At 66.7% G+C, this 57,671-nt stretch carries 54 protein-coding genes and 1 pseudogene (2 of these 55 cut by a window edge); 19 read left to right on the forward strand and 36 right to left on the reverse strand.

All coding sequences use genetic code 11. The annotated features are described in order from the left end of the window. Positions 1-890 carry the 3' portion of a M20 family metallopeptidase gene (locus IDF66_RS06720; protein ID WP_190266127.1) on the forward strand. It extends 319 nt beyond the left edge of the window, so the window shows 890 of its 1,209 coding nt (coding positions 320-1,209); its start codon lies off the left edge, out of view; its stop codon occupies positions 888-890. A 67-nt stretch (positions 891-957) separates the two neighbouring features. On the opposite strand, the gene IDF66_RS06725 is transcribed toward IDF66_RS06720, so the two are convergent. From IDF66_RS06725 to IDF66_RS06740, 4 genes are all read right to left on the reverse strand, one after another. After that, the gene (locus IDF66_RS06725; RefSeq protein ID WP_190266128.1) at positions 958-2,340 is read right to left on the reverse strand and encodes an MFS transporter; all 1,383 of its coding nucleotides are present in this window, start codon (positions 2,338-2,340) and stop codon (positions 958-960) included. Positions 2,341-2,423: 83 nt separating this feature from the next. Continuing rightward, positions 2,424-3,143 carry a GntR family transcriptional regulator gene (locus IDF66_RS06730; protein ID WP_190266129.1) on the reverse strand — a complete coding sequence of 240 codons (720 nt, stop codon included), beginning with the start codon at positions 3,141-3,143 and terminating at the stop codon, positions 2,424-2,426. Positions 3,144-3,155: 12 nt separating this feature from the next. Beyond that, positions 3,156-3,659 carry a DUF3830 family protein gene (locus IDF66_RS06735; RefSeq protein WP_164310728.1) on the reverse strand — a complete coding sequence of 168 codons (504 nt, stop codon included), beginning with the start codon at positions 3,657-3,659 and terminating at the stop codon, positions 3,156-3,158. Next, on the reverse strand, positions 3,656-5,080 hold the full coding sequence (locus IDF66_RS06740; protein ID WP_190266130.1) for an amidase: 1,425 nt from the start codon (positions 5,078-5,080) through the stop codon (positions 3,656-3,658). The genes IDF66_RS06735 and IDF66_RS06740 overlap by 4 nt, the downstream gene beginning before the upstream one ends. Positions 5,081-5,172: 92 nt before the next feature. Between IDF66_RS06740 and IDF66_RS06745 the strand changes: the two genes are divergently transcribed. After that, positions 5,173-5,913, forward strand: coding sequence for a maleate cis-trans isomerase family protein (locus IDF66_RS06745; protein ID WP_190266349.1), 741 nt, complete (start codon positions 5,173-5,175; stop codon positions 5,911-5,913). Here IDF66_RS06745 and IDF66_RS06750 read toward each other — a convergent pair. From IDF66_RS06750 to IDF66_RS06800, 11 genes and pseudogenes are all read right to left on the reverse strand, one after another. Next, positions 5,876-6,568, reverse strand: a complete 693-nt coding sequence (locus IDF66_RS06750) for a response regulator (RefSeq protein WP_190266131.1) — start codon at positions 6,566-6,568, stop codon at positions 5,876-5,878. The two genes, IDF66_RS06745 and IDF66_RS06750, sit on opposite strands and share 38 nt — an antisense overlap. After that, positions 6,565-9,144, reverse strand: a complete 2,580-nt coding sequence (locus IDF66_RS06755; RefSeq protein WP_190266132.1) for a sensor histidine kinase — start codon at positions 9,142-9,144, stop codon at positions 6,565-6,567. Before IDF66_RS06755 ends, IDF66_RS06750 begins: the two co-directional genes overlap by 4 nt. A gap of 36 nt (positions 9,145-9,180) precedes the next feature. Further along, the gene (locus tag IDF66_RS06760) at positions 9,181-9,813 is read right to left on the reverse strand and encodes a potassium-transporting ATPase subunit C (protein ID WP_190266133.1); all 633 of its coding nucleotides are present in this window, start codon (positions 9,811-9,813) and stop codon (positions 9,181-9,183) included. A gap of 4 nt (positions 9,814-9,817) precedes the next feature. Then, complete coding sequence (gene kdpB, locus IDF66_RS06765; RefSeq protein WP_317628606.1) at positions 9,818-11,896, reverse strand: potassium-transporting ATPase subunit KdpB; 2,079 nt, start codon at positions 11,894-11,896, stop codon at positions 9,818-9,820. Positions 11,897-12,012: 116 nt separating this feature from the next. Then, entirely contained in the window at positions 12,013-13,827 is a 1,815-nt protein-coding gene (gene kdpA / locus IDF66_RS06770; RefSeq protein ID WP_190266134.1) for a potassium-transporting ATPase subunit KdpA, read from the reverse strand. Between the two features lies 1 nt (position 13,828). Further along, a complete protein-coding gene (locus IDF66_RS06775) occupies positions 13,829-13,927 on the reverse strand; it encodes a potassium-transporting ATPase subunit F (protein ID WP_190266135.1) in 99 nt (32 codons plus the stop codon). Between the two features lie 370 nt (positions 13,928-14,297). Next, positions 14,298-14,701 (reverse strand): annotated as a pseudogene (locus IDF66_RS06780) (PPOX class F420-dependent oxidoreductase). A gap of 5 nt (positions 14,702-14,706) precedes the next feature. After that, complete coding sequence (locus IDF66_RS06785; protein WP_164310720.1) at positions 14,707-15,462, reverse strand: maleate cis-trans isomerase family protein; 756 nt, start codon at positions 15,460-15,462, stop codon at positions 14,707-14,709. A 100-nt stretch (positions 15,463-15,562) separates the two neighbouring features. Continuing rightward, positions 15,563-15,940, reverse strand: a complete 378-nt coding sequence (locus tag IDF66_RS06790) for a PPOX class F420-dependent oxidoreductase (RefSeq protein WP_223309125.1) — start codon at positions 15,938-15,940, stop codon at positions 15,563-15,565. Between the two features lie 8 nt (positions 15,941-15,948). Then, entirely contained in the window at positions 15,949-16,389 is a 441-nt protein-coding gene (locus IDF66_RS06795; RefSeq protein ID WP_190266136.1) for a nuclear transport factor 2 family protein, read from the reverse strand. Between the two features lie 49 nt (positions 16,390-16,438). Continuing rightward, complete coding sequence (locus IDF66_RS06800) at positions 16,439-17,053, reverse strand: DNA-3-methyladenine glycosylase I (RefSeq protein ID WP_190266137.1); 615 nt, start codon at positions 17,051-17,053, stop codon at positions 16,439-16,441. 155 nt (positions 17,054-17,208) lie between these two features. Here IDF66_RS06800 and IDF66_RS06805 point away from each other — a divergent pair, with 155 nt between their 5' ends. Then, positions 17,209-18,843, forward strand: coding sequence for a dihydroxyacetone kinase family protein (locus tag IDF66_RS06805; RefSeq protein WP_190266138.1), 1,635 nt, complete (start codon positions 17,209-17,211; stop codon positions 18,841-18,843). 29 nt (positions 18,844-18,872) lie between these two features. Here the strand turns inward: IDF66_RS06805 and IDF66_RS06810 are convergent, their stop codons facing one another. Further along, on the reverse strand, positions 18,873-19,520 hold the full coding sequence (locus IDF66_RS06810) for a TetR/AcrR family transcriptional regulator (RefSeq protein WP_317628607.1): 648 nt from the start codon (positions 19,518-19,520) through the stop codon (positions 18,873-18,875). 143 nt (positions 19,521-19,663) lie between these two features. Between IDF66_RS06810 and IDF66_RS06815 the strand changes: the two genes are divergently transcribed. Beyond that, a complete protein-coding gene (locus IDF66_RS06815; protein WP_223309127.1) occupies positions 19,664-21,208 on the forward strand; it encodes an MFS transporter in 1,545 nt (514 codons plus the stop codon). A gap of 180 nt (positions 21,209-21,388) precedes the next feature. On the opposite strand, the gene clpB is transcribed toward IDF66_RS06815, so the two are convergent. The 4 genes from clpB to IDF66_RS06835 all read right to left on the reverse strand — a co-directional run bounded on the left by clpB (position 21,389) and on the right by IDF66_RS06835 (position 27,069). Beyond that, complete coding sequence (clpB, locus tag IDF66_RS06820) at positions 21,389-23,941, reverse strand: ATP-dependent chaperone ClpB (protein ID WP_190266139.1); 2,553 nt, start codon at positions 23,939-23,941, stop codon at positions 21,389-21,391. A 164-nt stretch (positions 23,942-24,105) separates the two neighbouring features. Further along, complete coding sequence (locus tag IDF66_RS06825; protein ID WP_190266140.1) at positions 24,106-24,954, reverse strand: acyl-CoA thioesterase domain-containing protein; 849 nt, start codon at positions 24,952-24,954, stop codon at positions 24,106-24,108. Between the two features lie 52 nt (positions 24,955-25,006). Next, positions 25,007-26,545 (reverse strand): class I adenylate-forming enzyme family protein, encoded by a 1,539-nt coding sequence (locus IDF66_RS06830; protein ID WP_190266141.1) that lies wholly within the window; start codon positions 26,543-26,545, stop codon positions 25,007-25,009. Between the two features lie 80 nt (positions 26,546-26,625). Next, entirely contained in the window at positions 26,626-27,069 is a 444-nt protein-coding gene (locus tag IDF66_RS06835) for a MarR family winged helix-turn-helix transcriptional regulator (RefSeq protein WP_190266142.1), read from the reverse strand. A 45-nt stretch (positions 27,070-27,114) separates the two neighbouring features. Here IDF66_RS06835 and IDF66_RS06840 point away from each other — a divergent pair, with 45 nt between their 5' ends. Continuing rightward, positions 27,115-27,681 carry a maleylpyruvate isomerase N-terminal domain-containing protein gene (locus IDF66_RS06840; RefSeq protein ID WP_190266143.1) on the forward strand — a complete coding sequence of 189 codons (567 nt, stop codon included), beginning with the start codon at positions 27,115-27,117 and terminating at the stop codon, positions 27,679-27,681. Between the two features lie 61 nt (positions 27,682-27,742). Here the strand turns inward: IDF66_RS06840 and IDF66_RS06845 are convergent, their stop codons facing one another. The 8 genes from IDF66_RS06845 to IDF66_RS06880 all read right to left on the reverse strand — a co-directional run bounded on the left by IDF66_RS06845 (position 27,743) and on the right by IDF66_RS06880 (position 35,266). Continuing rightward, the gene (locus IDF66_RS06845; protein WP_190266144.1) at positions 27,743-28,399 is read right to left on the reverse strand and encodes an LGFP repeat-containing protein; all 657 of its coding nucleotides are present in this window, start codon (positions 28,397-28,399) and stop codon (positions 27,743-27,745) included. 109 nt (positions 28,400-28,508) lie between these two features. After that, complete coding sequence (locus IDF66_RS06850; protein WP_190266145.1) at positions 28,509-29,804, reverse strand: benzoate/H(+) symporter BenE family transporter; 1,296 nt, start codon at positions 29,802-29,804, stop codon at positions 28,509-28,511. Between the two features lie 158 nt (positions 29,805-29,962). Further along, a complete protein-coding gene (locus IDF66_RS24015) occupies positions 29,963-31,552 on the reverse strand; it encodes an HNH endonuclease signature motif containing protein (RefSeq protein ID WP_190266146.1) in 1,590 nt (529 codons plus the stop codon). 154 nt (positions 31,553-31,706) lie between these two features. Continuing rightward, positions 31,707-31,880, reverse strand: a complete 174-nt coding sequence (locus tag IDF66_RS06860) for a hypothetical protein (protein WP_190266147.1) — start codon at positions 31,878-31,880, stop codon at positions 31,707-31,709. A gap of 8 nt (positions 31,881-31,888) precedes the next feature. Further along, entirely contained in the window at positions 31,889-32,347 is a 459-nt protein-coding gene (locus IDF66_RS06865) for a cupin domain-containing protein (RefSeq protein WP_190266148.1), read from the reverse strand. 83 nt (positions 32,348-32,430) lie between these two features. Next, on the reverse strand, positions 32,431-33,885 hold the full coding sequence (locus IDF66_RS06870; protein ID WP_190266149.1) for an NAD(P)/FAD-dependent oxidoreductase: 1,455 nt from the start codon (positions 33,883-33,885) through the stop codon (positions 32,431-32,433). A 162-nt stretch (positions 33,886-34,047) separates the two neighbouring features. Continuing rightward, entirely contained in the window at positions 34,048-34,503 is a 456-nt protein-coding gene (locus IDF66_RS06875; protein WP_190266150.1) for an RrF2 family transcriptional regulator, read from the reverse strand. A 4-nt stretch (positions 34,504-34,507) separates the two neighbouring features. Beyond that, the gene (locus IDF66_RS06880) at positions 34,508-35,266 is read right to left on the reverse strand and encodes an SDR family oxidoreductase (protein ID WP_190266151.1); all 759 of its coding nucleotides are present in this window, start codon (positions 35,264-35,266) and stop codon (positions 34,508-34,510) included. A gap of 126 nt (positions 35,267-35,392) precedes the next feature. Here IDF66_RS06880 and IDF66_RS06885 point away from each other — a divergent pair, with 126 nt between their 5' ends. The 4 genes from IDF66_RS06885 (at position 35,393) to IDF66_RS06900 (ending at position 38,002) form a co-directional block, all read left to right on the forward strand. After that, positions 35,393-35,707 carry an ArsR/SmtB family transcription factor gene (locus tag IDF66_RS06885; protein WP_190266152.1) on the forward strand — a complete coding sequence of 105 codons (315 nt, stop codon included), beginning with the start codon at positions 35,393-35,395 and terminating at the stop codon, positions 35,705-35,707. Then, entirely contained in the window at positions 35,704-36,120 is a 417-nt protein-coding gene (locus tag IDF66_RS06890) for an SRPBCC family protein (protein WP_190266153.1), read from the forward strand. The genes IDF66_RS06885 and IDF66_RS06890 overlap by 4 nt, the downstream gene beginning before the upstream one ends. A gap of 84 nt (positions 36,121-36,204) precedes the next feature. Next, positions 36,205-36,561, forward strand: a complete 357-nt coding sequence (locus IDF66_RS06895; protein WP_190266154.1) for a UBP-type zinc finger domain-containing protein — start codon at positions 36,205-36,207, stop codon at positions 36,559-36,561. A 130-nt stretch (positions 36,562-36,691) separates the two neighbouring features. Then, a complete protein-coding gene (locus tag IDF66_RS06900; RefSeq protein ID WP_190266355.1) occupies positions 36,692-38,002 on the forward strand; it encodes an acyltransferase in 1,311 nt (436 codons plus the stop codon). Here IDF66_RS06900 and IDF66_RS06905 read toward each other — a convergent pair. The 4 genes from IDF66_RS06905 to IDF66_RS06920 are packed head-to-tail and all read right to left on the reverse strand — an operon-like array spanning position 37,999 to position 41,407. Continuing rightward, positions 37,999-38,496, reverse strand: a complete 498-nt coding sequence (locus IDF66_RS06905; RefSeq protein WP_164310699.1) for a flavin reductase family protein — start codon at positions 38,494-38,496, stop codon at positions 37,999-38,001. The two genes, IDF66_RS06900 and IDF66_RS06905, sit on opposite strands and share 4 nt — an antisense overlap. Continuing rightward, the gene (locus tag IDF66_RS06910; protein ID WP_164310698.1) at positions 38,493-38,993 is read right to left on the reverse strand and encodes an NADPH-dependent FMN reductase; all 501 of its coding nucleotides are present in this window, start codon (positions 38,991-38,993) and stop codon (positions 38,493-38,495) included. Before IDF66_RS06910 ends, IDF66_RS06905 begins: the two co-directional genes overlap by 4 nt. Further along, the gene (locus IDF66_RS06915) at positions 38,990-40,153 is read right to left on the reverse strand and encodes an LLM class flavin-dependent oxidoreductase (RefSeq protein WP_190266155.1); all 1,164 of its coding nucleotides are present in this window, start codon (positions 40,151-40,153) and stop codon (positions 38,990-38,992) included. Before IDF66_RS06915 ends, IDF66_RS06910 begins: the two co-directional genes overlap by 4 nt. Before the next feature lie 57 nt (positions 40,154-40,210). Next, entirely contained in the window at positions 40,211-41,407 is a 1,197-nt protein-coding gene (locus IDF66_RS06920) for an SfnB family sulfur acquisition oxidoreductase (RefSeq protein WP_190266156.1), read from the reverse strand. 230 nt (positions 41,408-41,637) lie between these two features. On the opposite strand from IDF66_RS06920, the gene IDF66_RS06925 reads away from it, so the two are divergent. After that, complete coding sequence (locus tag IDF66_RS06925) at positions 41,638-42,510, forward strand: formate/nitrite transporter family protein (protein ID WP_190266157.1); 873 nt, start codon at positions 41,638-41,640, stop codon at positions 42,508-42,510. A gap of 24 nt (positions 42,511-42,534) precedes the next feature. Continuing rightward, on the forward strand, positions 42,535-43,416 hold the full coding sequence (locus IDF66_RS06930) for a siderophore-interacting protein (protein ID WP_190266158.1): 882 nt from the start codon (positions 42,535-42,537) through the stop codon (positions 43,414-43,416). A gap of 36 nt (positions 43,417-43,452) precedes the next feature. Here the strand turns inward: IDF66_RS06930 and IDF66_RS06935 are convergent, their stop codons facing one another. The 3 genes from IDF66_RS06935 to IDF66_RS06945 form a co-directional block, all read right to left on the reverse strand. Further along, positions 43,453-43,875, reverse strand: a complete 423-nt coding sequence (locus tag IDF66_RS06935) for a PPOX class F420-dependent oxidoreductase (protein ID WP_190266159.1) — start codon at positions 43,873-43,875, stop codon at positions 43,453-43,455. Further along, the gene (locus IDF66_RS06940; RefSeq protein WP_190266160.1) at positions 43,876-44,583 is read right to left on the reverse strand and encodes a type 1 glutamine amidotransferase domain-containing protein; all 708 of its coding nucleotides are present in this window, start codon (positions 44,581-44,583) and stop codon (positions 43,876-43,878) included. Positions 44,584-44,738: 155 nt separating this feature from the next. Beyond that, on the reverse strand, positions 44,739-45,572 hold the full coding sequence (locus IDF66_RS06945; RefSeq protein WP_190266161.1) for a sulfurtransferase: 834 nt from the start codon (positions 45,570-45,572) through the stop codon (positions 44,739-44,741). Positions 45,573-45,705: 133 nt separating this feature from the next. On the opposite strand from IDF66_RS06945, the gene IDF66_RS06950 reads away from it, so the two are divergent. Beyond that, on the forward strand, positions 45,706-46,110 hold the full coding sequence (locus tag IDF66_RS06950; protein ID WP_190266162.1) for a hypothetical protein: 405 nt from the start codon (positions 45,706-45,708) through the stop codon (positions 46,108-46,110). A gap of 19 nt (positions 46,111-46,129) precedes the next feature. Continuing rightward, a complete protein-coding gene (locus IDF66_RS06955; protein ID WP_190266163.1) occupies positions 46,130-46,684 on the forward strand; it encodes an RNA polymerase sigma factor in 555 nt (184 codons plus the stop codon). Positions 46,685-46,976: 292 nt separating this feature from the next. Here the strand turns inward: IDF66_RS06955 and IDF66_RS06960 are convergent, their stop codons facing one another. Continuing rightward, positions 46,977-48,248, reverse strand: coding sequence for a DUF7373 family lipoprotein (locus IDF66_RS06960; protein WP_190266164.1), 1,272 nt, complete (start codon positions 48,246-48,248; stop codon positions 46,977-46,979). A gap of 242 nt (positions 48,249-48,490) precedes the next feature. Here IDF66_RS06960 and IDF66_RS06965 point away from each other — a divergent pair, with 242 nt between their 5' ends. The 6 genes from IDF66_RS06965 to IDF66_RS06990 form a co-directional block, all read left to right on the forward strand. Then, entirely contained in the window at positions 48,491-50,329 is a 1,839-nt protein-coding gene (locus IDF66_RS06965; RefSeq protein WP_190266165.1) for a dynamin family protein, read from the forward strand. Continuing rightward, complete coding sequence (locus tag IDF66_RS06970; RefSeq protein WP_190266166.1) at positions 50,326-51,762, forward strand: GTPase; 1,437 nt, start codon at positions 50,326-50,328, stop codon at positions 51,760-51,762. The genes IDF66_RS06965 and IDF66_RS06970 overlap by 4 nt, the downstream gene beginning before the upstream one ends. A 41-nt stretch (positions 51,763-51,803) precedes the next feature. Beyond that, a complete protein-coding gene (locus IDF66_RS06975) occupies positions 51,804-53,693 on the forward strand; it encodes an Hsp70 family protein (RefSeq protein ID WP_190266167.1) in 1,890 nt (629 codons plus the stop codon). A gap of 88 nt (positions 53,694-53,781) precedes the next feature. Beyond that, the gene (locus tag IDF66_RS06980) at positions 53,782-54,624 is read left to right on the forward strand and encodes a hypothetical protein (protein WP_190266168.1); all 843 of its coding nucleotides are present in this window, start codon (positions 53,782-53,784) and stop codon (positions 54,622-54,624) included. A gap of 170 nt (positions 54,625-54,794) precedes the next feature. Next, positions 54,795-57,140 (forward strand): ATP-binding cassette domain-containing protein, encoded by a 2,346-nt coding sequence (locus tag IDF66_RS06985; protein ID WP_190266169.1) that lies wholly within the window; start codon positions 54,795-54,797, stop codon positions 57,138-57,140. Between the two features lie 131 nt (positions 57,141-57,271). After that, a protein-coding gene (locus IDF66_RS06990; protein ID WP_164310683.1) for an NAD(P)H-binding protein crosses the window boundary here: on the forward strand, positions 57,272-57,671 show its 5' end (the start). It continues 689 nt past the right edge of the window; the window shows 400 of its 1,089 coding nt (coding positions 1-400); the start codon lies at positions 57,272-57,274; its stop codon lies beyond the right edge, outside the window.

Here is a 57,671-nt window from a genome sequence, read left to right on the forward strand (position 1 = left end):
CGCGGTTCGCGGACGGACGGATCTACGGCCGGGGCACCACGGATATGAAAGGTGGCCTGGCCGCGGCGGTGATCGCGATGCAGGCGCTGTCGCACGCGTCGGCTTACGGGGCGGAACTGTCGGGCCCGGTCCAGCTCGTCTGCACTGTCGACGAGGAGGAGCACGGCATCGGCGTCCGCGATTTCGTGACCCGCAGGCCGGAGCACTCCTTCGCGGGCTGCATCGTGGCCGAACCCACCGATCTGACCGTCGTCCGCGGGTGCCGCGGCGCCTCCTACATCGAGATCGACATCACCGGTCGCGCTGCGCATTCCGGTCGTCCCGCCGACGGGCGCAACGCCATCGAGGCTGCCGCGTCGATCGTCGATCTCATCCGGTTCGACCATCAGCAACTCGCGATGGACGCCGACGACCTGCTCGGCTCCGGTACCTGGAATGTCGGCACGATCGAAGGCGGACAGGGTATCTCGGTGGTCGCGCCGACGTGCCATCTCGGCATCGATCGGCGCCTGATGCCCGAGGAGGATCCGCACGCCATCGCCGAGCGACTGCGGGCGGCAATCCGGGAGTCGGCCATCGACACCGACGGTGTCACCGTGGACGTCCGGGTCACCATGGAGATGCCCGGCTTCGCGACGGCCGCCGACCATCCGCTGGTGACGACCACGGTCTCCGCGGTCACCGACGGCGGGCGGGCCACGTCGGTAGGCGGCTGGAGCGCGGCCTGTGACGGCGGATTCGTGCACCGCGATCTCGGGATTCCGGCAATCGTCTTCGGGCCCGGCGACATTCACGCCGAAGCGCATCAGCCAGACGAGTCGGTGTTGATCGCCGATCTGGAGAGCGCCGCACGCGCATACGCGCTCACCGCACTGCGCCTCCTGCGCTGACAAAACAGTTCCCGCTCCCCCGGGTGTCGAGGGAGCGGGAACCGTTGTCGGTGCGCGACCGCGCGTGCTACGGCTTCATGCCCTGCAGCATGCTGAAATCGTTCTCCTTGCTGGGGATCTCCGTGCCACGGATCGAACAGCCCGCAGTCTCCTTCAGGAACACCATCGCAACCAGTCCGATCGCGCAGGCGCCCATCATGTACACCGCCGGGAACAGGTTCCAGCCGGTGTTCTCGACGACGGCGTCGTTCACGAGCGGGGCCGTGCCACCGAACGCAGCGGTTGCCACGTTGTAGGAGATCGCGAAGCCTGCGTATCGCACCTGCGTCGGGAACATCGCCGGGAAGGTGGCCGAGATGGTGGCCAGCTGCGGTATGTAGAGCAGGCCCAGGATGACGAAACCGACGATCGCCCAGGCGAATCCCTGACCCATGAGCCAGTAGAGCGGCAATGCCAGGATGAACAGGCCGATCAGCGACCCCCACCACATCGGTTTTCGGCCGGTGGAGTCGGACCAGCGCCCGAAGAACGGGATCATCGCCATCATCACCACCTGCCCGATGAGCACGACGACAGAACCCGAGGTCTCGGACAGGCCGATCGTGTTCTTCAGATAGCTCGGCTGATACGCCAGCAGCGTGTAGTTCACGACGTTGAGCGCGATGACCATCCCGAACATCACCAGGATCGGGTGCCAGTAGTTGGTGAGCAGGTCCTTGAATCGTGTCCAGGCGGTGCCCTTGATCTCGTCTTCCTGCTCGAGCTCCTGGAACACCGGGGTGTCCTCCATCTGCGACCGCAGATAGAGACCGATGAGACCCATCGGCAGCGCGATCAGGAACGGGATGCGCCAGCCCCACGTCTGCATCTGATCGTCGGTGAGCAGCAACTCGAAGAGCAGGACGATCGCCGTACCGGCGCTGAAGCCGGCCAAGGTGCCGAACTCCAGGAACGAACCGTATCGCCCGCGCTTCTTGTCCGGGGCATATTCGGCCATGAACGTTGCGGCACCGCCATATTCACCACCGGTGGAGAAGCCCTGGATCACCCGCAGCAGGATCAGCAGAATGGGTGCCCACACCCCCGCGACCGCATGCGTCGGCAACACGCCGATCAGCGCCGTGGCTCCCGAGATCAACAGGATCGTCATGGCCAGAACCGATTTGCGGCCGATGCGGTCGCCGATCGGACCCCAGACCATCCCGCCGAGTGGGCGGAGCACAAAGGAGATCGCGAAACCCAGCATGGTGCCGATGCTTCCGAGGTCACCGGGAAAGAATGCCTCGGTGAGATATGTCGCGGTGGCGGCGTAGACGCCGTAGTCGTACCACTCGGTCGCATTGCCGATGGCGGATGCGCCGATGGCCTTGCGGAGCAGCGATCTGCCCTCTGGGGATTCCGGGTCCGGGGCGAGTTCGTCATACGTCGCCGGTGAGGATGCCTCAGTCATCTGTGCCTTCCTGAAGGATTCGTTCGGCCAGTTGTCTTCTAGCTCAACTCACATCGGTGGACAGAGATCGGTGAAGCAGTGGATCAGGCGGTCGAAGCGGCCCCCGATGACTCGCCTGCACCGACCAGTCGGTGCAGACCATCCTTCATGTGTTCGATCATCAATGTGTCAGCAGCCGTTGCGTCCCCCGACGCTATGGCGTCCACCAATGCCTGGTGCTCGTCGATCCGCTCCTTCCCCGATGAATATGTCCCACGCATAGCGCGCAGGCACATCCGCGTTTCCACGAGAATAGTCTCGTGGAGACGTGAAAGCCGCTGACTATGCGCATGTTCCACCAAAATCTGATGAAACTCCATGTCCGCCTCGGCCATTTCGGCACTGTTGGGATCGTCGATGAACCCACGCATCCGCGACACCGCGGCATTGAGGTCGTCGATGGCGGCCTGATCCCCGCTGACGATCACCTGTTCGATGGCCGCCCGCTCGATCGCCGTCCGCGCCACATACATGTCGCGGATGTCGTCCTCCTCCATCGACACCACGAACAACCCGCGGTTGCGGTGGCTGACCAGCAACCCCTCGGCGGTCAGTCGCTGCATCGCCTCACGCAACGGTCCGCGGCTGACCCCGAGGTCGGCCGCCAGGCCGGACTCGGTCAACTGCGAGCCAGGCGGGAAGTTACCGCTCGCTATCGCGTCGTGCAACTTCCGGGCGATGATCGCAGGTGTCGACTCCTGCACCAGTGGTGTCAGAATTCTCTTCCGCCCTTGGCTCTTGTCCTGCGAAACACTCATCGACATTACCTCTAGTTCTTACCCTGATGCACGCGCATAGGACAGTACTTCGCCCCGGGCACCGCCCATCCAGACGTCGTTGCAAGCCGCGGCGAACTCGTCGAGGCCGGAGACAATGGTCGCGAAGACGTTGCCCGGAACCCATCCGACATCGCCGTTGACCAGCAGGTTGTTGCGTCCGTAGAACACCGCGAGATCGATGAGCAGCTGATGCTCGCCCGGCGCGGACCCGGACTCGTATCCATACGCCGGATTGGTCAGAACCCCGTCAAACGTGAAGTAGCAGAGGTCTCCCGGAATGGGCGTCACCGTGGTGTTCTCCGGCCCCGGCTCGGCCGGGGCGAACGATGGAAGTAACGCGTAGATCTCATTTCGGGCAAATTTCCCGTGATACACCTGTCCGCCGAGAGGCAGCGCGTCCCATACCGCGGCGGCGGTGCGGGGCGCTTCGTCGTCGAGCAGGCGTGCCACGGCTGTGACGTCACGCTGCTCGAGGCGAACGGAGATGAACCGGTCGGTCATCGAACTCCTTCCAGGGTGGCCGATCGCGCCACGGATTCGTAGGCCGCTGCGACACGCAGGACCATGTTGTCGTGATGTCGGGCTCCGACGATCTGCAGTCCGGTGGGCAGACCCGCCCCGTCGTCGGTGTCGTCGAATCCGCTCGGCACCGTGATGGCGGGCTGTCCGGTGAGATTGAACGGATACGAATACGGTGTCCACGACGTCCAGTCGGAACTCTCGGAATGTGCCGGAACATCAACGCCTGCTTCGAAGGCCACCGTCGGCATCGTCGGGGTGACCAGCACGTCGAACTCCTCGTGCAGCTTGCCCGTCTCGACACCCATCGACATCCGCAATGCGGTGGCGTCGAGGTAGTCCGCGGCGGTGAATCCACTGTGCCGCAACAGAGCTTGCCGGAGCCCTGGATCGATCTTCGCCATCCCTCCGGGCCCGAATGCACGCACCACCATCTCCGCACCGCTGAACCACAGGATGTGATAGGCCCACGCCGGGTCCTCCCACTCGAGGTCCACCACGGTCACGTCGGCGCCGAGATCACGCAGAACTTCCACTGCGGCGTCGGTGTTCCGTTGGACAGCAGGGTCATTCGACCCGTAACCGAGGGTGGGACTGTATCCGATCCGCACGCCTGCAAGGTCCGGCGGCACCTGCGCCAGCAGGTCGGAGGTCCGCTGCGTCGGAGTGGGCATCGCCGACCAGTCGCGGGAGTCGAACCCGCTGAGCACGTCGAGCATGGTCGCGCAGTCGCCAACCGTACGGGTCATCGGCCCGGCATGGGCGAGCGTGCCGAACGGGCTTGCCGGGTAGAGCGGGATGCGACCGTACGTCGGTTTGAAACCCACGATGCCGCAAAAGGATGCCGGGATGCGAATGGAGCCACCGCCATCGGTGCCGACCGAGAGCGTACTGAGGCCCGCGGCGACCGCGGCCCCGCTCCCGCCACTCGACCCGCCGGAGGTTCGGTCGGTGTTCCACGGATTTCGCGTGACGCCACATCGCAGGCTGTCGGTGACACCCTTCCACCCGAACTCGGGAGTGGTCACCTTGCCGAGCAGTACGGCACCCGCCTCGCGCAGTCGTGCGACCGCGGGCGCGTCGACGTCCCAGTCGAGGTCGTCGGGTTCGATCAGCTCCGAACCACGCAGGGTCGGCCAGCCGGCGGTCAGCAGAAGGTCCTTGATGCTGACCGGGACACCATCGAGAGGGCCCAGCGGACGACCAGTGACGTACCGCTGCGCCGAGGCACGTGCGTCGGCGAGCGCCGAGTCGGCGTCGACCAGGCAGTAGGCGTTGATCGCGGCGTTTCCGGCACCGATCGCGTCGAGATGTTCGGAGGCCACCTCCACCGGCGACAACTCGCCGGAGGAGAAGCCGGACACCAGGTCGGCGGCGCTGAGCCAGCGTGCGGTCGTTTCCATCGGTTCCTTCGGCACATCTCGACGTTCTTGGTAGATTGTTGACAATCTACTCGGGAGGTGAACGGGTGACAACCAGAACGCCCACAGTCGTCATGCTGTATCCAGGACACGCCGCGGAGGACGACTACCCGCTGGCCGAGAGCGTCCTCGGCGGTGCGGCGTCGTTGCCGGTGATCATCACCGACATCGAGTCCGACGACCACACGGTCGAGGCGATGCGTGCGGTCGGGACCGGGCAACGACTTCTCGACGGGGCCCGGCAGGCCGCGAGACACCACCCCGATGCGCTCATGTGGGCCTGCACCTCCGGCAGCTTCCTGTACGGCTGGACGGGTGCGCACGAGCAGGTCGCCGAGATCTCCGATGCGACCGGGCTCCCGGTGTCCTCGACGTCGCTGGCGTTCGCGGCCGCGTGCCAGGAACTCCAGGTCACCTCGGTCGCCGTCGCGGCGACGTATCCGACCGCCGTCGCCGACGGATTCAGCGCGTTCCTCGCCGATGCGGGCGTCGCGGTGGTGTCCGCCGCCGCGCACGACATCGAGACCGCGACCGAGGCCGGCTCCGTCGACGGCGACAACCTCTTCGAGATGGCCCGGGCTGTCGACACCGATGACGCGGAGGCCATCCTGCTGCCCGACACCGCGTTACACACGATCGGATGGATCGAGGACCTGGAACACGACCTGGGCAAACCGATCCTCACAGCCAATCAGGTCACGATCTGGCAGGCACTCCGGCTGGTCGATCGACAGGTCCGCGCCGAGGGACTCGGCCGGCTCTTCCGCGACGTCGGCGTCACCGCACGAAGCGGTACCCCATCCCCGATTCGGTGAGGAGGTTCTTCGGATTCGTCGGGTCGTCCTCGAGTTTGCGACGCAGACTGGCCAGGTAGACCCGCAGATAGTTGGTCTGCGTGACATACGTCGGTCCCCATACCGCGGTCAGGATCTCCCTCTGCCCCACCAGCTTTCCTTCGTTGCGGACAAGGATCTCGAGAATCCCCCACTCGGTCGGCGTCAAGTGCACCGGCACACCGTCGCGTGTCACCGACTTCGCCGCCAGGTCGACGACGAACCCCCCTGCCTCGACGACCGGGATGGCGGGTCCGTCGACCGAGGCCGCGCCGCGTCGTACCGCGGCACGGAGCCTGGCCAAGAACTCCTCCATGCCAAAGGGTTTGGTGACGTAGTCGTCTGCGCCTGCGTCCAGGGCGGCCACCTTGTCGGCCGCGTCGGTGCGGGCCGATAGCACGATCACCGGGACATTCGTCCATCCCCGCAGGCCTTCCAGAACGGTCAGGCCGTCGAGGTCGGGCAGGCCCAGGTCGAGGACCACGACCTGTGGGTCCGTTCGTGCAGCAGCCGTCAGCGCGTCGGTTCCGTTCGACGCCGTGGTCACCGAGAATCCCCGGGCGTTCAGATTGATCCGCAAGGCGCGCAGCAGTTGTGGCTCGTCGTCGACCACCAGCACCCGGACGTGCGCGCTCATCGGGCCGCGTCCGCGTCGTTGCGATCGGCCGACATCGGTAGCGAGACCACCATCGTGGTACCTCCGCCGGGCGTCTCGGCTGCCTCGAGGGTTCCGCCGATCGCGGTCACGAAACCGCGTGCCACCGACAGCCCGAGCCCCACGCCCGACGACGCACCGTTCTGGTCGCCGTACTGATGGAAGGCGGTGAACACCCGCGCACGCTCGTCAACCGGGATGCCCGGACCATGGTCGACCACCCGGATGACGCACCACCGCCCGCCATCTCCGGTCCCGTCGTATGGGGTGGGTTCCGCCGACGACCCGTTCGCGTTGCCGATCCCCGCGGTCACCGAGACCTCACCACCGCCATGGCGTACCGCGTTGTCGATCAGGTTGGCCAGCGCCCGTTCCAGTAGGCCCGCATCGGTGTACGCCCACGCCTGCTCGAGTTCCACGGCGACAGTGGGCGAGTCCGGGTCCCGGCGGTACACGGCAGCCATCGCCCGATGCACGACCTCGGCCAGGTAGGTCCGATGCAGTTCGGGACGCACCGCACCGGCCGCGAGTCGGGAGGAGTCCAGCAGGTTGCCGACGAGTGCGGCCAGTTGATCCACCGATTCCTCCACGGTGGCGAGGAGTTCCGAGGTGTCCTCGGCGCTGAAGGTGACATCGGTGCTGCGCAGACTCGACACCGCGGCCTTCGCCGCCGCCAGCGGCGTGCGCAGATCATGACTCACCGCCGACAACAGGGCACGCCGTAATTCGTCGGCGTGTGCGATCGCACCGGCCTCGGCCGCTTCGGCCTCGAGCTGGTGCCGTTGGACGGCACCGGCGGCCTGGGTCGCGACCGTGGTGAGGACCCGACGGTCCCGACCGCCCAGCTTCGGTCCCGCCAACCACAGTTCGTACTCCCCGCCGGGTACCGGACAGATCGTCACCGCGTCGTTCTCGACGATCGGTGCGTTCGCCCCGACATCCGAGGCCACCTCGATCAGTCCTCGGTCCCGTCGGCGGATCAGCGCCACCCCCTCCTGGTCGTATGTCTCGCGGACCCGTTCGAGCATTCCGGGTACGTCAGCACCGCCGAGCACCGCACTGGAGAACAGTGACAACAGCTCGGCGTCCCGCCCGGCACGCTGTGCCTGGACACGTCGTTTCGCGGCCGAGTCCACCAGTGCGGCAACGGCGATCGCGATCACCAACATCACCATGATGGTGATCAGGTTGTCCGGCTCGTCGATCGTGAACGTGAAACGGGGGTCGGTGAAGAAATAGTTGAGGAGCAGGCCCGACACCACCGCCGACAATGCCGCAGGCCCGATACCGCCGAGCAACGACACCGCCAGCACCGCGACGAAGAACAGGGCCGACTCGCTGGCGAACCCGAGCCAGCGGTCGAGCCACGCGAGGACGCCGGTCACCACCAGCGGGACGACGACCGCGGCCAGCCAGCTCAGCGGCCGATGAAAACGCGTCTCGCGGATGTCGAGGCGGTTGCGGCGACGTGTCTCCTCGTGCGTGACCATGTGCACGTCGATGCGACCGCTGTCGCGGACCACGGTGGTGCCGACGCCTTCGTCGAGGATGCGCTGCCACCGCGGTCGCCGCGACGTACCCAGGACGAGCTGCGTGGCGTTCACCCCACGTGCGAAGTCCAGCAGCGTCACCGGGATGTCGTCGCCGACGACGGTGTGGATCTTGGCACCGAAGCCGGCGGCGAGCTCGCGAAGGGCTGCCATGTCGAGGGATACCGGATCGGCGAGCCCATCTCCACGGACGACGTGGACGGCCACGAGATCGGCGCTGGACCGGGAGGCGATCCGGCTCGCGCGGCGCAACAACGTCGACGATTCCGGTCCCCCGGTGATGGCGACGGCCACCCGCTCGCGGGTTTCCCAGGTATCGGTGATCGCATGTGCCGCACGGTAATCTGCCAGATTGTCGTCGACCTGGTCGGCCAGCCACAGCAGTGCGAGTTCACGCAGCGCCGTCAGGTTCCCCTGCCGAAAATAGTTCGACAATGCCCCGTCGATCCGTTCGCCCGGGTAGACCTTGCCGGCGGTCAATCGTTGTCGGAGGGCCTCCGGCGCGATGTCGACGAGTTCGATCTGGTCCGCGGCACGGACGACGTCGTCGGGCACGGTCTCACGCTGGGTGATCCCGGTGATCTGCGCGACGACGTCGTTCAGGCTCTCGAGATGCTGGATGTTGATCGTCGAGAGAACGTCGATACCGGCGTCACGAAGCGCTTCGATGTCCTGCCAGCGCTTCGCATTTCGCATTCCCGGCGCGTTGGTGTGAGCGAGTTCGTCGACCAGTGCGACCTGCGGCCTGCGCGCGAGGACCGCTTCCAGATCCATCTCCGCGAGGACAGTGCCCCGGTGCTCCACGTCGCGTCTGCCGATGACCTCGAAGCCCTCGACGAGCGCTGCGGTGGCCACCCGTCCGTGTGACTCCACCACGGCGACAACGGTATCGACACCCTCGTCGACGAGCCCACGGGCGGTGGCGAGCATCTCGAATGTCTTGCCGACGCCCGGAGCACAGCCGAGGAAGACCTCGAGACGCCCCCGGTCATCACCTGCCGCGGCCATGTCGACCAGTGTATCGGCCGACGACCCGGTCGCGGGTCATCGGTGACATGACGGCGCTGTGCGGCCCAGCGCGAGGTTGACCTCCACGACGTTGACCCGGGACTCCCCCAGAAAGCCCCACTGCCGCGCACTGGTGTTCTGGTCCACGATTGCTCGCACCTGCTGCTCCGACATGCCGTTGGTGCGGGCGATCCGTGGCACCTGCAGGGCCGCATACGCCTCGCTGATGTCGGGATCGAGGCCGGAGCCGGAACCGGTCACCGCGTCAGCGGGGACGGCGGACGGGGCCACACCCTCGCGTCGAGCGATGATGCTGCGCCGAGCATCGATCCATGCCCTCAGATCCTCGTTGCCGGGTCCCTTGTTGCTCGCGGCCGACGCCGCCGGATCGCCGGGCGCCATCGGATCGTCGGCGGAGCCCAGTACCCGCGCATGCAAATAGGGATCCGGCTGCCCGGCAGGCGCGTGTGGGTCGACACCGATCAACGACGAACCGACTGCGCACCCACGCGCATCGACGAGTTGGGAGCCCTCTGCGGAGCCGGCACCGATGCGTGAAACCGCCCACACCGCAGCCGGATACGCGACGCCGAGCAACACCGTGAGCGCGAGGAGCACGCCGACTGCCGCGACACATTGGCGCGTGAGACCTGATACGACCGTTTTCACCGGACTACCCCATTCCCGGGAGAAGACGCACGACGAGGTCGATCAGCCAGATCCCGAGGAACGGCGTGATCACTCCCCCGACGCCGTAGATGAGCAGATTACGGCCCAGCAGTCTCGATGCCGATGACGGGCGATAGCGGACGCCCCGCAGCGACAACGGGATCAGCGCCACGATGACGAGCGCGTTGAAGATCACCGCCGAGACGATCGCCGACTGTGCCGAGTGCAACCGCATGACGTTGAGCGCATCGAGCTGCGGATAGATGCCGCCGAAGAGCGCAGGCAGGATGGCGAAATACTTGGCGAGGTCGTTGGCCAGCGAGAATGTGGTCAACGCGCCACGGGTGATCAGCAGCTGTTTGCCGATCGCGACGACGTCGATCAGTTTGGTCGGATCGGAGTCGAGGTCGACCATGTTGCCTGCCTCTTTCGCCGCCGACGTCCCGGTGTTCATCGCCAGCCCGACGTCGGCCTGGGCGAGCGCCGGAGCGTCGTTGGTGCCGTCCCCGGTCATGGCCACCAGACGACCGCCTGACTGTTCGGTACGGATCAGTGCCAGCTTGTCTTCCGGCGTCGCCTCCGCGACGAAGTCGTCGACCCCGGCTTCCGCCGCGATCGCCTGCGCGGTCAGCGGGTTGTCGCCGGTCACCATGACCGTCCGGATGCCCATCGCACGGAGTTGCGCGAATCGCCCGGCCATCCCCGGTTTCACCACATCCGACAACCGGATCACGCCGAGCACGCGCGGCACACCCGCATCCCCGCCGACAGCACCGCGCACTGCCACCACCAGAGGCGTTGCGCCCCCCGACGACACCCGCGCCACCTGCTCGTGCACGGCCTCGGGAACCGTCCCACCATGGCCGCGCACCCACCGCACGACGGCGTCGGCCGCTCCCTTGCGGTACTCGACCGTGCCGCCACGCCCGTGCACGTCGATACCGCTCATGCGGGTCTCCGCGGTGAACGCGACCGCGTCGTACTCGGGATGCTCACGCGAGCGCGCGGCCACGACCGTCGAATCGTCGATCGTCTCGATGCCGTACTCGTGGACGCAGAGGCCGACGATGCTGCGGCCCTCGGGGGTGTCGTCGGCGAGACTGCACCGGTACGCCACCTCAGCGAGTTGTGTGGTCTCCACACCTGGCGCACCGGTCAGCTCGGTCGCACGCCTGTTGCCGAACGTGATGGTCCCCGTCTTGTCCATCAGCAGGGTGTCGACGTCGCCTGCCGCCTCCACCGCCCGCCCCGACATCGCGAGCACGTTGCGCTGCACCAACCGGTCCATGCCGGCGATCCCGATCGACGACAGCAGCGCCCCGATCGTGGTCGGGATCAGGCACACCAGCAGCGCGATCAGCTTGATCGGGTCGGGCGATTGCCCGGCGTATTGCTGCATCGGGCCGACGGCCACGACGGCGAGCAGGAAGATGATCGTGAGGCTCGTCAGCAGAATGTCGAGTGCGATCTCGTTCGGCGTCTTCTTCCGAGAAGCCCCTTCCACCAACGCGATCATCCGATCGACGAAGGTCGCACCGGGCGCCGTGGTGATCCTGACGATGATCCGGTCCGACAACACCACGGTGCCTCCGGTCACCGCGGAGCGGTCGCCGCCGGATTCCCTCACGACCGGGGCTGATTCGCCGGTTATGGCGGATTCGTCGACCGTGGCGATCCCCTCGACGACGTCGCCGTCGCCTGCGATCACCTCACCCGCCTCGACGACGATGAGATCGCCGATCCGCAACCCGCCGCCGGGGACCTCGACGGTGGAGCCGTCCGCACCGAGCCGGCGGGCCATGGTGTCGCGCTTGACCTTCCGCAGGCTGTCGGCCTGCGCCCGGCCACGTCCCTCGGCGACCGCTTCCGCCAGGTTCGCGAACACCACCGTGAACGAGAGCCACACCGTCACTGCCCAGGAGAACCAGCTCGGTTGCCAGATCGCCAATGCGGTGGTCACGATCGCACCCAGGTAGACGACGAACATGACCGGATTGCGGGCTTGGGCACGAGGGGTGAGTTTCCGGACGGCCTGCGGGATCGACGCGACCAGTTGGCGGGCATCGAACGCTCCGGTCGTCACGAGGACCGTCGAGCGTCCCGCGTCCGCCTCAGCCGCGCCGTCCGGCCGCCCGTCCCCCGAGGAGCGAGCCTGCGAGCGTCCCGCGGCTTCCCGAACAGTCTCCAGCACAGGATGATTCACAACACTGCCTCTGCAATCGGTCCCAGCGCCATCGCAGGGAAGAAGGTGAGCCCGGCGACGAGCAGAATGGTGCCGAGCAGCAGCACGCCGAACAGCGGGCCATGGGTCGGGAGGGTCGACGCGTCGGAATCGGCGGTTGTGGTGGACGCCTCGGTCCGGGCGAGAGTCATCGTCGCGAAGCCGTTGTCGCTCGCCGACGTGCCGGACTCGACAGAGCCAACGGGCGCGAGAGCGTGATCCCCGACCGCGACATCCCGCGATCGCGGACGCTGCTTGGCGAGCCGCCCCGCCAGCGCCAGCACGAAGATGATCGGCAGAAAACGACCCAACAGCATCGCGAGACCCAAGGACGTCTGGAACCAATCACTGGTCACCGTCAACCCGCCGAAAGCACTGCCGTTGTTGTTCGCAGCCGAGGCGTATGCGTACAACACCTCGCCGAATCCGTGGATCGACCCCGGCGTGCCCGGATCGCCGCTGTTGCCCTGGAATCCGGTCGTGGATCCGAGGATGACGGAGACCGCGGTACCGGAGAGAACCAGCGCAGGCATCACCAGGACGTACAGCGCCGCGAGGGTGACCTCGTGTTGTCCGACCTTCTTGCCCATGAACTCCGGAGACCGTCCGACCAGCAGCCCGCCGACGAACACCGTGATCACCGCCATCACCAGGATGCTGTACAGACCGGCTCCCACTCCACCGGGCGCGACCTCGCCGAGCAGCATGTTCCAGATCAGCGCGCCGCCGCCGGCCGCGGAGAAACTGTCGTGCGCGGAGTTCACCGCGCCGGTCGAGGTTCCCGTTGTCGAAACGGCCCACAAGGCCGACGCCGGGATTCCGAACCGCTGTTCCTTGCCTTCCATCATCGCCCCCGCGGCGTTCGATGCGACTCCGTCGGTGCGTGATTCGAAGATCCACACAACGGTGAGCATCGTCGCCCAGATGGTCGCCATCACACCCAGCAGGGTGTGACCTTGACGCCGGTCCCCGACCAGGGTGCCGTAGGTCCGGGTGAGACACACCGGGATCACCAGCAGCGCAAGGATCTCCACGACGTTGGACAGCGGTGTCGGGTTGGAGAACGGATGTGCCGAGTTGACCGACAGGGTTCCACCACCATTGGTCCCGAGTTCCTTGATCGCCTCCTGCGACGCGAACGGCCCGAGCATGCTGTGCGCCTGCCGCCCGTCGAGCGTGGTGAAGTCGAAGCCGGTCCGCAACGATTGGACCGCACCCTGGGTGAGCAGGATGATTGCGACGATGATGCTCAGTGGCAACAGGATTCGGACCGTGCCGCGCACCAGGTCGACCCAGAAATTGCCGACCTCGCCAGTGCCGCGTCGGTTGACGATGCCACGGATGAACGCGATCGCCACGGCCATCCCGACCGCCGCCGACAGGAAGTTCTGCACCGCCAGACCGAGCATCTGGGTGAGATTGCTCATCACCACCTCAGGCGAATAGGACTGCCAATTGGTGTTGGTGACGAACGAGATCGCCGTGTTGAAGGCCATCGACGGCGAGACTCCCGCCTTGCCGTCCGCCCAGGGCAGCACGCCTTGAACCCGTTGGAGCACATACAGCAACACGAACGAGACCAGCGAGAAGGCCAGTACCGCGAGAGCGTATGCCACCCAGGTCTGTTGCCGGCGCGGGTCGATTCGGCCGATCCGGTAGAGGAGCCGTTCTCCGCTGAGGTGGCGATCCGAGTGGTACACCCGCGCCATGTAGTCCCCGAGCGGGACATACAGGGCGCCCAGCACGATGATCACCATCGCCAGCTGAAGGAAGCCGGCAGCTGTCACGGACACGTCAGAACCTCTCCGGGACGATGAGTGCCACCAGCAGGTAGACGACGACCACGGCGGCCACTACGACGAGGAGCACGTTGATCACCCCATCGGCGGTCATCGGCTCGTCCTCGCGTCGATACCGCGGACGGTCAGCAGGCACACCACGAATCCTGCGATCGCCGCGAGTAGATACAGCACGTCAGCCACTTCCGCTCCACTCCTGTGTCGGTGCCGCGCAGCACTTTCTGCGCAGCCGCGCTTCACAGGATCACTCTCGATCGCAGCCGGCGACAGAACCCTTAACGGAATCCATACGCCCAAAACCCACTATTTGACGCCCCCCCACACGCCCCTTCCCACGACCCCCACCCCCCAGCCGCGACGGTTCCCGTCATCCGCGACGGCATTCAGGGGGCGCGGATGACGGGAACCGTCGCGGCTGCATGTGGGGGTTGGTTGGGGGGGTGGGTTGGGGAGGTGGGTGGGAGTCAGGGGGTGGGGGTTATGGAGAGTCCGACCGTGCCGCTCTTGCCGCGGCGCAGGAGGCTGCCCTTGACCGTCAGCCACCCGAGAATCCCGTACTTGCCGATGATCAGGCCACGGATCTTCTCGGGGTACCGGCGTCATCGAGGATCTCGGCGGTGCCGTTCACCGCCGCGCCGGTGGTCTTGCGACCCCGTGCATCACATGCCTGCACGACGACCCTCGGATCGCGGCGAATGCGCTTGACCTTCCACGAGTCCGCGGCGGTCCACATCGTCAGTCGCTCACCGTCGATCGCCGCCCACAATGGCGTGGCCACCGGCGTGCCGTCCTTGCGGAAGGTGGTCAGCTGCACGTACTTGGCCTGCGCCGCCTCGCCGAATGGCGTGCGCGAACTCTGATCGGTCACATGGGTCAGGCTACCCGGGCGAACAACGATTGCCCGTCGTTGACAGACAGAGACTCCGCCGCGACACCCGCCTCGGACAACGTCGCCCACGCCGTGACCTGATTCGCCGACAACACCGGTTTGCCCAGCTCGGCCTCCATCACTCCCAGGACGTCGTAGGTCCAGAGATTGGTGCAGGACACGAACACCGCGTCGGCGTCGGGGTGGTCGGCGGAGCGGATGAGATCACAGGTCACCGCGTACGGAATGGTCCAGATCTCGTGATCGCGCCCGAGCCCCGACTGCGCGACGACGCTGCGACCGGACTCGGACAGGAAATCGCAGAGCAGTCCGGTGAGCGCCGAGGTGTAGGGCGTGGCCACCGCGATCCGACCGATGCCCATCATGTCCAGGGCGCGGACGAGGGCCTCTGAGGTGGTCACCGCGGCAGGCGCACCGGCTGCCAGCATGCAATGGGAGAGTTCCTGCGCACCGGCCATGCCATAGACGAAGCTCCCCGAGGCGCACGCGTACCCGAACACCCGTGGTCCCACCGCCAGAACGCTGCGTACCGCTGCGGCGATCTCGGAGTGATTGTTCAGGTCGCGGCAGAGGTCGACGTCGACAGGAGCGTCGAGAAAGCCTGTCCTGGTGAAATACAGCGACACCGAGTCGGGCATCCACCGCCACAGCTCGCGGTCGAGAGCCATGTCGAAGGGACACACCATCCCGATGCCCACCTGCTGTTGCGGTGGGTTACCTGGGAATTCGACCGGTTTCATGCTCGAATGATGACATATTGTCAGATTGTCAACAATCCTGATTCGATGACGTTTGTGTTACCGGCATCGGTGCAGGTCGTGCCGGACGTCACCCGATCGGTCACGGCACCCCGAACGCGATCACGCGGAGGGGATGTACCCGGATCAGCGCGTCATCCATCCCCGACCGGTTCCCCGTGCCGCCGATCACCTGCTCGCCGCGCCCCCGGATCTCCACCATGCGCACGCGCCACGGATCGAAAGACGCGATGTCGTCGACGACGAAGGCCACCCGGTCGTTTCGGACGAGGTTGCGGAACTTCCGGCTCCGCGTCAGGTTCCAGCCACCGATGTCGATGGTGCCCAATTCACGATTGATCCGGAAACCGACCGGACTGTTCTGTGGCGCACCGTCTTTGTCGACGGTGGCCAGCCGACCGAGCCGCTGCGACGCGAGATACTCGAGGATGTCGGGGTTCATCAGCTCGGACTCGTTCATCGCCGGCCTCATCGCGTCGGCAGCGTATCGACGATCGGCGTGTTCTGGGCGCCTGCCACCCACCATCGCCCCGCTCGCTCCACGAGCACGTACATCGCCATCTCGGAGAATCCGCCATCGATCGCATGCCTCCCGACCTGTGCGACGACGACGCCCGGCGCGGGCGCGATCGCCTGCGCCGCCTCGAACCTCGACTCGGGCGCCACTTTCGCAGGAACCATCTGCCGGTGGATGGCGTTCAGTGGTGCAAAGCCCTTCAGAACCCGGCCTTTCGGGGTCCCCCAGAGGATGTCGTCGGCGAACATGTCGTCGTAGGTGTCCGCGGACGCACCGTCGAGCCCACCGTGCAGATGGTCGAGCAGTTCGCCGACCACCGTCCCGACATCGACGGACTCGTCATGGAGCGCGGGACGACTCTCCCGGCCGGATTCGATCACTGAATTGGTCATGGTCGCGACGCTAAGACCTCAAGTTCAGTTGAAGTCAAGCACGCGAAGGTCAGGCGTTCTCGGTGCGTGCCGGGCGACGAACCGACGACCGGGCCGTTGCCACTCGGGGCCGGATCACGCACTCGTGCGCGTGGTCGTTGACGATCCCACTCGCCTGCATCAGCGCGAACATGGTGGTCGGGCCGACGAACTTCCAGCCGCGCTTCTTGAGGTCCTTGGACAGCGCGATGGATTCTGCCGAGGTGGTCTGGGTCTGTGGCTCGGGTTCGGATTCCGGTTCGTATCGCCAGAAGTACGCCGACAGTGACCCTTCGCTCTCGATGAGTTCCTCCGCACGTCGTGCGTTGTTGATGACCGCCTCGATCTTGCCGCGGTGACGAACGATCCCCGCATCGGCGAGCATCCGTTCGACGTCGGACTCGGTGAACCTCGCGACCTTCTCGATGCCGAATCCGGAGAAGGCCGCCCGGAAGTTCTCGCGCTTGGTCAGGATGGTGCGCCAGCTCAGACCGGACTGGAAACCCTCGAGGGCCACCCGTTCGAAGAACGCGTCGTCGCCGTCGAGCGGAAAGCCCCATTCGTCGTCGTGGTAGGTCGTCTCCGGTTCGACGCCCGCCCACCCGCACCGCGTCACGCCGTCGTCGCCGGTGGTCACAAAGGCCATGGGCCCTCCTCGTTCGATCGCCAACCGCACCCTACCGCCGGCGCCCGACAGTCGTGCCGCGACGTATTCAGGCGCCTGCCTCCGTTCACCCTGTTGCCGGCCGAGTAGCGGCGAACGGGGTGAGTCGCGTATCGAGGCCGACCTACCCTGGACACGTGACCCCGCATGAGTACGTCCTCAACAGCCCGGACACATTCATCACCGACGCACTGCGCGGCTTTGTCGCCGCCCACCCGTCGATCGCATGGCAGCCTGACCCCGGCTTTCTCCACCGCCGCGACGTGTCGGAGGAGCCCCGGGTCGGCGTCATCTCCGGCGGCGGATCGGGTCACGAGCCGATGCACTCGGGGATGATCGGCGCGGGCATGATCGACGCCGCGTGCCCCGGCCTCGTGTTCACCTCACCCAATGCCCTGCAGATCGTCGGCGCAACCCGGTGGGCCGACCGTGGCAAGGGCGTTCTCCACGTCGTGAAGAACTACACCGGCGACGTGATGAACTTCCGGATCGCTCGCCACATTCTGCGCGATGACGTCGCCACCGACCACGTCGTCGTCGCCGATGACGTCGCCACCGAATCCGAAACGGGTCCGGGCCGACGTGGCACCGGTGCCACCATCATCGTCGAAAAGGTCTGTGGCGCAGCGGCTGCACGCGGACTCGACCTCGCGCACGTCGCCGAACTGGGCAGGCGGACCGCCGACAACGCACGCAGCATCGCGGTCGCCTATCGAGCCTGCACGGTCCCCGGCGCCGACGGGCTCACCTTCGAACTCGATCCCGGCGAGATGGAGTTCGGTGTCGGAATCCACGGTGAAGCCGGCGAGGAGCGCACCACCCGGGTGGGCGCTCACGAATTGGTTTCTCGCATGCTGGAACGGATTTCGGAATCCTTGGGCCTGCAAAGAGGTGAGCGGGTCATCTGCCTGGTCAACGGGCTGGGCTCGGCCCATCCGCTGGAACTGTCGCTGGTGTTCGGGGAGGTCGCTGCCGAACTGGATGCCCGTGGGATCGCCGTCGAGCGATCGATGGTCGGAACGTTTGTCACCGCCCTGGACATGACCGGCTTCTCGATCACACTCGTCCGGCTCGACGACGAGGTCCGGTCGCTTTTCGACGACGAGACCGACGCTCCTGCATGGCCATCGACCATTGCGCGTGGTCGTCCCGCGATCTCCGACATCACCTTCGCCGAACCAGACGACTCGGCCGCCGACGGCACGGAATCCGCGTGGTTATCCGATTTCGTCGGGCAGGTGCTGGGATCGATCGACGATCTGACGACCCTCGATCAGCAGGCAGGCGACGGCGACTTCGGCACCAACATGAAGGCCGCGCTGGGCCACTTCGATCTGCCGTTACAGGGGACCGATGCCGAGGTCCTCACCGCCATCAGCACGTCGTACCTGGTGCGTGCGGGCGGCACGTCCGGCGCCGTGTTCGGCGTCTTGTTCCGTGAACTGGCAGAGGCTTTCGCGGATTCCGACGACTTCGCGACCGCGTTGCGGGTGGGAACGGAATCGGCGCTCACCGAGATCCGAGACCTCGGTGGTGCCGAGGTCGGCGACAACACGGTGGTCGACGCGCTCAGCCCGGCCGCCCGGGCCTTGTCCAACGATGAGGCGTTGCCCACCGTTGCCGACAAGGCAGAGGAGGGCGCCGAATCCACCAGGGACACCACTGCTTCCAAGGGACGAGCGAGTTACGTCGGCGAGAACGCGCGTGGTGTGGTCGATCCCGGTGCGCTGGTGATCTCGTGGCTCTACCGGGCCGCGGCCGAGTCGACCTGACGTCGCCTACTCAGGGGGCGCCCGCACGCTCAGACGCTCTTGACGACTTCGCGGAATGTCTCGTAGGTCGCGGCCAGGGTCTCCGCAGCGACTGCCGAATCAGCAAGCGCGCCCGCCTGGTCACATCGCCAGGCGTCCATCGACAGGTGCATGAGCGACATGTACACCGCGACGACGACCCGCACCCGGCTGTCGTCGGCGGGCAGTTCCATCCGCTCGGCGACCTTGTCGGTGATGCTCCGGTACTTCTTCTCGGCGAGTTCGGTGTTGCGGCCGCTCACCGACGGCGCGCTCTGGATGATCCGATTCATGGTCTCGAATCGGGTCAGGTCGACAGCACCCGTGGGACACTCGCCGCAGAAGATCTGAACCTGCGCGTTGACCAGGGCCTCGAAGGGGTTTCCGGTCCGCGGTTGCGCGTCGAGGGATGCGGCCATCGCGGCGATCATGTCCTCGGCGGGCGCCAGGATGACGTCCTCTTTGGTGGCGAAATACCGGTTGAACGTACGCGGCGAGATGTCGGCTGCGTCTGAGATCTGCTCGACTGTTGTCGACTCGAAACCCTGCGTATCGCACAGATCCAGGGCCGCGGCTATCAGCCGATCGCGCGTCTGCAGCTTCTTGCGCTCGCGAAGACCGGCCTTGAGCTGGCCTGTTCGGCATTCAGCAGGTGTCACGACGAGATTGTAACTCTTCCGGCCAAGAATTTCTGCAGCGTGCGCCAATTGACTGACTCCGTATTTTGTCTCTTGACGACTTCTGTCTGACTCTGCCACTATTGGCTCGCACCGATAGTCCACCTCTCAGGATTGAGGACCTCTTGACCACATCGGACACCGCTCTCTCGCGAGATCTCCCCGACTCCGAACCCTCGTCCGCGCCTCCGGCACACTCACGTCGCTGGTGGGCGCTGGGCATCATCGCGCTGGCCCAACTGATGGTGGTGCTCGACGCCAGCATCATCACGATCGCCCTACCCTTTGCCCAATCCGATCTCGACATCTCCGATGCCAATCGCCAGTGGGCGCTCACCGCGTACACGCTGATGTTCGGCGGACTCCTGCTCCTGGGCGGCCGAATGGCCGACTACCTGGGGCGCAGGCGGATGTTCCTCATCGGGCTCGCCGGTTTCGCCGCGTCGTCGGCGATGGCCGGATTCGCCTGGGACGGTATGTCGTTCTTCGCCGGACGCGCCCTGCAGGGGGTGTTCGCGGCAATGCTCGCGCCGGCGGCGCTGTCCCTGATCACCGTCACGTTCACCGAACACCGCGAGCGGGCCCGCGCCTTTGCGGTCTACGGTGCCGTGTCCGGTGGTGGCGCCGCGATCGGCCTGATCGCCGGTGGTGCACTCACCGAGTTCTTCTCCTGGCGCTGGACCTTGCTGATCAACACCCCGATCGCGATCGTTGCCGCGATCGGCGGACTGATCCTGGTGATCCGGGACGTGCCGTCCGCACGGACCGGCCACTACGACCTCCCCGGTGCGGTGACCGTCACCCTGGGGCTCGTCAGTCTCGTCTACGGTTTCACCAGAGCAGCTGAATCCGGCTGGGGCGCACCATCGACCATCCTGTTGTTCGCTGCCGCCGCAGCGCTGTTGGTCGCATTCGTGATGATCGAGCTGAGAAGCACCAGCCCTCTGCTGCCGCTACGTATCCCGGGTGACCTGAACCGCGGCGGGGCCTATCTGGTGGCGTTCATCGTCCCGACCGCCATGTTCGCGATGTTCTTGTTCCTCAGTTACTACTTCCAGAACACGATGGGCCACACTCCATTGCAGGCGGGTGTCCTGTTCCTGCCGTTCCCGGCGGGGATCATCGTCGCGGCCGCCGCGGCCAGCTCGCTGCTCCCCCGATTCGGACCGCGGCCGCTGATGATGGCGGGCACACTCGCCGGCGCTCTCGGCTACCTCTATCTGGCGCAACTGGATTCGGACTCGACGTGGCTGGCGCACATCCTGCCCAGTGAGCTCCTGATCGCGCTCGGGATGGGCCTGGTGTTCGTCTCGATGCAGTCGGTGGCCTTGCACCGTATCGACGAGAAGGACGCCGGTGTGGCGAGCGCGCTGGTCAACACATCCCAGCAGGTCGGCGGCTCGGTCGGCGTGGCACTCCTGAGCACGATTGTGGCGCAGGTGTTGTCCAACGACGGCCGCAGTGCCATGGCGCTCGATCGCTCCACCGGACAGCCTGTTCCGGTGAACCCGGAGGGCTTCATGGCGGCGAGTATCCACAGCTACGACGTGGCCTTCTACTGCGGAGCGGGGTTCATGTTCCTGGCGTTCCTGGTCATCACCGGCATGATCCGGATGGGACGCCACGAGTTGGGCGACGAACCGCAGAATGCGGCGGTCGTCGCGGCCTGATCGCGGACACACCACTACCGGCGGCCGAGAGCCCCTGCACCGTTTCGGTGCAGGGGCTCAGTAGCGAGCACCCGCTGATAGAGCGCCCAGCACCCGCTGGTTGAGTAGCGACGAACGAGCGAAGCGAGTCCGACGCGTATCGAAACCACGCCGGACCCACTCCGCCCACACGACCCCGGATCAGCCGAGCGCCAACGATTCTCCGTCGGCACCGACATCGACCGGCACCACGTCGCCGTCGTGGATGTCGCCGGCCAGCAACGACTTCGCGAGCTGATCTCCGATCGCCTGCTGCACCAGCCGGCGCAGCGGTCGCGCTCCGTACAACGGATCGAAACCACGCTCGGCCAGCCATTCCTTGGCCTTCGGCGTCACCTCGAGTTCCAGTCGACGCTGCGCGAGGCGCTTGCCGAGCTGTGCGAGCTGGATGTCGACGATGGACACGAGCTCCTCGGGGCTCAGCGCGTCGAAGATCACGACGTCGTCGAGGCGGTTGATGAACTCGGGCTTGAAGGCTGCGCGGACGGCCGCCATCACCTGGTCCTTGTCACCACCCGAGCCGAGGTTCGAGGTGAGGATGAGGATGGTGTTGCGGAAGTCGACCGTGCGGCCCTGACCGTCGGTCAGGCGACCTTCGTCGAGCACCTGCAGCAGCACGTCGAACACGTCCGGGTGCGCCTTCTCGACCTCGTCGAACAGCACCACCGCGTACGGACGTCGCCGCACCGCCTCGGTCAGCTGACCGCCGGACTCGTACCCTACGTAGCCGGGAGGTGCACCGACGAGCCTTGCGACGCTGTGCTTCTCGCCGTACTCACTCATGTCGATCCGCACCATGGCACGCTCGTCGTCGAACAGGAACTCCGCCAGCGCCTTCGCGAGCTCGGTCTTGCCGACGCCGGTCGGTCCGAGGAACAGGAACGATCCCAGCGGACGGTTCGGGTCCGCGACACCGGCACGTGCCCGACGCACCGCGTCCGACACCGCCTGGACCGGCGCCTTCTGGCCGATGACACGTTGTCCGAGTTCATCTTCCATCCGCAACAGCTTGGCGGTCTCACCTTCGAGCATGCGGCCTGCCGGGATACCCGTCCACGACGACACGACCTGCGCCACGTCGTCGGGGCCGACCTCCTCCTGCAACATCACGTCCTGGCCGGGATCGGTGCCGGTCTTCTCCAACGCGGCAGCCAGGTCCTTCTCCAGGCTCGGGATCTTGCCGTAACGGAGTTCCGCCGCACGGCCCAGATCGCTGTCACGCTCGGCCCGATCCGCCTCTCCACGAAGCTGTTCCAGCTGCTCCTTGAGGTCACGGACCGCATCGATGGCAGTCTTCTCCGACTGCCAGCGCGCGGAGAGTTCGTTGAGCTTCTCCTTCTGGTCGGCCAGTTCGCCGCGCAGCTTCTCCAGCCGCTCCTTCGACGCCGCGTCGGTCTCCTTCTCCAAGGCGACCTCCTCGACCTCGAGCCGACGGACGATCCGCTCCACCTCGTCGATCTCGACGGGACGGGAATCGATCTCCATGCGCAGCCGCGACGCGGCCTCGTCGACGAGGTCGATGGCCTTGTCGGGCAGGAAGCGCGCGGTGATGTAGCGGTCCGAGAGCGTCGCCGCCGACACCAGAGCGGAGTCGGTGATGCGCACGCCGTGGTGCACCTCATAGCGGTCCTTCAGACCACGCAGGATGCCGATGGTGTCCTCCACCGTCGGCTCCCCGACGTACACCTGCTGGAACCGGCGTTCCAGCGCTGCGTCCTTCTCGATGTACTGGCGGTACTCCTCGAGCGTGGTGGCGCCGACCAGTCGCAGCTCACCGCGGGCGAGCATCGGCTTGATCATGTTGCCGGCATCCATCGCGGAGTCGCCGGTCGCGCCTGCACCCACGATGGTGTGCAACTCGTCGATGAAGGTGATGACCTGTCCGGCCGAGCCCTTGATCTCGTCGAGCACAGCCTTCAGCCGCTCCTCGAACTCGCCGCGATACTTGGCTCCGGCGACCATCGATCCCATGTCGAGGGAGATGACCGTCTTGTTCCGCAGCGATTCGGGGACGTCGCCCGCGATGATCCGCTGGGCCAGCCCTTCGACGATCGCCGTCTTGCCGACGCCGGGCTCGCCGATGAGAACCGGGTTGTTCTTGGTGCGGCGCGAGAGCACCTGCACGACGCGGCGGATCTCGGTGTCACGACCGATGACCGGGTCGAGCTTGCCCTCACGCGCAGCCGCGGTGAGGTCGGTGGAGTACTTCTCCAGCGCCTGATAGGTCTGCTCGGGGTCGGGTGTGGTCACGCGGGCATTGCCGCGCACGGCGACGAACGCCTCCTGCAACGCCTGGGGTGTCGCGCCCGCATTGGCCAGCAACTTGGCAGTGTCCGAGTCGCCGGTCGCGAGACCCACGAGGATGTGCTCGGTGGAGACGTATTCGTCGCTGAGCTCACCGGCCAGCTGCTGAGCTGCGGTGATCGCCGCGATCGACTCGCGGGAGAGTTGCGGCTGCGCGCTCGCACTGGCCACTGTCGGCGCCCGATCCACCAGCCCCTGGGCCTGCGCACGAACGGTCGACGGATCCACGCCGACCGCTTTGAGCAGCGGTGCGGCGATGCCGTCGGACTGATCGAGCAGCGCCACCAGGATGTGAGCCGGACGTACGTCGGAATTGCCGGCAGCGGCCGCCGCCTGCACAGCAGTACTCAGCGCTGCCTGTGTCTTGGTGGTCGGGTTGAAGCTGTCCACTCGCGTACCTTTCTCTCTTTAGTCTAACAGGCTCAAGTATGAGCCATACGAGACTGAGAACGCCAGCAGAGTTGAGTCTATTCCGCTCAAGTTCTGCTGCTGACGACGTATGTGCCCGCGGCGCTCGGTTCGGCCAGTATCGCGACAAGTCCGGGCCCGACACCTCATGGAGGAGTCGGGCCACCCTCGGCATCACCCCTGTTGTCCCATCCGTGCTCTTCGGCCAGACTCGCCAGATCGAGCTGACGGCGAACATTCGACAGCGCGGACACCGTCGCGATGCCAAAAGCGCCGTCGCGGTCGAACAGGTACGCACTGCCGACCGCGACTCCCCGGCCCATCAACTGATCGATGGCCAGCAGACCGAAATCGGCGCTGTGCGGCATGCGGGACAGCGCGACGGTGAGGTCGGAGTTGATGAAACCGACGCCCTCGGAGCCCCAGTTGCAGACCATGCTGGTGTTCTCGGCGACCATCGCCGCCCGCACGAATCCCGACGACTCCTCCCCCTCGATCAGATGACCCTGGTCCTGCCAGACACTCTTGCGCAGCGCGTTCTGGTTGCTGAGGTAGTCGGTGGACCAGTCCTGATCACCGCTCCGGAACAGCGGGACGTCCCCGCCGTCGCGGGCGGTTCGATCGGGCGGAGTCAGCAATTCGTCGACCGGCGCATGCCACGTCTCGCCGCGCGGATCGTCGGCCGCGGCGGCGATCACCGCTGCGGCCCGCGCCCGTGGCTTGCCGTCCTGCACGATCTCCGCGTCCACCACCACGATGCGCGACCCCTTCCGCATGACCTCGGTGTCCACGGTGAACGGTTGTTTGAGGACCGGGCTGAACATGTCGACCGTCAGGCGGATGGGGATGAAGTCCGGTGGCACATGTCGTTCCAGCGCCCGCGCGAACGCGCCACACACCACCGGCCCGCTGATCTGTTTCTCCGACCACGGACTGCCGGCCCACTTGGTGGGGGTCAGGGTCTCGCCATCGGCGCTGGTGAAGTATGTCGGCATCCACTGTGTCTATCACCTGAGGGCGGTCATACCCCGCGAACCGGTCCGATCCCTAGCGCAGCGGGTCGCCCCACTGCACCTGTTCGCGAATCCTCTTCTTGAGCAGCTTTCCACCGGCGTTGCGCGGCAGCGTTTCTCCGGACACCACCGCGAACTGCGGGATCTTGAAGTCGGCCAGGTTCTCCCGGCAGTGGTCGAGCACCGCATCCAGGTCGAGTTCGCCGGACTCGGAAACCAGTAGTGCCCCGACCTTCTCCCCCATCACGTCGTCGGGCACCGGAACCACCGCGGCGTCCACGACACCAGGCGCCGAGAGCAGCACGGCCTCGACCTCGATACTCGACACGTTCTCGCCGCCGCGATTGATGATGTCCTTGATCCGGTCGACGATGTGGACGCGTCCGGCGTCGTCCACGCGAACCACGTCTCCGGTGTGCAGCCAGCCGTCGACGATCGTCTCGGCGTCGGCGTCGGGTCGCTCCCAGTAGCCGGTCGCGACGTTGGCTCCCCGAACGACCAGTTCGCCGATCGTCGGGTCGTCGGAGATCGGCACGATGCCGATGTCCACCGACGGCACCGCGTATCCCACCGAGTCGGCATGCTCGACGGCATCCCGGTCGGGCAAAACCGTGACCAGGGAGGCCGTTTCGGTCATTCCGTAGCCATTCATGACAGTGGCGTCGCCGAACGCCGCCTGGATCTCCTGCACCGTCGACGGCGCGATCGGCGCGCCGCCATACCCGACAACGCGGACACCGGAAACGTTCGCGTCCACGAAGGCCGGATGGCGCAGCAGGAGCGCATACACCGCGGGCACGGTGACCATGTAACCGATCTTCTCGGCCACGAGCACCTCCACCAACGCGCCGACGTCGAGCTGCGGCATGATCACCGACGTCCCACCGACGTAGGTGGCGACGAGGAGCTGCGAGTTGCAACCGGTCACGTGGAACAACGGCACCGAGATCAGGGTCCGATAGTCGGCGCCCACATCGCGGGAGAGACCGGAACAGCGAATCATGTTCTCGGCGTTGGCGACAAAGGCTTCATGTGTGGTGGGGACGCCCTTGGGGCGGCCGGTGGTGCCCGACGTGTAGAACAGCGCCGCGACGTCGCCCGCCGTCGCCGTGTCGACGGCGTACGGTTCGCCATCCGGGAGCGCCGTACCCGGAGCCAGGTCCAGTGTGACCCCCGCGTTCTCGAGGACGAACGCCACCTCGGGCTCAGCCGATCGGGTGTTCACCGCGACGGCGATCCCGCCCGAGAGCACGGTGCCCCAGAAGCCCAGTACCCAGTCCACGCCTGCCGCGTAGCGGACCGAGACACGATCCCCGTTTGCCACGCCCTGAGCTCGCAGACCACCTGCGACGCGCGCGGCCGCGTCCCAGAGCTCGGCATAGGTCAATCGGCGACCACCGAGTTCGACCACGGCCTCGACATCCGGCTGGGCGGCGGCCCGCTCGCGGAGAACGTCGATGAACGTCGCCGGGACGTCCGCGTATCGCAGGATCCCGGTGGCGTCCCGCACCACCCCGTCCTGGCCGAACGGATTGTGGTCGCGACTGATCTCGATGACGGCGTTGTCGGTCATCACCTGTTTGTACTCCGCACCGTTCGATCCGCGTCGGGTGTCGGCCAAATGCCCAGGCGCGTCGGCCGATCCGGTCGTCGTCAGTCGGTGGACAACTCCCCCGCCGCCTGGCCCAGCCTGCTCAGCAGCGCCCGGGCCGTCGCCCCACCGCCGTCGCCGACGGCTGACCGTAGAAACGATTCCTCCATCGCACGGATCTGCCGCTTGACCCTCGCATGCGCCTGCTGTCCGGCGATGGTCATCGAGACCGTCACCCGCCTGCGATCAGTGGATCGCGCCCGATCGACCAGTCCCCGGTCGGACAATGCGTCGAGGAGGTGACCCAGCCGGGTCGGGTCGCGCCGCGTCCGCTGCGACAGGTCTGCCTGCGAGATCGCGGTGGCGTCGGCGAGCGCATCGAGCACCACGTACTCCCACATGGACAGCCCCGCCTCGTCCAGAATCGGCGTCTCCGCGGCCACCATCGCGCGGGCCAGCGCCCCGGCCGCGGCGCCGAGATCCATCCCACGATCGTCACCCGTCACGAATTGCCCCTTCCAATTTCATCTACCGTGGTAGATGATTACCCCATGACGACATTCACCGAACTCCATCGTCGCGCACTGACCGATGCCGACGACATGATCGACGCACTCACATCAGCGATGATGCCCAACGCAAGCCGCTGCGTGGGCTGGACGATCGAAGATCTGGTCTGCCACATGGTGGGCCAGAACTTCGGGTTCGCCGACGCGATCGCCGACGGCGACGCCGACCGGTCCGCCTACCGGCCGCGATCTCACACTCTCTGGGATGAGTCGAGGATCGCACTGACCACGGCCATCGACGGTGATCCCGCCGGCGAGGTACGCCTGGTCGAGATCACCGATGAGGTGTTTCCCCTCGATGCCGTCCTGGCGATACATACGCTCGACCTGGCAGTCCACGTGTGGGACGCTCTCGGAGACGCTTACCGACCATCCCCCGACATCGTGGAACTCGTTCTTGCACAAGCAGAACGAATCCCGACAGATCGAGGGGCCGACGCGGTCTTCGGCCCGGTCCGCGACGTCGTGGACGGTGACGCGTGGCATCGCGCGCTGGGACTTCTCGGCCGGAGCAGTCAGACGAGTGGTTCGTCACCGCTGGTTGAGTAGCGTCGCACGAGCGGAGCGAGTCCGATGCGTATCGAAACCCTGCGAACCGATCCGACCCTCGTCACGGCCAGAAGATCGTGCCGTTCAGGAAGTCCTGGGCGTAGCGTCCACCCACCTTGTACTCGCCTCCGAGTGGCACGCCGTAATACCCGGCCGCACCCTTCTGTGCCTGCCACTTCTTCAGGATTCCGCCCCGGACGACCTGAACACCGCCCGAATCGCTGAAGCAGATGACGCCGCCCTGGAAGTTGTTCAGGCTTCCGCTACCCACCTTGAGTTCACTGCTGGTCGGGTACCCCATCGGACCGCGTTCCGCGCCCATCCGTTGCCACCGCTGGCGGATGGCGCCACCCACCTCGTGCGGCTTGCCGTCACCCACCGACGGATGCCAGTAGAACGACGCGTCGCGTTTGAAGTTCTGAAAGCGACCGCCCTTGGCCGCGGCATGTTCGGGGCCGGTCGGCATACCCCATTTGAGGATGCCCCCGCTGAAGATGTATGCGTCCCCGATCTTGCCTCCCACGGAGTGACCGCCGAGAACCATGTCCGCATTGGCCGGCGCTGCCGGACGCGCGACACCGAGAACGCCCCCGACGGCGGAAACGGCGAGAATCAGCGACGCCGCGAGGGCTCGCCGCGTGGCGGACGAGCGCCCGGCCGGACGAGAGGGAGAGATCGCGGAAGGGATCGGCCGCAGCGAAGTCTGAAGTCTCGACATGTTCCGGAGTCTACGTATGCGGGCCTGCGAGCCGGATGCGGGGTGAAATGTCGGATTCAGAAGGTTTGAGCCGCAATAGTATTCGCTGGTCAAGCCGGTTCCGGGATGATCAGGAAGGCGCCACGGGCCCGGCTCCGGTCCGGAAGTCCGCCCGCTCGACCAGCCTCGATACCACCAGCCCCGCGATCAAACCCCAGAATGCCGAGCCGATGTTCAAGAAGCTCAGGTCCGAGATCGAGACGAGGAACGTCACCAGCGCACCCATCGTGAACCGCGAGCTGAACGCCGATCGGAATGCGTTCTGGAGAGCACCCAGCAGCGCCAGCCCGCCGACGGTGGCGATGAAGGCCGCGGGCATCGCCTCCATCAGCGTGACGAAGAGCGGGGCGAACAACCCGACCGCGATGGCGAGCACACCGAATGTGAGTGCGGCGGTGTACTGGCGCCGTCGTTCTCCGCCGGCGACGAGCAGCGCATTGGTCGGTCCGGCAAGGCAGCTCGAGATCGCCCCGACTGCCGACGACAGGATCGACCACACCCCGCACGCGACCGTGACGACGTTGACCGGTGGCTGGTGGCCTGCCGACTTCAGCACGGCGACTCCCTGACCGTTCTGCACGACGATCACGGTGATCACCAGCGGGACCACCAATTCCAGCATTGCGCGGACACTGAAGTCGGGCGCCTGCACCAGTGGGGTCGCCAACCAGGACGCCGTCTCGTGGCCGAGGTGGAACTTGCCACTCACCGCCACGGCCACCGCGCCTGCCAGACATGCGCCGATGATCGGCGGCATCCACCGGGACAGGGTGCCATGGCACTGCAGGACGAAGAATGCGATCACGATCGGAAGCGCCACAACCGGATCCGCACCGACGGAACGCACGATGTCGATACCGAACTGGAGGAAGACGCCCGCCACCATCGCCATCACGATCGGTGTCGGCAAGGCCGACATGACTTTTCGCACGCGCCCGGTCAGTCCGATGGCGAAGATCAACAGTCCGCTGACGAGAAACGCGCCGAGCACCTCGGCCCAGGAGAGGTGTTTCAGGGATGCACCGACGAGTACGGTCCCGGGGATCGTCCATGCAAACGCCAGCGGCATGCGATACACCCAGCTGGCGATCAGGGTCAGGACGCCGTTGAGGACGAATACACCGAAGATCCACGACGACAGGACCGTCGCGTCGAGCTTCCCGGCGGACCCGGCCGCCAGGATCACCGCCACCGGGCCGGAGGCCGAGAAGATCAGCCCGACGACCCCGTTGACGATGTAGGTGCCGCCGAGGTCGCGGAGCACCTCGCGAGGTCGGAGGAGCCGACCGCTCGGACGCTCCACGACCGAACCGGTCGAGTGATGACGGTCCTCGGTTGTCTCCGCTACGGACTCGGGCGCGGACATGACGTGAGATCTCCTCGTCCCGCCGGTTGCTCCAACACGGCGCTTGGTGGCCGATGTTCGAGCGTAGGTCGACGATTGTTGGACGAGAAAGACTCAGTTTCGCCCCATTGATCGATGACGACTATCGGTAGAGGTCACCCGCGTCAGCCACACTCCGGTCAGCGCGGGTACGTGATGATCTCCTGTCCGGTTCTGGGGTTGCGCCAGGTGATGGTGCGGTCGGTGTGCATGGTCGGGAGCCAGAAGCCTTGGTGTTTGCGCTGATGGTCGGGCCGGCACATCGGTGCGAGATTTTCGGGCACGGTCCAGCCACCGACGTGCGGCTCACGCGGGTCGAAGGCCACCAGGTGGTCCATCTCGCACTGATCGGCAGGCATGCCGCAATACGGGTATCGGCAGTAGTGGTCCGAGAGCAGAATCTCGCCACGTATCCGTGTCGACGGTGTGTAGATGAGCGCTCCCGGCGGCGGAAGGTCGAAGCCGCCGTGCCCGGTCCGATCGACCGGTGGTGCGGGGCCGCGGTCACGGACCAGCAGTCCTGCCGACCGATCTCGAGGGTCTTCCGGCAGCGATACGACCCGGGCGCGGCTGCTCAGATCCGCCGCCAAGACCGGGTCGATCGCGCCGTAGCCCCGTAGCCGGGGGACCTCGATGCCGAGGGGATCGATGACGACGGTCAGTTCGGGCAGCACGAGCTCAGACAGCGGTTCTGCTTCGATGGATTCGGCCCGCTCATCCGATTCGTCACGGCGATGAGGCCGATGCCGGGCGGTACCGGGGTCGCCCGCCGCCTGCGAATCGGCGTTGCCGACGCAGCAGCCGTCTCCGCCGCAGGTGCAGTGCAGTCGGCCGCCCAGTCCGGCCAGTTCGGCGAATGCTGCCACGCGTAGTCGGCCTATTGTGCGCCGGTCGTTCCGGCACACCCTGGCCGCGATCAAGGCCGCGATCTGTTCCCGCAGGGCCACGCCGTGTTCGGCCGGCACGCAGGCGTCGATGTTCGCGTGTCCGGAACTGTCATTGGTGATGGTGAGGTTCTGCCAGGTTTCGGTGAACCCCTCGCGGGTCTCTGCCGCGGCTGCCGGGTCGAGACTGATGACCAGTGCTTCGAGTTCATCGCGCAACACGGCGTCGGTCGATGGATGCGAGGACAGTTCCAGCGCACGGTCTTCCAGATCCGGCGGAGCATCCTCGCCAGATGCGTCGCAGGGATCACCGCACTCGTCGTCGGCCGGCCCACCGGAGTCGAGATCGTCCACCTGGGAATCATCGATCGACGTCTCGGGGTCTGAGGCCTCGGCATCCGACTCGACAGCAGGGCTCGGCACTGGCGCCGACTCGAGGGCGTGCACCATCACCGACATCCGGTGCGTGCTCACGTCGCCGGCGAGATAGGCCAGGCGGATCTTGGGGTGACGTTGCAGTGCATCGCCGAGCTTGTACCAGGTGCCTGCTTTGATCCGTGACATCGCCAGTTGCAGAGAGATCTCCCCGACGGCGGCTTTGTCGGCCTGATTGCGCACCATCATCTGCCGCTCCGCCGACAGCGCGAACAACACCTCGTCATGAGCCGCCTGCCCGATCCGAAAGGCCAAGAGCACCGCCCGCGCCTCGGCCTGCCGACTCAACCGCACCAGGTCTCGAGCCGCATCGGCCACCTGATCACCCCGCAGCGACGACAGCATGGCATCGCCGGCTGCGGCATGATCGGCTGCGGCATCATCGGCAAAGGCATCCGAGAAGGTGCACACGGTGCTGGACTTTCGTGAGACCCTCGCGGACACCGCGAAGGACAAGATCGACAGGACACCAACAACATTCGCCCGTCAACAAGAGAAGCACACCCGCGTCACATCAACTACGACAAGACTAAACCGTCCCACCGACAACTCGGATACGACGAGATCAACGCGTCCACACGGAGCGCGTCTCGGCCTGCATACAGAGACGGACCTCGTCGGGAAAGGCGTCGGGTATCCCATCGTCCACCGACGGATCGACCTCCGCGGCCCAGCACCATCGCAGGCATGCCTCGTCCGTCACCGTCGCATCACGAAGTTCGATGTGCGGTCGGGCCATACGCCTGACTACTCCTTGTCACACCCGGGAGCCGGCGCGTCCTCCGACAACGGCTTGCCCAGCGGGAGGAGGTACAGCACGTCGAGGACAACCGGAGTGTTGCCGAGATTGCGACCGGCGTGAGTGTTGGCCTGTCCGTGCGGCTCTCGGATGATCTCCCCCGGGCGATAGATCGTCGGGACACAATCGGGCCCGGGATGGGTGAAGGTACCCGAGCGGATCAGTCCGACCAGATCGCCGTCGTGATAATGCCAACCGGTTGTCCCGCCCGGCGCGACCGTGATCTCACGGACCGCGACATGGACACCCTTGGGGACAAAGGGCAGGAGTCCGGCCGGGATGTCCCCTTCGGCGAGGGTCACCGCCGAGATACCCGACGACGGCGTCGCCGCCGCCTGAGCGGGCAGGAAACCTGCGACGACGGTCACTGCGACGACACCCACGATGGCCCTGATGAGCTGTTTCATCACTGGACCGTACCGCCGTCACCGGGCAGGGCAGCCGATTTCGCGCGCACACGCCGGGCCGCGCCGACAATCGGCTCCGTGGTCTATGCGCTCTGGCGTTCCTCCAGCCGCGGCGCACTCTCGTCCGGCTGCGACCCTTCGCGTGGCCGCCCGAGACTGTCGAGCACACCGATCGCGTTGCGCGCGAACACCTGTTGCTCGGTGATGGCCAGCTGAGTACGGCTGCGGCTGGTGAACGCGAAGAACCAGTCGACGAGCGTCGTGAAGCGGTTGCGGAACCCCACCAGGTACAGCAGATGCAGGAACAGCCATCCCAGCCAGGCGACGAAGCCCGAGAACTCGATGCTGCGCGAGGTGCCCGGGATGGGAATCTTCGCGACCGCACTGAAACGGGCGATCGTCGCCATCGAACCCTTGTCCCAGTAGGAGAACGGCTTACGCGACGCCGGATCCGCTCCACGCAGTCCCGCACGGATCGCCGCCGTCGCGTACTTCGCCCCCTGGATCGCTCCTTGCGCCATCCCGGGTACGCCATCGACCGCCATGAGGTCGCCGACGACGAAGACGTTCGGGTGGCCGGTCACGGTGAGGTCGCCTCCGACCTTCACGCGACCGGCGCGATCGAGTTCGACCCCGCTCTGCTCGGCCAGCTGACGACCCAGTGGGCTGGCCGCGACACCGGCCGACCACACTTTGCACTGGCTCTCGATCCGGCGCGTGGTGCCGTCCTGGTCCTTGACCACGAGACCGTGGTAGTCCATGTCGACCACCATCGCTCCGAGCTGGATCTCGACCCCGTTCTTCGCCAGACGTTTCGCGGCACGCCGGCTCAGCTTGCCGCCGTAGGGCGGCAACACAGCGGGCGCGGCGTCCAGGAGGATCACCCGCGATTCGGTCGGATCGATGTTGCGGAACGATCCCCGCAGTGTCTTGGTGGCCATCTCGGCGATCTGTCCGGCCATCTCGACGCCGGTCGCCCCCGCGCCGACCACCACGAACGTGAGCAGACGCGCTCGCTCATCCGGGTCGTCGGAGAGTTCAGCCTGTTCGAAGGCGCCCAGGATGCGTCCCCGCAGCTCGAGGGCATCGTCGATGGTCTTCAATCCAGGTGCGTACTCGGCGAACTGATCGTTGCCGAAGTACGACTGGTCGGCCCCCGCCGCGACGATCAGACTGTCGAACGGCGTCTCGGTGACGCGCTCGAGCAGCCGCGACGTGACACTGCGCCGCTGGAGGTCGATGGTCTCCACCTCACCGAGGACGACCGTGGTGTTGCCCTGTTTGCGCAGCACCACACGAAGCGCAGGGGCGATCTGGCCTTCCGAGATCAGGCCGGTGGCGACCTGATACAGCAGCGGCTGGAACAGGTGATGGGTGGTGCGGGCGATCACGGTGACATCGACGTCGGCCTTGGCCAGTTGCCGCGCAGCGGTGAGTCCGCCGAATCCCGAGCCGATGATCACCACACGATGACGTGCGCCGTCGCCACCGATCGGTGCCTCGATGGGTTGGTCGTCGACGGGTTGGTCGTCGTTCATGCAGCTGCCCTCCAGAAGAGTTCTCCGGGACACCCAGGCGGACGATGCCTCTGACAGTTGCGCTCCACGCCGGTTGATTCCGGCCTCGCCAGTCGCAATTCCCAGAGTAGCGAAGAACCCGCCGGACGGCGAACCGTACATTCGATGCACGTCGACCGTCGGTCAGGATGCTGCCAGGATGTTCTTCAATTGGTTGATATCAAGTGTCGCAGCAAGATCCGCGATGGTCACACCTGCCAGCGAGGCCCTCCAGGCCTGCTCGGCTGCGGCCATCACCTTCGCGATACCGCACGCGGACACGCACTGTTCGGGCGGTGCGGCGAGGATGCCCCGCTGCCTGATCTCGGTACATCGGAATGCCGGCTCCTTGCCGTCCACCGCCTGGACCACGTCGAGCACCGTGATGGCGCCGGGAGCACGCGTCAGCGCATATCCGCCGTCGCGCCCCTCGGCCGGGAGGATGAGGTCCGCGCGCGCCAATGCCTGCAAGTGTTTCGCGAGGTAGGTCTTGGACACTCCGTGCAACTCCGCGAGGCGGCCCGCCGGCACCGGGTGATCGGACTGACTCAGCACCACACAGCAGTGCAGAGACCATTCCACGCCGGTCGAGAGCTTCATGGCGTCAGCCTATCGGCGCGCGTGAATCGAGCCAGTCGTCGAAAGTGGTCGGCGCGATCCAGGCATCAGCGCCCGGCGTGGGGACGAGTGCCACATTGTCGAGGATCGCACCGAAATACCCGGCGCCGAGGTCGCTCTGCACAGATCGTCGATCGCCCGTCGAGCTGAACAACCGCCGGACCAGTTGGTCGATACCCAACGCCTCGGGCCCGGCGATCTCGACGGTCCCGTTGACCGGCGTCCCGAGCGCGATGTCGCTCACCCGCTCGACGACGTCTCGCGAGGCGATGGGCTGCAGGTGCGCAGGCGTCGCGTGCACCACGTCGCCGCGAGTCCCCGCGTCGGCGATGCCGGCAACGAACTCGAAGAACTGCGTCGACCGCACGATCGAGTACGGGATCGGCCCGGCCTCCACCAGCTCTTCCTGCGCGAGCTTGGCGCGCATGTACCCGGAGTCGGTGAGCCGGTCGGCACCCACGATCGACAGGATCACGTGATGCCCGACCCCGGCAGCCCGCTCCGCGGTGAGCAGATGGCTCGTCGAGGAGCGGAAGAACTCCAGGACGTCGTCGTCCTGCCACGACGGCGAGTTGGTGAGGTCGACGACGACGTCGGCACCCGCGACCGCTTCGGCGACGCCCTTGCCGGTGGTCGTGTCCACGCCTGCGCTGCGCCCGAGCGCCACCACGTCGTGCCCGGCCGCGGCCACCTTCTCCACGACCTGGCTCCCGATCAGCCCGTTCCCGAAAATGACGATCTTCATCTCACATCTTCTCCTCGATTACTCGGATATCAATAGTCCTAGTTTACTACGACACCAACTATCCGAGTCAATGTCTGGTCGATCACGATTGACGCGTCGGATATCTCCGACATATTCTTTCGTCCCGTGACCACCTCCGACGACGTCTTCCTGGCGCTGGCCAATCCGGTCCGCCGCCGGTTGTTGGAGTTGCTCGCCGCCGAACCCACGGCCGCCGGCGAGCTCGGTGCGCGTTTCGCCCTGAGCCGCTCGTCGGTCGCCGAACACCTGAAGGTTCTGAAGGACGCCGGGCTCGTCACCGACGAGGCTCGCGGGCGGCACCGGATCTATCACCTGACCGCAGCCCCGCTCGCCGACCTGAGCGACTGGCTCCACCCCTTCGAACGCTTCTGGCGTGCCCGTCTGACCGATATCGCCGACATCGCAGAGGATCTCGAATGACCACCGATTCCACCGACCAGCACGCGGTGATCCGCGTCGATCAGTTCGTCGCGGCCCGCCCCGAAACCGTCTGGCGCATCCTCACCGAACCGGAGTTGGTGCAGCGCTGGTGGGCGGCCGGCGACATCAGGCCTGAGGTCGGGCACGAGTTCACCCTGGACATGCCCGGTTTCGGTCATCAGCCGTGCCGGGTCCTCGAGGCCGATCCGCCCTCCCGGTTCGTCTACACGTTCACCGCCAACTGGACGCTCACCTGGACCCTGGTGCCGGAAGGAAAGGGCACCCGCCTCCTGCTCGTGCACTCCGGCTTCGACCTCGACGACACGCGCATGGCCGCGGCATTCGACCGGATGGGCCCGGGGTGGCGCGAGGTCGTCCTGCCGCGGATCGCCGATCTCGTAACGGAGATCTGATCCCGTCCGGCACCGCGGAAAGCCGCAGCACCGATATCCTGACGTGCATCGCGGAGTGCCCGTCCCCGCCGATCGGAGGCCGCAATGACATCTGCATCGATCGATCCGGACGTCCCGCCGAGTGGTCCGGGCTGCGTCGAATGCACCAGCGACGGCTCGTGGTGGGTGCATCTGCGTCGCTGTGCGCAGTGCGGTCACATCGGCTGCTGCGACGACTCACTGCACCGCCACGCGCGCCGGCACGCGGAGGCGACCGGCCACCGCGTCATCCAGAGTTACGAGCCCGGCGAGGAGTGGTTCTGGGACTTCACCACCGAGGAGTTGTTCGCCGGACCTGCTCTGGCTGCGCCCACCGAGCACCCGGCCTCGCAGGGTGTGCCGGGTCCGCGCGAGCGGCTACCCGAGGACTGGCGCGCCGAGTTGCGGTCACGGGAGTCCTGACCCGGCCGCGTGGCCGACACTCACCACTCCGGCACTGACCAGTAGCGATACACCTCCGCTGAGGGTTCTCCCAGGAACGGTCCGTACACTTGCCCGACGCAGGGGAAGGGATCCGATCGGGGAGGTGCGGTTGCAGACCGTCGACGACACCACAGAACAGTTACATACAGACGCCGGACCGCCGGGGGGCGGCTCGACCGGCGTCGCGGCGGAACCCCGGAAGAAGCCGTCATCGGGCCGCGCGCACACCGCCGACTTCGTGCGCGTCCTGCTCTTCGCAGGCGTGGTGGTCGCGCACAGCGTCAACGCCATCAACACCACGCCCGACGTGATCCGCTCGGCCAACCTCGTCGGCACGATCTGCCACCTCACCCGCTACGGCTTCGTCGCCGTGACGTTGTTCGTCCTGGTCCTCAGCACCCGCGGCAAACCGATGTCACCCGTCGCGTTCTGGCGACGCCGATTCGGCATGGTGGTCGGCCCGTACCTGGTGTGGACCCTGCTCTACTCCTTGACCGATCACGTGATCATCGCCGACAACCCGTGGCCCACCCCGGCCCGGTTCTTCAGCGATCTCGGCCAGGACATCGTCACCGGCGAGGGCAAGTACCAGCTCTACTTCCTGCTCATCTCCATGCAGATCTACCTGGCGTTCCCCTTGGTCTCCTGGATTCTCGACCGCACGGCTCACCGCCCGTGGCGGGTCCTCGGCGTGGCCGCCGTGATCCAGCTGGCGGCGTTCGTCTTCTACCAGTACCTCCCCCGGCCGGCCGGACCGACGTGGACCCTGGTCTACGACAACCTGTGGAAGACACTGCCGATGTACGCCCTGTTCATCGCGATCGGAGCGTTGGCCGCCGTGCACCACGAGGCGATGAACGAGTGGCTGCGGACCCACGCGATCGCAGTGATCTCCGCGTGCGGGATCGGTACCGCTTTCAGTGTCGGCGCCTACCTCCTGGCCACCTCCCCCGGCAACGTCCCGTTGCAGGCGAACACTCCGTGGAATCCCGTCAACCTGCCGTGGTTCCTCGCCGGTCTGACGCTTCTCTGGATGCTGGCGCTGGTCTGGAACGCACGCCGGGAATCGGGCCGCGCGATGTCGTCGAAGGCGGTGTCGTATGCGTCGTTCCGCGCCTTCGGCGTCTTCGCCGTACATCCGTTGATACTCGACATCCTCGGCCGGACCGGCTTCATCGGGGCACTGTTCGGCTGGTTCCCGCACTCCGCGGCGATCCGCACCACTCTGCTGACGGCGGTCGTCCTCGCGCTGTCGCTGGTCGTTGTCGACATCCTGCTGCGCACCCCGGTCAGCAAATGGCTCACCGCACGACCCCGAGTCCCCGTGCGGCGACCGGCGAAGCCCGCCGTCGCCACCGTCGTGCAGTCGGTCCCGGATCCGCAGGAGAGCGCCGCCGCGAGTCCTGCGCCAGGGCACTAGACCGCGAGACGGCCGAAGCCACTCCGGTGAAAGATCAACGGGCTGCCGGACTCCGGATGCTCGACAGCATGGAGTTCCAGTAACACGATGATGTGATCGCCAGCCTCAACCTCGCGGTAGATGGTGGTGTCGAACCGGGCGAGCCCCTCGTCGAGCGTGACCGCGCCGTCGCCCGACGCCTTCAGCGCGATGTCGTCGAAGCGGTGCTCGACCGGACCCGCCAGCTGACGGCAGACCTCGCCGTGATGGTCGGCCAGGATCGTCACCCCGAGGTGTTTCGCCCGGCGGAGATCCGGCCAGGTCTTGGACGTGTTCGCCACCGAGAAGGACACCAGCGGCGGGTCGAGGCTGACACTGCTGAAGGAACTGGCCGCCAGCCCGGTCAACGCCCCGTCCACTTCGGCCGCGACCGCGACCACACCGGTCGGGAACACACCGAATGCCTTGCGCAGCTTCGCCGGATCGAGATCCTGATTGGTGCGCAGCTCACTCATGAACGCCCTCCCAGCAATGCGGTGACCGTCGGCCCGTTCTCGGCCAGCCACTGCGCGTAGGCCTGCGGATCGTCGTACGCGGCATCCACCACATAGAGCGCGCGGCCAGGCACGGTGCCGCCGATCTCGGTGAGAACCGGCCGAAGCGTCAGCTCGGGTGACAGCGAATGGGCAGGACTGCCGCCGAGCATCAGGGGGATCGCAACCCCCGACAGCCCGGTACCACCCGCGAACCGGTCGAGGAACAACTTGAGCAACCCGGTGTAGGCGGCCTTGTAGGTCGGGCTCGCGAACACCACGAGATCGGCCTTCCCGACCTGCTCCACCAGCGCGGCGATCCCGTCGTCGGACCAGTCGAGGATGGCCGCACCGAGCGTGGCGAGATCGACGATCAGATCCGGCTCGGCGCCGCTGAGTTGGGTGGCGACATAGGTTGCCGCGGTGAGTGTTCGGCTCGCGGGCTTGGGATTTCCGACGACGACGGCGGTGACGGTCACGACGCCGCCACCCGCGCGGTGGGTGCCGCACCGAACGGCACCGCCGAACGCCCGACGACCGGTGCGGGATGTTCCCAGAGGCCGCGCCGGGTGAGTTCGGGGAGAACGCCTTCGCCGAACCAATACGACTCCTCGAGGTGGGGGTACCCGGAGAGCACGAACTCCTCGATACCGACCTCGCGATACGCCTCGATCAAGTCGGCGATCTCGGTGAAGGAGCCGACCATCGCAGTACCGGCGCCGCCGCGGACCAGGCCGATCCCCGCCCAGAGGTTCGGATAGATCTCCAGACCGTCTTTCGAGCCCTTGTTGAGTGCGAGCATTCGCTGCTGACCCTCCGAAGCCGAACGCTTCAGCCCCGATTGGATACGGGCAACCTCCTCGTCGGAGATGTGCCGGAGCAGCCGGTCGGCTTCGGCCCACGCGTCGTCGGAGGTCTCTCGCGCGATGGTGTGCAGGCGGATGCCGAAGGTGAGCTCCCGCCCCTGCTCGGCAGCCGCCTTACGCACCCGATCGAGCTTCTCCGCGACCGCTTCCGGGGGCTCGCCCCAGGTGAGGTAGACGTCGGCGTGCTTCGCGGCGACGGCGATGCCGGCCGGTGACGATCCCCCGAAGTAGATCTTCGGCAGCGGATCCGGGATCTGGGCGAGCGTGGCGTCGGCGACCGACAGGTACTCACCGTCGAAATCGACCGTCTCACCGGTCCACAGGCGGCGGACGATCTCGAGGAATTCGTCGGCGCGGGCGTAACGCTGTTCCTTGTCGAGGAAGTCGCCGAACATCTGCTGCTCGTGGTCCTCGCCACCGGTCACCACGTTCAGGAGAAGCCTTCCACCGGAAAGGTTCTGGAAGGTACCGGCCATCTGCGCCGCCAGGAACGGCGCGACGACACCCGGCCGGAAGGCGACCAGGAACTTGAGTCGCTCCGAGAGACTGCTGATCATCGCGGTCGAGATCCACGCGTCCTCACACCAGGCACCGGTCGGCGTCAGCGCCGCCTCGAATCCGAGTTGTTCCGCGCTGCGCGCGATCTGGCCCAGATACGGCACCGAGGCCGGCCGGCCCGCATCGCCTGCCGACACCCCGTGGCCACCGCCGACCACGTTGCGGCCGTCACCTCCATTGGTCGGCAGGAACCAGTGAAACGTCAATGAACTCATGTACTTCGTTCTCTTCCTTCGTCTCTCGTGCGGTGTCGGAATTCGTGTTGCGGCCGGTCAGAGTTGACCGGTGCGGGGCGGGAGAATGCCTTCGGCCGCCCAACGGCCGAGGTGCTGCACTTTCCACGCCGCCGGGTCGTGCAGTGTGTGGGTGCGGGCGTTTCGCCAATGCCGATCCAGCGACTCCTTGGCCACCGCGGAACGTGTCCCGGCGACCTCGAACAGTCGGCTCGCCACATCGACGGAGCTCTTCGTGGTGGATGCGCGGGCTGCCGCGACGGCAAGGGTGGCGGCTGCGGCGGTCGTCTCGTCGAGATCCGCGTCGGCTCGGTCGACGGCGCGGCCCGCCTCGGCGAGCAGGGCCTCGGCGCCTCGGACCGCGAGCTCCATCTCGCCGAACGCATGCACCACCAGCGGATCGTCGGCGGCGCGCTCGACCCCGGCGTCGGGGTGGGGCCGGCTCTTGGTGGTCACGAACTCAGCGGCATCCTCGAGTGCGGCGCGTGCGATGCCCGCGTCGATCGCGGCGTGCAACAACTGGGCGAACGCGCCGTACGTGGTCGGCCCCGTGAAGGTGGCCGAGAAGTCGGTGATCAGGTCGGCGGTGACCACCACGTCGGTCAAGCGCACCGTCCCGCTCGCGGTGGTCCGCTGACCGAGGGCCTCCCAGTCGTCGACGACCTCGACACCGTCGGCATCACGCCGGACCCAGGCGACGTGCAGCGGACCGTCCTCGCCGAGATGCGCCAGCGTCGGGATCCAGTCGGCGAACAGCGCGCCGGTGCAATAGAACTTCGTCCCGTTCAGACGCCAGAGGCCGTCGTCGCCGCTCGGATCCGGTCGGAGCGTGGTGGCGTAGTCACGGATGTGTCTGGTGCCGCGCTCGGACTGAGCGTTGCCCAGGGTCTTGCCGGCCAGGACCTCGGGAAGGATCCGCGCCTGTTGCTCCGGGCTGCCCTGGAGCAGCAACTGATTGATGAACACGAAGTGGCTGTGCGGGATCTGTCCGATGTTGGGGTCACCCTTGGCGATCAGACGGATCACCTCGGCGACCGTGCTCGCGGGGAGCCCCGCACCACCGAACCGGTCGGGCACCGTGATCGCCGTCAATCCACTCGCGGCCAGCTTCGCGACCTGCTCGAACGGCAGGATCTTCGACCGATCGCGTTCGGCGGCGCCCTTCGCGAACTCGGCGCCGAGTTCAGCCGCAATGGCGATGGCCTCATGGTCGCCGAGGACGGGGACCTCATGCATGTCTCACTCCTCGCTCGTCCGGGACCGAAGTTCGTGGCCACTTCCACGGTTCGGCGGCGGCCATTTCCTCAACCCTCACATCAAACGCCGGTCGGACGGCCCTGGCCACACTTTCCCGCCCGCTGGGTCAAAGATCTCGCCGTCGGCGCGACGGCAGCGGACACCGACCGGACGTCTGCCAGATACACGTTTGACCAGCATGAACCGCAGCGCTGTGTCACCGTTTATCCATGAGCAGCCCCGAGTTCGACGTGAACAAGCTGTTCCCCGGCAAGTTCTTCATCAGCACCGCGCTCGACGTCCTCGAGTCGAAGAAGAAGATGACCGGGCATCTGCGGCGCCGCTACATCCAGCGCGCGGCGATGGCCGGCATCATCATCGGGATCTTCTACCTCGTCAACTACTCGATCGTCGGCGCGTTCGACTCCATGGGCGAGGACCCGGAGCAACTCCATGCCATCGGCAAGCTGCTCGGAGCTCTCGCGTTCGGCTGGGCGCTGGTCTTCATCTACTACTCGAAGTCCGAACTGCTCACCTCGACGATGATGATCGTCTCGATCGGTACGTACTACCGCCGTGTCACTCCCCTGCTGGTGCTGCGCATCCTAGGATTCTGCTACCTCGGCAACATCATCGGCGGGCTGTTCGTGGCGTTGTTGCTGCGCGGCACCACCCTGATCCACGGGCCGGTGCTCGACGCGATGAATCATGCCGTCGATGTGAAGACCGGCTATCTGTCCGAGGGGTTCTCCGGCTGGCTCGACCTCTTCATCCGCGCCATCCTGTGCAACTTCATGATCAACATCGCAATGCTGTTGGTGTACAACGGATATCTTCACGACGACATGGCGAAATGCCTGACGATGATCGCCTCGGTCTTCGTCTTCGCGTTCCTTGATTTCGAGCACTCGGTGGCCAATACCGTGCTGTTCATGATCGTCGGTCTCCAGGACGGCATCCCGATCGGCCCGGCCCTCGGGAATCTCGGCATCGTCCTCGTCGGCAACTTCGTCGGCGGTGGCGTGCTCATCGGCTTCTACTACGCCTGGGTCAACGACGAGCGTGACACCCATCTCCCCCGTCTGCACCGACGTCGTCGATGACCCACGCGTACCCTGGCGCACGTCATGGCCTACTCGTTCGCACGCGTCACGGCTGCCGCCGACCTGAATCCCCGTCTCCGTCGAATCCGTTTCGAGGTAGCGGACCTCGAGATGCTCGGGCTACCGGGTGTCGCGGACGAAGCGGTCGGGATCTACTTCCCTCGAGACGGCGAGTCGGCTCCGCCGCCCATGCAACTCCGAGAGGGCGTGTGGGCATATCACGACGTCGAGCCGATCCCCGATGCCCGCAACTACTCGGTTCGGGCGATAGATCCCGAGAACCGTTCGATGACTGTCGATTTCGTGGTCCACTCACACGGCCCGGCCACGGTGTGGGCGCAGCATGCGCAGCCGGGGCACGAGGTGGTGATGTCGCACGCGCGCGGCTGGTATCGACCGCAGGCCTCCGCCGGATGGCACCTCCTCGTGGCCGACCTGGCCGGCATGCCGGCGTTGGCCCGCATCCTGGAGGACCACCGGGGAGCGGCAACGGTGACCGCGCTCGTCGAGGTCGCCGCCGAGGACGACCTCGCCTACCTCGACGGGTGTTCGACGGCAGCTGAGATCATTCCCCTCGTCGGCAGCGGGAACGGGCTCGGCCCCAGTGTCCTCGGCGATTCGATCCGTCACCTCGATCTGCCCGGGGGGACCGGCTATTGCTGGTTTGCCGGCGAAGCGGCCCAGTCACGGGTTGCGCGAAAGTACTTCCGCCAGGAGCACCGTTGGCCGAGGGAGAGCTACGACATCATCGGCTACTGGCGCGCCGAGGGTGAGAGGTGGGCCCGGCGCTACGCCGAGCACGGTGACGAGCTCTTTGCGATCTATCAGCGCGCCATCGCCCGGGGCAAGGGCGAGAAGGCCGCCGCCGAGGAGTTCGACGAAGCGCTCGAGCGCGCAGGCCTCTGAGCCGTCGGCCATCTCCGGGCTCGGGTGCCCGGCGGGTCAGGCGGTGGCCTGGTCGTTGTCCTTCATCGAACCCCACCCGTGCCAGCGTTCGATCTCGACGACCGCCGTCGTGCGGGGCCGTACCCGATCGGGATATGCACCGCCGGCGTAATGACGGGAGATCCGGTCGATGTCGGTGAGGCCGTCGTCGTCGCGGAACTCGATCACGCGGCCCAGCAGCGTGATGTGCGTGTACCAGGTCTCCTCGTCCAGCACGGTGAGCGTGACCCGGGGATCACGACGCAGGTGCTCGAGGCGCACCCGGCCGTTGTCCATACTCAGCAGGACGCGGTCGCCGTCGAGGAGATACCAGGTGGCCGCCGAGACCGGCCCGCCGTCGGAGCGCAGGGTCGCCATCACACACGGATTGGGCTTGGCGAGAAGCTCTCTGGCGGCCTCGGGAAGCGGTGGTCGGGACATCTAATCGGCCTTTCCCAGTCGTTCGACGAGGGCACGCGCAAGCGGTCCCGAGGATGCCGGATTCTGTCCGGTCAGCAGATTGCGGTCGGTCTCGATGTGCGGCGCCCACGGTTCCCCGGCGACCACCGTCAACCCCGCAGCGGTGAGACGATCCTGGAGCAGCCATGGAGCCTTGGCCGCCAGCCCGCCCTGGTCCTCCTCGGCGTTGGTGAAGCCGGTGACCGTGTGACCGACGAAGGTGTTCTTGCCGTCACCGTCGGTCGCCGAGAGCAGGGCCGCCGGTCCGTGACAGACGATCGCGACGGGACGGTCGGCGCCGTTGACCGCGGTGAGGATCTTCCCGGCCTCCGGGTCGACGGCCAGGTCCTCCATCGGACCGTGCCCGCCGGGCACGAAGACGGCGTCGTAGTCGTCGACCACCACGTCGGACAAGGCGATCGGGTTCTGGAACTCGGGAGCACTCTCGACGACGTCGCGGATATGGGCCGCCGCCTCGGCCGAACCTGTGCGCTCGGCGGTCAGGCTTCCTTTGTCCACCGGCGGCACCACGCCACCAGGGGTCGCGACGGTGACCTCGTAACCTGCGTCTTTGAGGATCTCCAGGGGTGCGACAGCCTCCTCGGCCCAGAAGCCCGTCGCGTGTTTCGTCCCATCGTTGAGGGTCCAATGATCCGATCCGGTCATCACGAACAACACTGTGCGTGACATGTCGACCTCCTCAGTCGTTCGGCTCGTCCGCTCGAGCGCATTCGTCGGTCCGACGACGGCGCCCGCTCATCGCCAACGTACCCATGTTCCCGATGTTTCGTGCGGGGTGCGGTCGGCTCTGGCGTACCTGCAGACGTACACGTTCCGCGGAACTCTCACTCTCCCGTCTCGACCGGCCGCCTCGGATCAGACGACCACTGCGACCACGAGCCGGGGAACAGCGTGCCGGTGAGGCCGGCGATCTCCAGGGCGGCGATCTCGTGGGCCGCGTTGACGCCCGAACCGCAATAGGCGATCACCTCGGAGTCGGCACCGATCCCCAAGGCCGCGAACCGTTCCCGGAGGTCATCTGCCGGCAGGAACGTCCCATCCGAGCTCACATTGGCCGCGGTCGGCGCGCTCAGCGCCCCGGGGATGTGCCCGGCGCGCGGGTCCATCGGCTCGACCTCACCTCGGTACCGTTCCGCGGCACGCGCATCGAGCACCACGCCAGCCGAAGAGGCGACGTCGTCGATCTCGACGGTGGGCAGGTGGCCTTCGGTCAGAGTTACCGAGCCGGTACGCGGAGTGGCATCGCCCGACGACACCCGGAGCCCGGCCGCCCGCCATGCGCCAAGGCCACCGTCGAGCATGCGCACGTCGGTCAGGCCTGCCCAGCGCAACAGCCACCAGGCCCTGGCCGAGGCGAGATTGCCGATGTCGTCGTAGACCACCACCGAGGATCCGTCGTCGATGCCCCATCGGCGCGCGGCCGCCTGGAGATCCGCGATCTCGGGGAGCGGATGCCGACCGCGCTCGGGTGCTGCCGGCGAGGCGAGCTCGGCGTCGAGGTCGACGAACACCGCACCCGGGATGTGCCCTTCCCGGTAGTGGTCGTGGCCGCGGCTGTCGCCGAGCTGCCATCGCACATCCAGGATCACGGGCGGATGGTCGGAAAGCATCGCCTCCGGGAGCTCGTCCGCGCTGATCAATACGTGAGTCGTCGGCATGCTCCCGATCATGCCTGTCCCACCGAACGAGGACGACCGCGGCGGGAACAATCGACCGGCCCGTAACATCAAACCCGTGAGCGGCCACCGACTGGTGGCAGCACCGCACTCACACCCGATCGGAGGTCATGACATGCAAGAGGAGCCATCCATCCTGGCTTCACTCGGCATCGACCCCGCCGCCACGTCACCAGACCTCCCCGACGGGGTCTGGGAGGCCGCACTCCAGGCAGCCTTCGACCCCGACGCGGTCGCCGACCCCGACACCGTGCCCGACATGGATGACACGCCACCACCGGACGACGATGACGACGTCGTCGTGGTGGACGACCATCCGCACGTCGACGACCACGGCACGGCCCACACCGACATCGATCCCACCACCACCGACCACACCGGCACCGGACATGTGACGGATACGGATGTCGACGACGCCGCGCTCGATCAGCCGGGTCCCGACGGCAGTGAGCACCACGAGCCCGACCATTTCGACATCGATCACGGCGACCATGGCCACGACGGCCACCACGACATCTGAACTTCGGTTGGGGGAGTTGATGGACGAAGCGGTGCTGCTGATGCAGGCACGCGAGGGTGATCAGCATGCTTTCGCGCAACTCGTCGCCGCCCACCGCACCCATGTCTGGGCGGTGTGCCTCAACATCTGCGGCAATCAGCACGACGCCGAGGACGCGCTGCAGAACACCCTCGTCGCGGCATGGCAGAACCTACACAAGTTCCGGGGCGAGGCCCGCTTCTCCACCTGGGTGCACCGCATCGCGGCGAACAACGCACTGACCGTGGTACGCCGCCGCAAGGACAACACCCAGATCACCGACTTCACCGATCCCGAACAACCGATCCAACTCGTCGACGACGCGGGCGGATCGAGCTTCGATGAGCGCCTCGCGGTGCGCGATGCCGTTCGTGATGCACTCGCCCGACTCCCCGATGATTTCCGTGAGGCGGTGGTCCTGCGCGAATTCGGCGACCTGACCTACGCCGACATCGCCGCCCACCAGGGCGTTGGCGTCCAGACCGTCAAGTCGCGGCTGAACCGGGCCAGGACCCAGCTCGCGGAGATCCTCCGCGATCAGATCACCACGTCATAGCCGACCGGTCGTACTGACATGTTTGCGGTATTGCCCACAGTTGAGGGCTTGGCTACTCTTGCGCCGTTGTGATCGTCCCCGGCGCCGTGCCGCGGACGACATCCCATCGTCGAAGGAAACCCATGACTGAGCCGGTCCAGGAACCCACTCGCCTCCAGAAGATGTTGACGGCGTTGGCCATCAAGGCCTACCAACTCAAGGAGAAGATCAAGCCGAGTCGGTGAGAACCGGAGGGTCTCGGCGTCCTCACGCCGAGACCCTCGTCGCCACCGCTCGCGACCAGCGGCGCTGCCTAGTTCGCGTTCTGATCCGCCTTGGTGAGAATCACGTATTGTGCCGAGATCGCTTGGTGCACATCCCTTTTGTCCCGCGCACTGTAGTTGCCCACGTAACGCCCCTTCTGCACATAGCACGCGTACCAGGTACCGGTGTCGAGAGTCTTGCTCTGACACTTGGCGGCAGGCAGCCCGACCGGACTCTCCGCATCGGCCCAACCCTGACTGCGGCTCGACGTCAGCGAGGTATCGACGATGGTCTTCGCGCCATCCGGCGTGGACGCCCGGTACACGGTCGATTTCTCGATGGCGTTGGCCGTGGAGCCGACGTCGGTCAGCATGGTGAAGTCGGTCTTGGGATCGCCGCTCATCTGCGCCATCCCACGTGGACCGTAGACGGCGCGGATGCTGCCGCCGGGCAATGCGGCCTTACCCTTCTTGATCTCGTCGTCGGTGTAGGGCAATGCGTAGATCAGGACGTGATTCTGGTCGACGACCGGCGCACTGCTCCCCGTGATACCCCTGGCCTTGGCCTCTTCCTTCGTCGGTGTGGCAGGGAACTTGTCGATCAGCGCGCTCTGGAGGGCCAGGGCCTTACGGACAGTCGGCTCCAGCATGTTCTGCTGGGATGGCGTCGTCTCGAACCACTGATAGAGCACATACGAGTTGTGCGGGGTGAAGGCCATCATCTGCTTGTTCCCACCGCTGCTCCCCTGCACGACCAGTGTGTCCGGCAACCCGGGCAGTGTCGTCACGCGCGATTTGTCGCCGGTCGCCGTGGCGTCGGCCATCTGCCGGGCGGCGTCCTTGGCATCCGCGGGGGTCAGGTAACGGAGCACCATGTTGTTGATGGCCCGCTTGGTCCCCGCGCGCAGGCTCTCGTCCGGGGTCGCAGCCGCGTCGACGAAGCCCATCAGCATCTTCTTGTTGGCGGGCACCTTCGCGGTGTCGGGAGCGAGGACCATACCGAGATTGCTCGGGCCGCTGATCACCATCGTCGGCATGTTCGCATTGGTCAGATCGTCGTCGATCTCGAACGGCACCACCACGAACTGGGCCATCCGCTGCCCCTCCACCTGCAGGATGTTGTCCTGGGTGGCCTTCCCGAAGGCCGGCCTCGGGGCGGTCGGATAGGCGCCGGTGTCCAGGGCCGCGACGTCGACCGACGGCTCGGACGCCGCGCCGGACGCGGACACGCTGGTCGCCTCTCCCTGGGTGGTGCACCCTGCGATCGCCGTGATCGCGGCGAGAACCCCCACCCAGCGCACCACCGGCTGCCACTTCGTCATCGTCCGTGTTCCCCTCGTCGTGTTCAGGCGCGCCGGATCTCCGGTGTTCTGGTTGCCGGCCGCTCGATGATCTATACATTTATTCGATGCGGTGGCGGCCGGAAAGGTTCCCCCGAAACACGCCTTCACGATTGTGTTGTCAGAGTGCAGGGTAGTGCAGTACTGAGTTGATCAGTGCATTCACAGACTGGGTACGCTTCGGCTGGGTTTCTGTGTGGTGAGAACCGGGGGAAATGTCATAAATGGGTGAGACTGCATCGCCGCGGGTTGCTGCGGCGTCTCCAGCAGCGTCGGCCGATGCCGCCGTCCAGGTGGTCGACGGGGCTGTCAAGGTGCTGCGCGCCTACCAGATGGACGCCCTGGCCGATGTCGCGGTGACCAAACTCGACCGTGACGAACAGACGCGGACCGTTGTGGTCGTCGGGGAGGTTCAGCGCGGCAAGAGTTCGCTGGTCAATGCCCTGATCGGACGACGCGACCTCTGCCCGGTCGGAGTGGACGTCACATCCTCGGTGTCGGTCAGCGTCACCCCCGACAGCGGGCTCGGTTCCGACAGCACCGCGGAGCTGTTCTTCCCCTCCGGACCGCGGCCGGTCGCGGCCGACGAACTCGGCCAATGGGTCACCACGGGCGGAGCCCAGGTGTGCGACCCACGGGTCGAGGAGCTGCCCACCGCTGCGGCCGTCGCGGTGCGCGACGCACGGATGACTGATGTGACCCTGGTGGACACCCCGGGCGTCGGCGGCCTCGACGTGGGGCTGGCAAAGCTCGCCACCCGGTCCGCCCAGCAGGCGTGCGTGCTCGTGCTGGTCTGCGACGCGTCGAGCCCGTTGACGGCCCCGGAGATGGCGTTCGTCCGCGAGGCCACCGCCACGGTGGATTCGGTGGTCGTGGTGGTCACCAAGACCGACAAGAACCTCCGCCGGTGGCGGCAGATCGTCGCCGACAACGAACGAATCCTGGCCGAGCAGCTGCATCGGCGCGTCACTGTCGTCGGGGTGTCGAGCCTGCTTGCGGTGATGGCGGCCGACATCGCCGACGACGTCCAGCGTGATCGGCTGGAGACCGAGAGCGGGATCGCGGCCCTGCGCATCGAGCTCGCCCGCCGACTCGACGAGTCGTCGCGATCCCCGCACATCGACGCCGTCCGCACGTGCCTGGAGGGGCTGCGCGTGATCCGCGGCCGGATCGGTCGCGAGCTCGACGCGGTACAGGCAGGCGCGACGTCGCTACCGGACCTGACCGCCGACCGGGACCGGCTCACCGAGCTCCAGGAACAATCCCGCCAGTGGGAGCAATACCTCGCCCGCGACCTCACCCTGCTGCGCCAGTCCGCTGTCGATGATCTCGAACGCCGCCTCGACGACGTGCGCGACAAGTGGACGAAGTACGTCAACACCCACGGCATGCAGGTGCTGCGGCGCAGCGAGCAGAAGTTCACCGCCGACATGCAGACCGATCTGCAACGCGCGATGGCCGAGACGCTGGCGGGGTTCCTCCAGCGATTGCACGACACGATCATCGCGCCCCGCTTCCCCGACGACCCCAGCGTGTGGGAAGAGCTCAGCACGCGCATCGTTGCGTCGATGCAGGACAAGCGGATCGAGACCCATCAGGTGGGCAGCAAACGCCACGGGCTTCTCGATCCGACCCTGCTGACGATGGGCGTAGTCGGATCATCCACGCTCGGTGGACTTCTCGGCCTGTCGGCACTGATGGGCGTCGGCGTGGTGGTCGGAACCGTCTGGGTGGGCATCAATCTGAGCTTCCGTGCGATCCGGACCGGCAAGGCCAACCTGCTGACCTGGTTGCGCGAGACCATCGCGACCACCAAAGCCGCCACCGGCCGCCTCCTCGACAGTGCGGTGGCGCAGTCCCGCCCGGAGATCATCATCCGCTACCGCGAATACCTGCGCGTGAACATCGACGAGTTGCAGAAGACGATCGGCGAGGTACAGAAGGCGGCGTCGGCCGATGCTGCCGCCCGCGAGAAGTCGATCCAGCGACTGACCAGCAACCTGGGGATCGTCGACAAACGCATCACGGCGGCCGAACAGCTCCTCACCGGGGCCACCCGGTGAACGCCCCACGCCCGGTCACCCGGGTCGACACCGATCCCGTCCACGCCACCCTCGATCACGGACTGCACCAATTGGCCGCTCTCGGTGGTGATCTCGCCGCACACGCCAACGCGATCGGCACCATCCTGTGGTCTCCGCCGCGGGTCGTGGTCGTCGGTCGGCTCAAGGCGGGCAAGTCGACACTGGTGAACGCGTTGATCGGCGCACCGGTCGCGGAGACCGCGGCCCTGGAGGCCACCAACGTGGTCACCGTCTACCAGGACGGTTCGCCGTCGCGCGCCGAGGTGGTCGGGGTGGACGGCGGGCGGCATCCGGTTGCGGTGCACCGCGACCACGCCATCCGACTTCCGCTGGAGACCCCCGACATCCAGTTCGTGGACAGATGGTTGCCATCGGCGGCACTACGTCAGCTGACCCTCATCGACACCCCGGGGCTGTCGACGCTGACGGTGGCCAACGACTCGGCCACCCGCCGGGTGATGATCGACGGTTTCGAGCAGACGCGTACCGCCTCGATCGACGCCGACGCCGCGGTCTTCCTGTTCGATGCCGCACCCCGCTCCGATGAGATCGACTTCCTCTCGCAGTTGCCGTTCACGCCACTCAACATGCTGGGCGTGTTGTCTCGGGCGGACTCCTTCGGCGAGGGCGCGCTGGGGCGGGTCGACCCGTTGACCCACGCCGCCCGGCACGCCACGAGGATGGCAGATCAGTTGTCCGACACAGTGAGTGCGGTGGTGCCGATCTCCGGCCTGATGGCCCAGACCAGCCACACCGGGATGCTCACCGAGCAGATGGCCGATGCACTTGCGCGGCTGCAGGGGATGGCACCGCTCGATGTGGTGCGCACCTTCGACAACGACGACGCCGACGGCGTGCTGCCCCTGCCGGTGCGGGAAAACCTGCTCGGACTGCTCGGCGAATACGGCGTGCTCAACGGACGGCAGATCGCCGCGGGCGGAGCCGCCGCCCTCAACGCGTGGTTGACCGAGCGGTCTGGCGTCGGCGGGCTGCATCAGGCACTGAACGCATCCACCACCCGGTTCGCGATCCTGCACCGCGCCCATCGCATCCTCGCGCGTCTCGATCAGCTCGCGTTCACCCATCCGGCCCGAGACCACATCCGGTCGCTGACCATGCAGCTGCGGTCGGCGCCTGCGCTCCACCTGGTGTCGGTACTCGAGGATTACCAACGCATGCTGCGCACCGATCCGCAGGCCCCGGTCACCGAGGAACTGCACACCATCCTCGTTGCCACGTCCCCTGCCGGACGCGTCGGATTACCGGATCGGGCACCCGCGCATGCGATATCCGCCGAAGCCCGACGACGACTCGCGACAGCACAACAACGTTCCCTGGCCACCAGTTCGGCAGCCGAGGACGCTGCCATCGTCACCCTCATCCGAACCTACACACCGCTGACCCACACGTGACCAGCCACCCGAAACCGCAGAGGACACAGGACACTTCGCACATGTCACCCACCACATGGACCCTGGCCATCGACTTCGGAACATCCAATTCCGCTGCCGCGCACTCGGGTGCGACCAGTGGCGGTATCGAGACGCTGTCGCTGACGCATACCAGCAATCTCATGCCGTCAGCGGTCTACGTCGGCGCACCGGACCGCATCACGGTCGGCGACGCCGCGGTCGACCAGGCCCAACAGAATCCCGCCGGCTTCGTGGCCTCCCCGAAGAGGCTGATCGGCAGTGGCCCGATGTGCACCGTCAACGGGTACACCTTCCCGACCTACGTCCTCGTGGCGGCGGTGGTGGGCACGATCCTGCAGCGGGGCAAGGCCGCCCACGCCGGCATGCCGCCCGCCCAGGTGGTGATCACGCACCCGGAGGCGTGGGCACAGCAGCAGATCCGCGTCCTGATCGACGGCGCCGCCCAGGCCGGTATCGACCCGGCCCGTATCACCACCATCTCCGAGCCGCGCGCGGCGGCGGCACACTACTCGCGCTCGCACGCAATGCAGCCGGGCGCCCGCATCGCCGTCTTCGACTTCGGCGGCGGCACACTGGACATCGCCGTCCTGACGGTCACCAACGAGAATGCCTTCGGGGTGGTGGCCGCCCGCGGCAACAACGGTCTGGGCGGCAAGAACCTCGACGCGCTCGTCCAGCGTTGGGTGGAGCAGCGACTCTCCGACCGCGATGAGAATCTGGTCACCTATCTGCGGCGGCAGGCACCGCTCGACGTCGTCCAGAGCCTGCAGGACTCGATCCGGCGCGCCAAGGAGCTGCTGTCGGAGGCACCGTCGGCGACCATCACCGTGCCGGCGCCCGCCGGTCGCCAGACCCTGCAGATCACCCGCGACGAGTTCGACGAGCTGATCACGCCCGCCGTGGACCAGGCGATGCAGTTGACGAGGGCAACGCTGCTCGATGCCGGGATCACTCATCCGGAACAACTGACCGCCCTGTATCTGACCGGCGGGTCGTCGCGGATTCCGCTGGTCCAGCAACGGCTCGGCGAACTCGGCCCCGTTGCCACCCTCGATGACCCGAAAACAGTTGTCGCCCAAGGCGCGTTGGTGACCGCACTGGCCGAGAACGCGCCGAACACCAACGAGCGCGCCACCGTCGTCCCCCGCGCAGGCGACCTCATGCCGTCGTGGCACGCACAGCCGCCCGGCCAGACATCGCAACGCCCGGAAACAGTGCCAGACGGTCAGCAGTACGGCCGGCCTCCATATGTGGTGCCCGAGTTCTCCGGACCCGATGCGGCGGCCACCGGCACCGGCCGACGGTGGGGACGCATCGGCGCGATCGCCGTGGCGGTCGTCGCCGTCGTCGGCATCGTTGCCGGGACCATCGCACTGATGTCACGTGACAACGGCGGCGGGGACGACCCCGGTCAGTCCGGACAGACCGCTGCGGCTGCCACCGCGACGGGTGAGACCGGCGCCGACGGCGGCATGATCATGACCGACGCGACCCAGTTGATGAGCACTCTGCCCGGTCCGCTGCGCGAGGCCACCACGAACTGCCGAAAGGTCGGTTTCACCAAGAACGACGCGGTGCGCATGCAATGCAACTTCGCCGAAGACGGCGAACTGGCAGATCTCAAGGGCACCGACACGCTGTCCTATTTCATGACCTTCGAGGTCGACGAGAGCGAGGCGAAGGCCAAGATCGTGGGTATCCGCAACGGCACCTACAGCCAGGGCAAGGGAACGCTCGTCGAGGACGCGGACCGGCTCTCCGCCGCGGACATCGACCTCGCCTCGACCGTGTCCACCGATTACAACATCGACTACGCCAGCACCGCCTCGAGCCTCGTCATCACGGTCTTCGGCATCGGTTCGGTCGACGAGGGCAAGACGTTCCTGACGCGATCCGGACTGATCTCCTGACGCCGGGAACATTCTCGCCGGGCCGCCGCATCCAATCCCTGACAACAGCACAACAGCTTCGTTCACCGAACTCAGGAAGGCGGACCCCATGTCCGACAGCACACAGACCAGCACCGCCACCCCGGATGTCGCCGAGAACCCGGTGATCAGCCCCGACGCCCCGTACGATGCTTCCGCGCCGGAGAACACGAGCTCCACGAGCGCCACTGCCCCGACACCACCGACCACACCGGCGGATCCGGATACGCACGCGACCTCAGGCGGCGAGGCCGGTGTGAAGTCGGCCGTCGACACCGACGGCGACGGCAGCCCCGACGTCGTGCACGCCACCGACGCATCAGGCACCGACATCAACGCCTACCTCGACGACCACGGCAACGTGATGCTCGTGGAGGCCGACACCGACGGCAACGGCACCTTCGACACGCTGGTCCACGCCGGCCAGGACGGCAGCACCATCGTCGAGGTCGACTCGGACGACGACGGGCAGGCCGACACGATCGCGACCCTCGACGCGAACGGACAACTGCGCCAGGTCGACACTCTCGATCACGGACATGTCGTCAGCTCGACGATCGACGTCGACGGCGACGGCACCCCCGATGTGCAACTGGTGGACACCGACCACGACGGCGGGTTCGACGCGACGATCCTCGACGTCGACAACGACGGCAAAGCCGACACCGTCCTGCGCGACACCGATGGAGACGGGCAGGCCGACACGATGGGGCACATCAACGGCGGGGTAGACGACTCAGCGGTGCCGGACAACTCAGCAGCGCCGGACGACTCCGCAGTGCCGGACGACTCAGCCATGCCCGACGACGACCCGTCGGCCCCGGACGACGACCCGTCAGTGCCCGACACCGACGCGGGCGGCTACGACGATCACTCGGCACACGACTCGCACGACATCCCCGACGCGATCTGACCACGCCGCAGGCGACCTGTCACCACCGAGCCCGGTCCCCGGGCGGCTCACTCCCCTCACGGCGGGGGCGGCGACCTCATGTCGCCGCCCCCGTCGGTGTTTCACCTCGAACATCGACCCCGTCGGCAGAACGGAAGCGGACCCGTGACGAACGTGATGATCCCGGCAGTGTGTCCGTGGACGGAGCCCTTCATCCGCTCGGCTCCGCACCGCGCCTCACCGTCGGCCGCCACGTCGACAACGACATCGTGGTCGACCACCCGCTGGTGAGCGACCATCATCTGCGCATCGAGTGGCGTGGCCACGAGTGGTTTCTCGCCGCGGCCGACGCCGGTGCCCCGATGTTCGCCGCCGGCGGGCCCGTCACGGAGATGGCGGTCACCGGTACCGCCCAGATCCATCTCGGCAGTCCGGGGCGCGGTCCCGTGCTGGTCGTCGCACTCGCCGGCGACCAGCACGGACCCCACACCACCGGCCGCGCCTCCCTCGACGGCCCGGTCGGCATCGGGCTCCCGACGCCCGGGCCGTCCCCGATGCCACGCTCGCTCCGCGGCGCACCTCACCTGAGGCCCATGCACCAGAACCTCGACGGCGGGACCGTGCTGGCACTGCGCGACGGCGTGTGCACCATCGGGCGCACCCCCGGCAACGACCTGGTCGTCGACGACATGCTCGTCTCCCGCAGGCACGCCCAGATCACCACGGACCGCGACGGGATCCGGCTCGTCGATCTCGGCGGCATCAACGGCACCCATGTCAACGGTCACCGTGTCGGCGGCGCAATGCTGCACGACGGGGACGTCGTGACCATCGGCAACAGTGACTTCCTGGTGTCCGGACGCGCACTGGTCAGAGGCCACGCGCCCGACGCCGTCGAGACCGGGCTGCACGTGCACGGCGTGAGCCTGGTGGTCGACGGGGACAAACACCTGCTCCGCGACGTCGAGTTCAGCGCGGCGCCCGGCACATTGACCGCGGTGATCGGTCCGTCGGGGGCAGGCAAATCCACGGTGTCGAAGGTCGCTGCCGGGCTCGGGACCCCGTCCACCGGGTATGTCACCTTCGAGGGCCGTGACGTCCACGCCGACTACGACTCGCTGCGCACCCGTATCGGCATGGTCCCGCAGCAAGACGTCCTGCACCACAAGCTCACCCTCCGGCAGGCACTGCGCTACGCCGCGGAACTGCGACTGCCGCCGGACATCTCCACCACCGACCGTGACGCGGTGATCACCGGAGTGCTCGGCGAACTACAGTTGCTCGAGCACCTGGACACCCGAGTCGACAAGCTGTCCGGCGGACAACGCAAGCGTGCGTCGGTGGCGATGGAACTGCTCACCGGTCCGTCGTTGCTGATCCTCGACGAACCGACGTCCGGATTGGACCCGGCGCTCGACCGGCAGGTGATGGCCACGCTGCGGCGCCTCGCCGACGCCGGCCGGGTGGTGGTCGTGGTCACCCATTCGCTGACCCACCTGTCGATGTGCGACCAGGTCCTGCTGCTCGCACCGGGCGGCAAGACCGCGTTCTGCGGTGCCCCCGACCAGGTGGACGCGGCGATGGGCACCGGCGACTGGGCGGAGATCTTCGCGTTCGTCGCCGCCCATCCCGACGCGGCCCACGAGCGACACCGGCGTACCCGGCCGCCGTCACCCGCGGTTCGGCCGCGCAGGCCGTCCGGCCCGTCGATGTCGACGCCACATCACGATCCGGTCCGGCAGGCCGCCACCATCGCCCGTCGCCAGATCCGCCTCATCCTCGCCGACACCGGCTATCTCGTGTTCCTCGCGGTGATGCCGATCGTGCTCGGGCTGCTGACCCTGGTCATCCCGGGGTCGAGCGGCTTCGCGATCAATCGAGCACCCGACACCGCGGGCGAGGCCTTGCAGATCCTGGTGATCCTCACCGTCGGGGCCACCTTCATGGGCACCGCGTTGACCGTGCGCGACCTGGTCGCCGAACACGACATCTACCACCGGGAGCGCGCCGTCGGACTGCAACCCGGCGCCTACCTGACGGCGAAGATCGTCGTGTTCGGTGCGGCCGCAGTCGTCCAGACGTCGGTGATGGTCGCGATCACCTACGCAGGCAAAGGTGTCCCGGCCGGCGGGGTGCTGATACCGGCGGCGCTCGAACTCTTCGGCGCCGTCGCCGTCCTCGCGTGTGTCAGCGCTCTGGTCGGGCTGGCCATCTCCGCTTCGGCGCGTTCCGTCGAGCAGACGATGCCGCCGATGGTCATCGCCGTCATCTCACAGCTGGTGTTCTGCGGCGGCCTGTTCCGGTTGACCACGCCGGGGCTGCAACAACTGTCGTGGCTGTTCCCGTCGTACTGGGGTTACGCGGTGTCCGCGTCGTCGGTGGACCTCAACGCGATCTCACCGCTGGCACCCCAGACCGCCGACGCCCAGTTGTGGGAGCCATCGCTCTCGACCGTCGTGCTCGGATACAGCGCCCTGCTGTTGACCGCGACGATCCTGATCGGCGTCACCGCGTCGAGACTCCGCCTCCGCCGTTGACCGTCGTTATGCGACCGTGACCGACGTCGCGATCGCGTTGCACACCGCGCCCGGTGGCGGCGGGCCGTCCGCGTTCGCACCTAGCGTCGAACCATGACCGCGACCCCACCGTCACACGCACGGACAGACCGATGAGAGTGCTGGTCACCGGTGCCACCGGATATGTCGGCTCACGTCTGGTGTGTGCGCTGGTCGACCGTGGCGACGACGTCGTCGTGACCAGCCGCCGACCGGACTCGCTGCGACGTTTCGGCTGGTTCGGCCGCGTCACGGCGATTGCCATGGACGCCGACGAGAGCGCATCGGCGCACGATGCGGTCGCGGGCGCCGGCGACATCGATGCGCTCTACTTCCTGGTCCACGGGATCGGTCAGCAGGACTTCGACGAAGCCGACACGCGCGCCGCGCACAATGTCGCGGTCGCGGCACGCGCGGCGAACGTGCCCCGGATCGTCTACCTCGGCGGCTTCGTACCCGACTGTGACCACGACGACCTGTCCAGGCATCTGCGCAGTCGCGCCGAGGTAGGCG

The organism is Gordonia hankookensis, from assembly GCF_014673215.1.
Taxonomy (GTDB): domain Bacteria; phylum Actinomycetota; class Actinomycetes; order Mycobacteriales; family Mycobacteriaceae; genus Gordonia; species Gordonia hankookensis.

Coding starts and splice junctions, on each gene's coding strand:
- IDF66_RS06725 (WP_190266128.1), bottom strand. CDS start 2,340: ATGACTGAGGCATCCTCACCGGCGACGTATGACGAACTCGCCCCGGAC.
- IDF66_RS06730 (WP_190266129.1), bottom strand. CDS start 3,143: ATGTCGATGAGTGTTTCGCAGGACAAGAGCCAAGGGCGGAAGAGAATT.
- IDF66_RS06735 (WP_164310728.1), bottom strand. CDS start 3,659: ATGACCGACCGGTTCATCTCCGTTCGCCTCGAGCAGCGTGACGTCACA.
- IDF66_RS06740 (WP_190266130.1), bottom strand. CDS start 5,080: ATGGAAACGACCGCACGCTGGCTCAGCGCCGCCGACCTGGTGTCCGGC.
- IDF66_RS06745 (WP_190266349.1), top strand. CDS start 5,173: ATGCTGTATCCAGGACACGCCGCGGAGGACGACTACCCGCTGGCCGAG.
- IDF66_RS06750 (WP_190266131.1), bottom strand. CDS start 6,568: ATGAGCGCGCACGTCCGGGTGCTGGTGGTCGACGACGAGCCACAACTG.
- IDF66_RS06755 (WP_190266132.1), bottom strand. CDS start 9,144: ATGGCCGCGGCAGGTGATGACCGGGGGCGTCTCGAGGTCTTCCTCGGC.
- IDF66_RS06775 (WP_190266135.1), bottom strand. CDS start 13,927: ATGACCGCCGATGGGGTGATCAACGTGCTCCTCGTCGTAGTGGCCGCC.
- IDF66_RS06785 (WP_164310720.1), bottom strand. CDS start 15,462: ATGAAACCGGTCGAATTCCCAGGTAACCCACCGCAACAGCAGGTGGGC.
- IDF66_RS06790 (WP_223309125.1), bottom strand. CDS start 15,940: ATGAACGAGTCCGAGCTGATGAACCCCGACATCCTCGAGTATCTCGCG.
- IDF66_RS06795 (WP_190266136.1), bottom strand. CDS start 16,389: ATGACCAATTCAGTGATCGAATCCGGCCGGGAGAGTCGTCCCGCGCTC.
- IDF66_RS06800 (WP_190266137.1), bottom strand. CDS start 17,053: ATGGCCTTTGTGACCACCGGCGACGACGGCGTGACGCGGTGCGGGTGG.
- IDF66_RS06825 (WP_190266140.1), bottom strand. CDS start 24,954: ATGCCGACATACTTCACCAGCGCCGATGGCGAGACCCTGACCCCCACC.
- IDF66_RS06830 (WP_190266141.1), bottom strand. CDS start 26,545: ATGACCGACAACGCCGTCATCGAGATCAGTCGCGACCACAATCCGTTC.
- IDF66_RS06840 (WP_190266143.1), top strand. CDS start 27,115: ATGACGACATTCACCGAACTCCATCGTCGCGCACTGACCGATGCCGAC.
- IDF66_RS06845 (WP_190266144.1), bottom strand. CDS start 28,399: ATGTCGAGACTTCAGACTTCGCTGCGGCCGATCCCTTCCGCGATCTCT.
- IDF66_RS06850 (WP_190266145.1), bottom strand. CDS start 29,804: ATGTCCGCGCCCGAGTCCGTAGCGGAGACAACCGAGGACCGTCATCAC.
- IDF66_RS06860 (WP_190266147.1), bottom strand. CDS start 31,880: ATGGCCCGACCGCACATCGAACTTCGTGATGCGACGGTGACGGACGAG.
- IDF66_RS06865 (WP_190266148.1), bottom strand. CDS start 32,347: ATGAAACAGCTCATCAGGGCCATCGTGGGTGTCGTCGCAGTGACCGTC.
- IDF66_RS06870 (WP_190266149.1), bottom strand. CDS start 33,885: ATGAACGACGACCAACCCGTCGACGACCAACCCATCGAGGCACCGATC.
- IDF66_RS06875 (WP_190266150.1), bottom strand. CDS start 34,503: ATGAAGCTCTCGACCGGCGTGGAATGGTCTCTGCACTGCTGTGTGGTG.
- IDF66_RS06880 (WP_190266151.1), bottom strand. CDS start 35,266: ATGAAGATCGTCATTTTCGGGAACGGGCTGATCGGGAGCCAGGTCGTG.
- IDF66_RS06890 (WP_190266153.1), top strand. CDS start 35,704: ATGACCACCGATTCCACCGACCAGCACGCGGTGATCCGCGTCGATCAG.
- IDF66_RS06895 (WP_190266154.1), top strand. CDS start 36,205: ATGACATCTGCATCGATCGATCCGGACGTCCCGCCGAGTGGTCCGGGC.
- IDF66_RS06905 (WP_164310699.1), bottom strand. CDS start 38,496: ATGAGTGAGCTGCGCACCAATCAGGATCTCGATCCGGCGAAGCTGCGC.
- IDF66_RS06915 (WP_190266155.1), bottom strand. CDS start 40,153: ATGAGTTCATTGACGTTTCACTGGTTCCTGCCGACCAATGGAGGTGAC.
- IDF66_RS06920 (WP_190266156.1), bottom strand. CDS start 41,407: ATGCATGAGGTCCCCGTCCTCGGCGACCATGAGGCCATCGCCATTGCG.
- IDF66_RS06925 (WP_190266157.1), top strand. CDS start 41,638: ATGAGCAGCCCCGAGTTCGACGTGAACAAGCTGTTCCCCGGCAAGTTC.
- IDF66_RS06930 (WP_190266158.1), top strand. CDS start 42,535: ATGGCCTACTCGTTCGCACGCGTCACGGCTGCCGCCGACCTGAATCCC.
- IDF66_RS06935 (WP_190266159.1), bottom strand. CDS start 43,875: ATGTCCCGACCACCGCTTCCCGAGGCCGCCAGAGAGCTTCTCGCCAAG.
- IDF66_RS06940 (WP_190266160.1), bottom strand. CDS start 44,583: ATGTCACGCACAGTGTTGTTCGTGATGACCGGATCGGATCATTGGACC.
- IDF66_RS06945 (WP_190266161.1), bottom strand. CDS start 45,572: ATGCCGACGACTCACGTATTGATCAGCGCGGACGAGCTCCCGGAGGCG.
- IDF66_RS06950 (WP_190266162.1), top strand. CDS start 45,706: ATGCAAGAGGAGCCATCCATCCTGGCTTCACTCGGCATCGACCCCGCC.
- IDF66_RS06955 (WP_190266163.1), top strand. CDS start 46,130: ATGGACGAAGCGGTGCTGCTGATGCAGGCACGCGAGGGTGATCAGCAT.
- IDF66_RS06960 (WP_190266164.1), bottom strand. CDS start 48,248: ATGACGAAGTGGCAGCCGGTGGTGCGCTGGGTGGGGGTTCTCGCCGCG.
- IDF66_RS06965 (WP_190266165.1), top strand. CDS start 48,491: ATGGGTGAGACTGCATCGCCGCGGGTTGCTGCGGCGTCTCCAGCAGCG.
- IDF66_RS06975 (WP_190266167.1), top strand. CDS start 51,804: ATGTCACCCACCACATGGACCCTGGCCATCGACTTCGGAACATCCAAT.
- IDF66_RS06980 (WP_190266168.1), top strand. CDS start 53,782: ATGTCCGACAGCACACAGACCAGCACCGCCACCCCGGATGTCGCCGAG.